Source organism: Pseudomonas sp. BF-RE-25, from assembly GCF_019956105.1.
GTDB lineage: Bacteria > Pseudomonadota > Gammaproteobacteria > Pseudomonadales > Pseudomonadaceae > Aquipseudomonas > Aquipseudomonas migulae.
In genome coordinates, this window is sequence record NZ_JAHBDB010000027.1 from 1 (window position 1) to 57,469 (window position 57,469).

The 57,469-nt window shown below is 61.2% G+C and carries 52 protein-coding genes (1 of these 52 cut by a window edge); 29 read left to right on the forward strand and 23 right to left on the reverse strand.

Going from position 1 to position 57,469, the window contains the following annotated elements; all coding sequences use genetic code 11:
• Positions 1 to 18 precede the first annotated feature (18 nt).
• Positions 19 to 2,238: a primosomal protein N' gene (locus KGB24_RS14030; RefSeq protein WP_008041865.1), complete on the reverse strand. Its 2,220-nt coding sequence runs from the start codon at positions 2,236 to 2,238 to the stop codon at positions 19 to 21.
• 285 nt (positions 2,239 to 2,523) lie between these two features.
• On the opposite strand from KGB24_RS14030, the gene rpmE reads away from it, so the two are divergent.
• The 3 genes from rpmE (at position 2,524) to KGB24_RS14045 (ending at position 5,017) form a co-directional block, all read left to right on the forward strand.
• Positions 2,524 to 2,742: a 50S ribosomal protein L31 gene (gene rpmE, locus KGB24_RS14035; protein ID WP_008025207.1), complete on the forward strand. Its 219-nt coding sequence runs from the start codon at positions 2,524 to 2,526 to the stop codon at positions 2,740 to 2,742.
• 11 nt (positions 2,743 to 2,753) lie between these two features.
• Entirely contained in the window at positions 2,754 to 3,566 is an 813-nt protein-coding gene (locus tag KGB24_RS14040) for a thermonuclease family protein (protein WP_223414675.1), read from the forward strand.
• A 182-nt stretch (positions 3,567 to 3,748) separates the two neighbouring features.
• A complete protein-coding gene (locus KGB24_RS14045; RefSeq protein ID WP_008025204.1) occupies positions 3,749 to 5,017 on the forward strand; it encodes a malic enzyme-like NAD(P)-binding protein in 1,269 nt (422 codons plus the stop codon).
• Between the two features lie 266 nt (positions 5,018 to 5,283).
• Here the strand turns inward: KGB24_RS14045 and KGB24_RS14050 are convergent, their stop codons facing one another.
• Positions 5,284 to 7,719 carry a penicillin-binding protein 1A gene (locus tag KGB24_RS14050; protein ID WP_404943241.1) on the reverse strand — a complete coding sequence of 812 codons (2,436 nt, stop codon included), beginning with the start codon at positions 7,717 to 7,719 and terminating at the stop codon, positions 5,284 to 5,286.
• 218 nt (positions 7,720 to 7,937) lie between these two features.
• Here KGB24_RS14050 and KGB24_RS14055 point away from each other — a divergent pair, with 218 nt between their 5' ends.
• From KGB24_RS14055 to gspM, 24 genes are all read left to right on the forward strand, one after another.
• Positions 7,938 to 9,002, forward strand: coding sequence for a pilus assembly protein PilM (locus tag KGB24_RS14055; RefSeq protein ID WP_008041861.1), 1,065 nt, complete (start codon positions 7,938 to 7,940; stop codon positions 9,000 to 9,002).
• A complete protein-coding gene (locus tag KGB24_RS14060) occupies positions 9,002 to 9,568 on the forward strand; it encodes a PilN domain-containing protein (protein ID WP_223414673.1) in 567 nt (188 codons plus the stop codon). Before KGB24_RS14055 ends, KGB24_RS14060 begins: the two co-directional genes overlap by 1 nt.
• Positions 9,565 to 10,188 carry a type 4a pilus biogenesis protein PilO gene (gene pilO, locus KGB24_RS14065; RefSeq protein ID WP_223414672.1) on the forward strand — a complete coding sequence of 208 codons (624 nt, stop codon included), beginning with the start codon at positions 9,565 to 9,567 and terminating at the stop codon, positions 10,186 to 10,188. The genes KGB24_RS14060 and pilO overlap by 4 nt, the downstream gene beginning before the upstream one ends.
• Positions 10,185 to 10,712 (forward strand): pilus assembly protein PilP, encoded by a 528-nt coding sequence (locus KGB24_RS14070; protein WP_223414671.1) that lies wholly within the window; start codon positions 10,185 to 10,187, stop codon positions 10,710 to 10,712. Before pilO ends, KGB24_RS14070 begins: the two co-directional genes overlap by 4 nt.
• 13 nt (positions 10,713 to 10,725) lie before the next feature.
• Positions 10,726 to 12,810 (forward strand): type IV pilus secretin PilQ, encoded by a 2,085-nt coding sequence (gene pilQ, locus KGB24_RS14075; protein WP_223414670.1) that lies wholly within the window; start codon positions 10,726 to 10,728, stop codon positions 12,808 to 12,810.
• A 4-nt stretch (positions 12,811 to 12,814) separates the two neighbouring features.
• The gene (gene aroK / locus KGB24_RS14080; protein ID WP_032828585.1) at positions 12,815 to 13,333 is read left to right on the forward strand and encodes a shikimate kinase AroK; all 519 of its coding nucleotides are present in this window, start codon (positions 12,815 to 12,817) and stop codon (positions 13,331 to 13,333) included.
• A gap of 151 nt (positions 13,334 to 13,484) precedes the next feature.
• Positions 13,485 to 14,585 (forward strand): 3-dehydroquinate synthase, encoded by a 1,101-nt coding sequence (gene aroB / locus KGB24_RS14085; protein ID WP_008041853.1) that lies wholly within the window; start codon positions 13,485 to 13,487, stop codon positions 14,583 to 14,585.
• A 10-nt stretch (positions 14,586 to 14,595) separates the two neighbouring features.
• Entirely contained in the window at positions 14,596 to 16,209 is a 1,614-nt protein-coding gene (locus KGB24_RS14090) for an AAA family ATPase (RefSeq protein ID WP_223414669.1), read from the forward strand.
• Between the two features lie 350 nt (positions 16,210 to 16,559).
• A complete protein-coding gene (gene gltB, locus KGB24_RS14095; protein ID WP_192418189.1) occupies positions 16,560 to 21,005 on the forward strand; it encodes a glutamate synthase large subunit in 4,446 nt (1,481 codons plus the stop codon).
• Between the two features lie 33 nt (positions 21,006 to 21,038).
• Positions 21,039 to 22,457 carry an FAD-dependent oxidoreductase gene (locus KGB24_RS14100; RefSeq protein ID WP_008025188.1) on the forward strand — a complete coding sequence of 473 codons (1,419 nt, stop codon included), beginning with the start codon at positions 21,039 to 21,041 and terminating at the stop codon, positions 22,455 to 22,457.
• Between the two features lie 226 nt (positions 22,458 to 22,683).
• Complete coding sequence (hemE, locus tag KGB24_RS14105) at positions 22,684 to 23,751, forward strand: uroporphyrinogen decarboxylase (RefSeq protein ID WP_008025187.1); 1,068 nt, start codon at positions 22,684 to 22,686, stop codon at positions 23,749 to 23,751.
• A gap of 291 nt (positions 23,752 to 24,042) precedes the next feature.
• A complete protein-coding gene (gene gbpA, locus KGB24_RS14110; protein ID WP_223414668.1) occupies positions 24,043 to 25,509 on the forward strand; it encodes an N-acetylglucosamine-binding protein GbpA in 1,467 nt (488 codons plus the stop codon).
• A 77-nt stretch (positions 25,510 to 25,586) separates the two neighbouring features.
• Positions 25,587 to 26,129, forward strand: a complete 543-nt coding sequence (locus tag KGB24_RS14115) for a cytochrome b (RefSeq protein ID WP_223414667.1) — start codon at positions 25,587 to 25,589, stop codon at positions 26,127 to 26,129.
• Entirely contained in the window at positions 26,126 to 26,635 is a 510-nt protein-coding gene (locus KGB24_RS14120) for a type II secretion system protein N (protein WP_223414666.1), read from the forward strand. Before KGB24_RS14115 ends, KGB24_RS14120 begins: the two co-directional genes overlap by 4 nt.
• A gap of 7 nt (positions 26,636 to 26,642) precedes the next feature.
• The gene (gene gspD / locus KGB24_RS14125; RefSeq protein ID WP_223414665.1) at positions 26,643 to 28,571 is read left to right on the forward strand and encodes a type II secretion system secretin GspD; all 1,929 of its coding nucleotides are present in this window, start codon (positions 26,643 to 26,645) and stop codon (positions 28,569 to 28,571) included.
• Positions 28,568 to 30,049 (forward strand): type II secretion system ATPase GspE, encoded by a 1,482-nt coding sequence (gene gspE, locus KGB24_RS14130; protein ID WP_223414663.1) that lies wholly within the window; start codon positions 28,568 to 28,570, stop codon positions 30,047 to 30,049. Before gspD ends, gspE begins: the two co-directional genes overlap by 4 nt.
• A gap of 3 nt (positions 30,050 to 30,052) precedes the next feature.
• Positions 30,053 to 31,261 (forward strand): type II secretion system inner membrane protein GspF, encoded by a 1,209-nt coding sequence (gene gspF / locus KGB24_RS14135; protein ID WP_223414662.1) that lies wholly within the window; start codon positions 30,053 to 30,055, stop codon positions 31,259 to 31,261.
• A 3-nt stretch (positions 31,262 to 31,264) separates the two neighbouring features.
• Positions 31,265 to 31,720 carry a type II secretion system major pseudopilin GspG gene (gene gspG, locus KGB24_RS14140; RefSeq protein WP_223414661.1) on the forward strand — a complete coding sequence of 152 codons (456 nt, stop codon included), beginning with the start codon at positions 31,265 to 31,267 and terminating at the stop codon, positions 31,718 to 31,720.
• A gap of 3 nt (positions 31,721 to 31,723) precedes the next feature.
• Entirely contained in the window at positions 31,724 to 32,191 is a 468-nt protein-coding gene (gene gspH / locus KGB24_RS14145) for a type II secretion system minor pseudopilin GspH (RefSeq protein ID WP_223414660.1), read from the forward strand.
• A complete protein-coding gene (gene gspI / locus KGB24_RS14150; protein ID WP_223414659.1) occupies positions 32,184 to 32,567 on the forward strand; it encodes a type II secretion system minor pseudopilin GspI in 384 nt (127 codons plus the stop codon). The genes gspH and gspI overlap by 8 nt, the downstream gene beginning before the upstream one ends.
• Positions 32,560 to 33,102: a type II secretion system protein GspJ gene (locus tag KGB24_RS14155; RefSeq protein ID WP_223414658.1), complete on the forward strand. Its 543-nt coding sequence runs from the start codon at positions 32,560 to 32,562 to the stop codon at positions 33,100 to 33,102. Before gspI ends, KGB24_RS14155 begins: the two co-directional genes overlap by 8 nt.
• On the forward strand, positions 33,099 to 33,950 hold the full coding sequence (locus tag KGB24_RS14160; RefSeq protein ID WP_223414657.1) for a type II secretion system protein GspK: 852 nt from the start codon (positions 33,099 to 33,101) through the stop codon (positions 33,948 to 33,950). Before KGB24_RS14155 ends, KGB24_RS14160 begins: the two co-directional genes overlap by 4 nt.
• Complete coding sequence (gspL, locus tag KGB24_RS14165) at positions 33,947 to 35,053, forward strand: type II secretion system protein GspL (RefSeq protein ID WP_223414656.1); 1,107 nt, start codon at positions 33,947 to 33,949, stop codon at positions 35,051 to 35,053. The genes KGB24_RS14160 and gspL overlap by 4 nt, the downstream gene beginning before the upstream one ends.
• The gene (gene gspM, locus KGB24_RS14170; RefSeq protein WP_008025161.1) at positions 35,050 to 35,481 is read left to right on the forward strand and encodes a type II secretion system protein GspM; all 432 of its coding nucleotides are present in this window, start codon (positions 35,050 to 35,052) and stop codon (positions 35,479 to 35,481) included. The genes gspL and gspM overlap by 4 nt, the downstream gene beginning before the upstream one ends.
• On the opposite strand, the gene KGB24_RS14175 is transcribed toward gspM, so the two are convergent.
• Complete coding sequence (locus KGB24_RS14175; RefSeq protein WP_263290086.1) at positions 35,474 to 36,709, reverse strand: MFS transporter; 1,236 nt, start codon at positions 36,707 to 36,709, stop codon at positions 35,474 to 35,476. The genes gspM and KGB24_RS14175 overlap by 8 nt on opposite strands.
• A gap of 167 nt (positions 36,710 to 36,876) precedes the next feature.
• On the opposite strand from KGB24_RS14175, the gene KGB24_RS14180 reads away from it, so the two are divergent.
• Positions 36,877 to 37,779: a LysR family transcriptional regulator gene (locus tag KGB24_RS14180; protein WP_008025158.1), complete on the forward strand. Its 903-nt coding sequence runs from the start codon at positions 36,877 to 36,879 to the stop codon at positions 37,777 to 37,779.
• A 467-nt stretch (positions 37,780 to 38,246) separates the two neighbouring features.
• Complete coding sequence (locus tag KGB24_RS14185) at positions 38,247 to 38,513, forward strand: DUF6124 family protein (protein ID WP_223414653.1); 267 nt, start codon at positions 38,247 to 38,249, stop codon at positions 38,511 to 38,513.
• A gap of 69 nt (positions 38,514 to 38,582) precedes the next feature.
• Here the strand turns inward: KGB24_RS14185 and KGB24_RS14190 are convergent, their stop codons facing one another.
• From KGB24_RS14190 to KGB24_RS14285, 20 genes are all read right to left on the reverse strand, one after another.
• Positions 38,583 to 39,272 carry a hypothetical protein gene (locus KGB24_RS14190; RefSeq protein WP_223414652.1) on the reverse strand — a complete coding sequence of 230 codons (690 nt, stop codon included), beginning with the start codon at positions 39,270 to 39,272 and terminating at the stop codon, positions 38,583 to 38,585.
• Entirely contained in the window at positions 39,269 to 40,417 is a 1,149-nt protein-coding gene (locus tag KGB24_RS14195) for a DUF2515 family protein (protein WP_223414651.1), read from the reverse strand. Before KGB24_RS14195 ends, KGB24_RS14190 begins: the two co-directional genes overlap by 4 nt.
• Before the next feature lie 230 nt (positions 40,418 to 40,647).
• Positions 40,648 to 41,874 (reverse strand): beta-ketoacyl-ACP synthase, encoded by a 1,227-nt coding sequence (locus KGB24_RS14200; RefSeq protein ID WP_223414650.1) that lies wholly within the window; start codon positions 41,872 to 41,874, stop codon positions 40,648 to 40,650.
• Positions 41,874 to 42,602: a 3-oxoacyl-ACP reductase FabG gene (fabG, locus tag KGB24_RS14205; RefSeq protein ID WP_223414649.1), complete on the reverse strand. Its 729-nt coding sequence runs from the start codon at positions 42,600 to 42,602 to the stop codon at positions 41,874 to 41,876. The genes KGB24_RS14200 and fabG overlap by 1 nt, the downstream gene beginning before the upstream one ends.
• Positions 42,599 to 43,087 carry a hotdog family protein gene (locus KGB24_RS14210; RefSeq protein WP_008039908.1) on the reverse strand — a complete coding sequence of 163 codons (489 nt, stop codon included), beginning with the start codon at positions 43,085 to 43,087 and terminating at the stop codon, positions 42,599 to 42,601. The genes fabG and KGB24_RS14210 overlap by 4 nt, the downstream gene beginning before the upstream one ends.
• Positions 43,084 to 44,280, reverse strand: coding sequence for a beta-ketoacyl-[acyl-carrier-protein] synthase family protein (locus KGB24_RS14215; RefSeq protein ID WP_223414648.1), 1,197 nt, complete (start codon positions 44,278 to 44,280; stop codon positions 43,084 to 43,086). The genes KGB24_RS14210 and KGB24_RS14215 overlap by 4 nt, the downstream gene beginning before the upstream one ends.
• On the reverse strand, positions 44,277 to 44,759 hold the full coding sequence (locus KGB24_RS14220; RefSeq protein ID WP_317846472.1) for a hypothetical protein: 483 nt from the start codon (positions 44,757 to 44,759) through the stop codon (positions 44,277 to 44,279). Before KGB24_RS14220 ends, KGB24_RS14215 begins: the two co-directional genes overlap by 4 nt.
• Positions 44,760 to 44,893: 134 nt before the next feature.
• Complete coding sequence (locus tag KGB24_RS14225) at positions 44,894 to 45,619, reverse strand: class I SAM-dependent methyltransferase (protein ID WP_008025142.1); 726 nt, start codon at positions 45,617 to 45,619, stop codon at positions 44,894 to 44,896.
• Positions 45,616 to 46,863: an NAD(P)/FAD-dependent oxidoreductase gene (locus tag KGB24_RS14230; protein ID WP_223414645.1), complete on the reverse strand. Its 1,248-nt coding sequence runs from the start codon at positions 46,861 to 46,863 to the stop codon at positions 45,616 to 45,618. Before KGB24_RS14230 ends, KGB24_RS14225 begins: the two co-directional genes overlap by 4 nt.
• Positions 46,850 to 48,010 carry a sodium:proton antiporter gene (locus KGB24_RS14235; RefSeq protein ID WP_223414644.1) on the reverse strand — a complete coding sequence of 387 codons (1,161 nt, stop codon included), beginning with the start codon at positions 48,008 to 48,010 and terminating at the stop codon, positions 46,850 to 46,852. The genes KGB24_RS14230 and KGB24_RS14235 overlap by 14 nt, the downstream gene beginning before the upstream one ends.
• Positions 48,007 to 50,346 carry an MMPL family transporter gene (locus KGB24_RS14240; protein WP_223414643.1) on the reverse strand — a complete coding sequence of 780 codons (2,340 nt, stop codon included), beginning with the start codon at positions 50,344 to 50,346 and terminating at the stop codon, positions 48,007 to 48,009. The genes KGB24_RS14235 and KGB24_RS14240 overlap by 4 nt, the downstream gene beginning before the upstream one ends.
• Positions 50,330 to 51,034, reverse strand: a complete 705-nt coding sequence (locus KGB24_RS14245) for an outer membrane lipoprotein carrier protein LolA (protein ID WP_223414642.1) — start codon at positions 51,032 to 51,034, stop codon at positions 50,330 to 50,332. The genes KGB24_RS14240 and KGB24_RS14245 overlap by 17 nt, the downstream gene beginning before the upstream one ends.
• Complete coding sequence (locus KGB24_RS14250; protein ID WP_223414641.1) at positions 51,031 to 51,456, reverse strand: acyl-CoA thioesterase; 426 nt, start codon at positions 51,454 to 51,456, stop codon at positions 51,031 to 51,033. The genes KGB24_RS14245 and KGB24_RS14250 overlap by 4 nt, the downstream gene beginning before the upstream one ends.
• Positions 51,449 to 52,993, reverse strand: a complete 1,545-nt coding sequence (gene hutH, locus KGB24_RS14255) for a histidine ammonia-lyase (protein ID WP_008025133.1) — start codon at positions 52,991 to 52,993, stop codon at positions 51,449 to 51,451. Before hutH ends, KGB24_RS14250 begins: the two co-directional genes overlap by 8 nt.
• The gene (locus tag KGB24_RS14260) at positions 52,974 to 53,921 is read right to left on the reverse strand and encodes a glycosyl transferase (RefSeq protein ID WP_223414640.1); all 948 of its coding nucleotides are present in this window, start codon (positions 53,919 to 53,921) and stop codon (positions 52,974 to 52,976) included. Before KGB24_RS14260 ends, hutH begins: the two co-directional genes overlap by 20 nt.
• Positions 53,918 to 54,652 carry a glycosyltransferase family 2 protein gene (locus KGB24_RS14265; RefSeq protein WP_008025129.1) on the reverse strand — a complete coding sequence of 245 codons (735 nt, stop codon included), beginning with the start codon at positions 54,650 to 54,652 and terminating at the stop codon, positions 53,918 to 53,920. Before KGB24_RS14265 ends, KGB24_RS14260 begins: the two co-directional genes overlap by 4 nt.
• A 131-nt stretch (positions 54,653 to 54,783) precedes the next feature.
• A complete protein-coding gene (locus KGB24_RS14270) occupies positions 54,784 to 56,466 on the reverse strand; it encodes an acyl-CoA synthetase family protein (RefSeq protein ID WP_223414639.1) in 1,683 nt (560 codons plus the stop codon).
• Positions 56,463 to 57,008 carry a hypothetical protein gene (locus KGB24_RS14275; protein ID WP_223414638.1) on the reverse strand — a complete coding sequence of 182 codons (546 nt, stop codon included), beginning with the start codon at positions 57,006 to 57,008 and terminating at the stop codon, positions 56,463 to 56,465. Before KGB24_RS14275 ends, KGB24_RS14270 begins: the two co-directional genes overlap by 4 nt.
• A complete protein-coding gene (locus KGB24_RS14280; protein ID WP_008025124.1) occupies positions 57,005 to 57,259 on the reverse strand; it encodes an acyl carrier protein in 255 nt (84 codons plus the stop codon). Before KGB24_RS14280 ends, KGB24_RS14275 begins: the two co-directional genes overlap by 4 nt.
• A gap of 9 nt (positions 57,260 to 57,268) precedes the next feature.
• Positions 57,269 to 57,469, reverse strand: partial view of a phosphopantetheine-binding protein gene (locus tag KGB24_RS14285; RefSeq protein ID WP_008025122.1) — the 3' portion only. It continues 60 nt past the right edge of the window; the window shows 201 of its 261 coding nt (coding positions 61-261); its start codon lies beyond the right edge, outside the window; its stop codon occupies positions 57,269 to 57,271.

A 57,469-nucleotide genomic window follows, 5' to 3' on the forward strand; every position in this document is an offset into this window, starting at 1 on the left:
GCGAAGGCAATATTGAAATCAATACAAATCCACAGGATCGACATCCAAAGACCAGCGCACCGCCCGCCCACTCGGCATCTGCTCCAGCACCAGCAACCAACTGGCCAGCAACCGGTGCAGCGGCGCCCGGGCCGTTGCCTGCAACAATAACTGCGCGCGATAACGCCCGGCCCGACGTTCCATCGGTGCGGGCACCGGCCCGAGTAGTTCTATCCCGGTCAGATTCTGTTCAGCCAGCAAACGCTCGGCCTCGCTGCACGCCTCGTCCAGGAAGCCTTCAGCCTGCCCCGGTTTGTGCGCTTCGGCCCGCAGCAGCGCCAAATGCGCAAACGGCGGCAAACCGGCAGCGCGTCGTTCGCTCAGCGCCTGTTCGGCGAACGCGAAGTAGCCTTGTTCAGTCAGTTGCACCAGCAGCGGATGGTCCGCCAGATGGGTCTGGATAATCACTTTGCCCGGCTCTTCAGCCCGCCCCGCACGGCCGGCGACCTGCACGATCAGTTGCGCCATGCGCTCACTGGCGCGGAAGTCACCGGAGAACAAACCACCGTCCGCATCGAGAATCGACACCAGCGTCACCCGTGGAAAGTGATGCCCTTTGGCAAGCATTTGCGTGCCCACCAGAATGCACGGGTGACCCTTCTGAATGGTCGCGAACAACTGATTCATCGCGTCCTTGCGCGACGTGCTGTCGCGGTCGACCCGCAGCACCGGCACATCCGGGAACAGAATGGCCAGGCGTTCTTCGGCGCGCTCGGTGCCAGCGCCCACCGGCCGCAAATCCACTTTGCCGCACTTCGGGCAGTGCCGGGGTACGCGTTCGACGTAGCCGCAATGGTGGCAGCGCAGTTCGCCGGAGCGCTGGTGCACGGTCATTCGCGCATCGCAGCGCTGGCATTCGGACATCCAGCCGCAGTCGTGGCACAGCAGCGTCGGGGCGAAACCTCGACGGTTGAGGAACACCAATACTTGCTGGCCGGCCGCGAGTGTCTGGCCGATGGCTTGGTGCATCGGCCCGGAAATGCCGCTGTCGAGTGGGCGACTTTTCACATCCAGGCGCAGGAAACGCGGCTGCTTGGCGCCGCCAGCACGCTCATTGAGGCGTAGGAGGCCGTAACGTCCGGTGTAGGCGTTGTGCAGGCTTTCCAGCGAAGGCGTGGCGGAACCGAGCACGATCGGGATGTTTTCCTGCCGTGCGCGCACCAATGCCAGGTCACGGGCGTGATAGCGCAGGCCTTCCTGCTGTTTATAAGAACCGTCGTGCTCTTCGTCGATGATGATCAGGCCGGGGTTTTTCATCGGCGTGAACAGCGCCGAACGGGTGCCGATAATAATGTCGGCGTCGCCGTCGCGCGCGGCGAGCCAGGCTTCGAGGCGCTCGCGATCGTTGACCGCCGAGTGGATCAGCGCGATGCGTGCATTGAACCGTTGTTCGAAGCGCGCCAGGGTCTGCGGGCCGAGGTTGATCTCCGGGATCAACACCAGTGCTTGCTTGCCGGCTTCGAGGGTTTCGCGGATCAACTGCAAATAGACTTCGGTCTTGCCGCTGCCGGTGACCCCGGCCAGCAGGAACGCGTGATAACTGTCGAACCCGGCGCGAATCGCTTCATAGGCGGCGCGTTGTTCAGGGTTGAGCGGCAATTCCGGTTGCGCCAGCCAATGCTCGTGGCGTGCGCCGGGGGCGTGCTTGCGGATCTCCACTTGCACCAGATCCTTGGCCAGCAGCAGGTCGAGGCTGTCCTTGCTCAGCATCAGCTTGCTCAGCAACTGATGGGCGACACCGTGAGGGTGCTGCGCCAGGGTTGCCAACGCCTCACGCTGACGCGGGGCCCGGGCGATGCGCGGGTCATCGAGGCTGGCGCCAGGCGCGGCGGACCAGAAACGTTCCTGGCGCGCTTCGGCCAGCTCGCCCTGACGCAACAACACCGGCAGCGCCCAGCTCAAGGTATCGCCGAGGCTGTGCTGATAATACTGAGAGGTCCACAGGCACAGCTTGAACAGCGCTGGCGGCAAGGGCGGCGTGGCGTCGAGCAGGGCCAGGGCCGGTTTGAGCTTTTCTGCCGGCACTTCGCTGGTGTCGGTGACCTCCACCAGAATCCCGATCATCTCCCGCCGGCCGAAAGGCACGCGCAGGCGCATGCCCGGTTGCAACTGGGCGCGCAGGACACCGGCCGGGGCACGGTAATCGAACAGGCGGCGCAGGGGCGAAGGCAGGGCGAGGCGCAAAATGGCGTCGGGCACGCGGGGGGTCTCGATCAACAAAAAATAGGGGGCGTGACATATAACCTGTAGGAGTGAGCCTGCTCGCGATAGCAATCTTGCAGTCAACATTGCGGCGACTGGCAGACCGTTATCGCGAGCAGGCTCACTCCTACAGGGGATCGCGTATTGGGTCGGGAGCCTAGCAGACGGTCGGTCTCAGCGACAGCTTGCGTGATTGAGATTGTCTGGTAGAATCCGCGGCCTAATTACGTGCGGTATTCAACAATAGTGTTGGGTGGCGGCACGCAGCCTGAGGAAGACACCATGAAAGCTGATATCCATCCAGAATACCCAGCCATCGCTGTTACCTGCAGCTGTGGCAACAAGTTCGAAACTCGTTCGACCTTCGGCAAAGCCCTGGCGATCGACGTTTGCAACGAATGCCACCCGTTCTACACCGGTAAGCAAAAGACTCTGGACACTGGCGGCCGCGTTCAGCGCTTCGCAGACCGTTTCGGTGCTTTCGGCGCGAAAAAGGCCTAAGGCCAATCATTTTGGAAGGTCGTTCCGGCTTCTCCAGACTGATAAAAAAGGCGTCCCTTGCGGGCGCCTTTTTTGTGTCCGCGATTTGGCTTTCGGGCGCCCAGGCCTTCTGCCCGGTGCCGAGCGGGCTGACGTCGGTCGCGGTGCAGCGGGTGGTGGATGGCGACACGCTGCGCCTGAGCGATGGCCGCAGCGTGCGCATGATCGGCTTGAATACGCCCGAGCTGGGCAAGCAGGGCCGCTCCGACGAGCCGTTCGCCGTGGCGGCGCGCAAGCGCCTGGAAGCATTGGTCGCTGCCAGCGGCGGGCGGGTCGGTGTGCTGCCGGGTAAAGAGAGCAAGGATCACTACGGTCGTACCCTTGCGCATCTTTATGGCGCCAAGGGTGCCAACCTCGAAGCGCAGATGCTCGCAGAAGGGCTCGGTTTCCAGGTGGCGGTCGCCCCGAATGTCGATCTGGTGGCCTGTCAGCAAGCAGCGGAACGCAGTGCGCGGCAAGCCGGGCTCGGTGTGTGGCGCCAGTCGCCTGTACTGAAAGCGGAGCAGATCAACACGTCCGGCTTCGCGGTGGTCAGTGGGCGTGTGAGCAAGGTTCAGCGCAATCGCGGCGGTGTTTGGATCGAGTTGCAGGATTCTCTTGTACTGCGTGTTGCGCCCAATTTGCTGGGGCAATTTGATGGTGCGGCGCTGGAGCGCCTGAAAGGCAAGCAGGTCGAGGCCCGTGGCTGGATCGTGGACCGTTCGCGCCGTGGCGGATTGCAAGCGGGGCAAGCGCGCTGGCTCCTTCCATTGACCGATCCGGCGATGTTGCAAGCGGCGCCTTGATAAAAAATTGTAGACATTTTTATTGTCGATTGTGAACAGTCTATCCCTTGTGTTCCGTGGCTCTTGGCCCAAAGTCGTAGGGCGGGGCGCTTGACAGGGGTGACTGGTCAGTCTTGTGGGGACTTTGCGAGGCGCGTATCCTCGCTGACCAGTCTGTCCAACAGTAAAAGCGGAATGCCCCCATGTCTGATCTGAAAACTGCCGCTCTCGAATATCACGCCCATCCTCGTCCAGGTAAGCTGAGTGTCGAGCTCACCAAGGCCACCGCTACCGCCCGCGACCTGTCGCTGGCCTACAGCCCCGGCGTAGCCGAACCAGTACGCGAAATCGCCCGCGATCCTGAACTGGCCTACAAATACACCGGTAAAGGCAACCTGGTTGCAGTCATTTCCGATGGCACCGCGATTCTGGGCCTGGGTAACCTCGGCCCATTGGCTTCCAAGCCAGTGATGGAAGGTAAGGGCGTGCTGTTCAAGCGCTTCGCCGGCATCGACGTTTTCGACATCGAAGTCGACTCCGAAAGCCCGCAAGCCTTCATCGACACCGTCAAGCGCATCTCCATCACCTTCGGTGGCATCAACCTGGAAGACATCAAGGCACCTGAGTGCTTTGAGATCGAACGCGCTCTGATCGAGCAGTGCGACATCCCGGTATTCCACGATGACCAGCACGGCACCGCAATCGTGACTGCCGCCGGCATGATCAACGCCCTGGAAATCGCTGGCAAAACCCTCGCCGACGCCAAGATCGTCTGCCTGGGTGCCGGTGCGGCCGCCATCTCTTGCATGAAATTGCTGGTGAGCATGGGCGCCAACATCGAAAACATCTACATGGTTGACCGTACCGGCGTGATCCACTCCGGCCGTGACGACCTGAACCAGTACAAGGCTGTCTTCGCTCACGCGACCGACAAGCGCACCTTGGCTGACGCCCTGCAAGGCGCAGACGTGTTCGTCGGCCTGTCCGGTCCGAACCTGCTGAGCGCTGAAGGCCTGCTGTCCATGGCGGCCAACCCGATCGTGTTCGCGTGCTCGAACCCGGATCCGGAAATCTCCCCGGAACTGGCACACGCCACCCGTAACGACGTGATCATGGCGACCGGCCGTTCGGACTACCCGAACCAGGTCAACAACGTACTGGGCTTCCCGTTCATCTTCCGTGGTGCCCTGGACGTTCGCGCCAAGCGCATCAACGAAGAAATGAAAGTGGCAGCAGCCAACGCCCTGCGTGAACTGGCCAAACTGCCGGTTCCTCAGGAAGTGTGCGACGCTTACGGCGGCATCAAGCTGGAATTCGGTCGTGAGTACATCATTCCGAAGCCAATGGACAAGCGTCTGATCACCCTGATCTCCGATGCCGTGGCCAAGGCTGCAATCGAGACCGGCGTGGCAACCCTGCCGTATCCGAAGAACTACCCGCTGAAAAGCGTGGATGATGTGTTCAACGGCTAAGCCGTTGTAACGCTTCAACCGAAGCCCCGGCTCTTTTGAACCGGGGTTTTTTATTGCCTATGGTTTGTGTGTTGCCTGTGCGGGCCTCTTCGCGGGCAAGCCTCGCTCCTACAGGTTTTGTGCCGGTCGCGAAAACTGCGTACAACACAAAACCCGTAGGAGCGAGGCTTGCCCGCGAAGAGGCCCTAAAAGACAACGCAAAACCTGCAGGCAACAAAAAGCCCCGCACTTCTCTCGAAGGCGGGGCTTTTCGGGTGGTGCTGCGATCAGAACAGATCGATCGGCGCCGCTTCATCCGCTGGCAGCGGGCTGCCCGGCGCATTGCCGTTGCCCAGCTCATTCACCGACGGTGGCGTATCTTCGGCCTTGAACAGTTCGAAGTACGCTCCAGGCGTGCCTGGGGTGGCTGCCCGGCCGCTGACCGGGTCAACCCGCAGGCTGAGGATGCCTTCCGGCTCTGGTTGCGTGTGCGGCGGCTTGTCTTTGAGCGCGGCGCCCATGTAGTTCATCCAGATCGGCAGGGCAACGGTGCCGCCGAACTCGCGTTTGCCCAGGCTTTCCGGTTGGTCGAAACCGGTCCAGACGGTGGTCACGTAATCGGCGTTATAGCCCGAGAACCAGGCATCCTTCGATTCGTTGGTCGTACCGGTTTTGCCTGCAATGTCGGGGCGCCCCAAGGCCAGTGCGCGACGGCCGGTGCCGAGTTTGATCACGTCCTCGAGCATGCTGTTGAGGATGTAAGTGGTGCGACCATCGACAATGCGTTCGGCCACGGCCGGCGCCTGAGGTGTTGGCAGGCCTGGAGCTTCGCCCGGCGTTGCATTGACCGTAAAGGCCTCGGCGGTCGGCGCGGCGATGCCGTCGGTGGCCACATCGCCTTTCGGCACGCTTGGCGGATTGGCGACGAACAGCGTGTCGCCGTTGCGGCTTTCGATCTTGTCGATGATGTACGGGGTGATCTTGAAGCCGCCGTTGGCGAACGTGCTCCAGCCGGTGGCGATTTCCATTGGCGTCAGGGTCGCGGTACCCAGGGCCAGCGACAGGTTGCGCGGCAGGTCCTGCTTGTTGAAGCCGAACTTGCTGATGTAGTCGATGGTGCGATCGACGCCCAGCGCCTGCACCAGGCGGATCGACACCAGGTTGCGCGACTTGTACAGCCCTTCACGCAGGCGGATCGGGCCGAGGAAGGTGTTGGTGTCGTTCTTCGGACGCCAGACCTTGTCCAGGTATTCGTCGACGAACACGATCGGTGCGTCGTTCACCAGGCTGGCGGCGGTGTAGCCGTTATCCAGCGCAGCGCTGTACACGAACGGTTTGAAGCTCGAACCTGGCTGGCGCTTGGCCTGCAGGGCGCGGTTGTAGTTGCTCTGCTCGAAGGCGAAACCGCCGACCAGCGAGCGAATTGCGCCGTTCTGCGGATCAAGGGAGACCAGTGCGCCCTGAGCTTGCGGGATCTGGCTGAATTTCAGCGAATTGTCCGGCTGACGCTGTACGCGAATCAGATCACCGACCTGAGCCACATCCGAGGGCTGCTTCGGGTTGGCGCCCATGCTGTTGGTGTTCAGGAACGGCCGCGCCCATTTCATGCTGTCCCAGCCGATGTGTTCGTCGCCGGTACGGGTCAGCACTTGCAGGCCGTTCTTCTCGACCTGCGTGACGATGGCCGGCTCAAGGCCGCTGATGGTGCGCTGCTTGGTCAGCTCTGAGATCCAGGCCTCGCGGGTCTTGCCCGGCAGGCGTGACTCGGGACCGCGATAGCCATGACGCTGATCGTAGGTCATCAGGCCTTCGTGGACGGCTGTGTTGGCCATTTCCTGCAGGTTGCTCGGCACGGTGGTCGTGACGCGGAAACCTTCGGTGTAGGCATCGCTGCCGTAGCGGCCGACCATTTCGGCGCGGGCCATTTCAGCAATGTACGGCGCGTTCACTTCCGGGGTCGGCACGTGATAGCTGGCGTTCAGCGGCTCGTTGATCGCGGCGGTGTAATCGCTCTCGGTGATCTTGCCGAGCTTGTACATGCGGCCAAGGATCCAGTCGCGACGCTCCTTGCTGCGAGCCGGGTTGGCCAGCGGGTTGAAGCGCGACGGAGCTTTCGGCAGGCCGGCGATCATCGCCATCTGCGCCAGGCTGACGTCACGAATCGACTTGCCGTAGTAAACCTGCGCCGCGGCCTCGATGCCGTAGGCGCGGTTGCCCAGATAGATCTTGTTGACGTACAGCTCGAGGATCTCGTCCTTGGTCAGCTGCCGTTCGATCTGCAGGGCCAGGAGGATTTCAGTGGTCTTGCGCGAGAAGCTGCGTTCGCTGGTCAGGAAGAAGTTCTTCGCCACCTGCATGGTGATGGTGCTGCCGCCGGACTGGATGTGTCCGCTTTTGACCAATTGGGTGGCGGCACGCATCAGGCTGCTGGGATCGACGCCGTAGTGGTTGGCGAAGTTGTCGTCTTCAGCACTTAGTAACGCATTAATGAAATTGGGTGGAATGTCGGCGAAACGGATCGGTGTACGGCGCATTTCGCCAAACTCTGCGATCAACTTGTTGTCGCTGCTGTAGACGCGCAATGGAATCTGCAACTGGATGCTTCGCAGAGCCTCCACAGAGGGTAATCCCGGACTAAGGTAAAGAAACGCGCCGCTCAGACCAAGGAGCAGTCCGCAGAAAACGGCGACGATGGACCAACCGAAGAATTTCAGCAGACGAATCAAGGCTTTGGGATATCCAGGGCAAAGAATGAATTAGGCAGCAGGGTTCAGATAAACAGGGAACGACCCGCGCTTGCAGTAAAAACCGGAAAAAAACGCTGGGCATTATAAGCATTTTTACGTCGAGAGCGTCATTTGCGCTGCTGTCAAGACGGGTGGTTTGAACGCAACGGACATTACAGAGTCCGTAAGACACGGATAGTCATAGGGAATTGGTAGTGCTAGGACTCTTCAATAAAAAAGCCAATACGCTTTTGGGGATCGACATCAGCTCCACGTCGGTGAAGCTGCTTGAGCTTAGCCGCCAGGGCGACCGCTATCGGGTCGAGGCTTATGCGGTAGAACCGCTACCCGCCAACGCGGTGGTCGAGAAAAATATCGCCGAGCTCGAAGGCGTGGGTCAGGCGCTTTCACGCGTGTTGCTCAAGGCCAGAACCAGCCTCAAGAATGTGGCCGTAGCCGTGGCCGGTTCTGCCGTCATCACCAAAACCATCGAAATGGATGCAGGTCTTTCCGACGACGAGCTGGAAAACCAACTGAAGATCGAGGCCGATCAATACATCCCTTATCCACTGGACGAAGTCGCCATCGACTTTGAAGTACAGGGCGTATCGGCACGCAACCCGGAACGGGTCAGTGTGCTGCTGGCAGCGTGTCGCAAGGAAAACGTCGAAGTCCGTGAAGCGGCGCTCGCACTGGCCGGCCTGACGGCGCGCGTGGTCGATGTCGAGGCTTACGCGCTGGAGCGCTCCTTCGGCCTGCTGACCGGGCATCTGGCGGCGTCTCGCGAAGATCTGACAGTCGCCGTGGTCGACATCGGCGCGACCATGACCACCCTGAGCGTGCTGCGCAACGGGAAAATCATCTACACCCGCGAACAGTTGTTCGGCGGTCGTCAACTGACGGAAGAAATCCAGCGGCGTTATGGCCTGACCGTTGAGCAAGCGGGGCTGGCGAAGAAGCAGGGCGGTTTGCCGGACGATTACGTCAGCGAAGTGTTGCAGCCCTTCCGTGATGCGCTGGTGCAGCAAGTGTCGCGTTCGTTGCAGTTTTTCTTTGCTTCCGGCCAGTACACCTCGGTCGACCATATCCTGTTGGCTGGCGGCACCGCTTCGGTTCCGGGGCTGGACCGATTGATCGAGGAGCGCCTGGGCACTTCGACGCAAGTGGCCAATCCATTCTCCGACATGACCCTGGGCAGCAAGGTCAACGCCGGTGCCCTGGCCAGCGATGCGCCGGCGCTGATGATCGCCTGCGGGTTAGCCCTCAGGAGCTTCGACTGATGGCGCGGATCAACCTTTTACCTTGGCGCGAAGAGCTGCGGGACGCACGTCGCAAACGCTTTTTGCTGGCGCTGGTCGGCGTGCTGGTGGGCGCTGTGGCAGTGGTGCTGGTCGCGGATCGGGCCCTCAACGGCGCCATCGACCGGCAGGTCGCCCGAAACGATTACATCGGTAAACAGATTGCGGTGGTCGACGAGCGGATCAAACAGATCAGCGACCTCAAGGCACGGCGTCAGCAACTGGTCGAACGCATGCGCATCATTCAGGACCTGCAGGGCAATCGTCCGATCAGCGGGCGGATCTTCGATCAGTTGGCGCGCACCTTGCCGGACGGGGTCTATTTCACCGAGGTGAAAATGGAAGGTAAAACCCTGTCCATCACCGGCGCGGCAGAATCCAATAACCGAGTTTCCGACTTGATGCGCAATCTGGATGCATCGGACTGGTTCGATGCGCCCACCCTGACAGAGGTCAAGGCGACCACCGCAGGCCAACTGGATCAGGCCAACGTCTTTCAGTTGACCGTGCGCCAGACCCAGCCTGCTGCCGTGGAGGCCGTTCAATGAAGCCGGCCGAATGGATCGAAGGGCTGCGCAAGATCGACATCAACGATCTGGACACCAACAACATGGGGTCCTGGCCGCCCGCCATCAAGGCGCTGGCGGGTCTTCTATTGATGATTCTGGTGTTGGCGCTGGGCTACAGCTTTTCCATCAGTGACCTTGAGAGCCAGCTTGAACTCAAGCGCGAGGAAGAGTCGACCCTCAAGGAGCAATTCGCCACCAAGGCCCACATGGCGGCGAATCTTGAGCTGTACACCCAGCAGATGAAGGAAATGGAGAACTCCTTCGGCGTACTCCTGCGGCAATTGCCCAGCGACACCGAAGTGCCCGGTCTGCTGGAGGACATCACGCGTACCGGCCTCGGAAGCGGGCTGGAGTTTGAAGAGATCAAACTGCTGCCTGAGGTCACTCAGCCGTTCTACATCGAACTGCCGATCCAGATCACTGTCACCGGTGCCTATCATGACCTCGCCACGTTCGTCAGTGGCGTGGCCGGGCTGCCACGGATCGTCACCCTGCATGACTTCGACCTTGCCCCGGCCAACCCCGAAGGCGGCTCGAAATTGCGCATGAGCATCCTCGCCAAGACTTACCGCTACAACGACAAGGGGCTGCAAAAATGAGCCCGATTCGTATTTTTCCGATGATCGGGATGTTGGCCGCCCTGGCCGGTTGTGGTGGCAGCAACGACTTCAGTGATCTCGACGCTTACATGAACGAAATGCGTCTACGTGCGCCCGGCAGGATTGAACCAACGCCGACATTCCGGTCTTACCCAACGTTCACCTACAGCGCCGCTAACTTGCGAAGCCCGTTTTCCCGGCAGCTCAGAGTTGATCTGGCCGGCCAAAAGCATGGCGCACGCAATGTCAAACCAGACCCCAGCCGGGTCAAGCAGTACCTCGAAGGTTTCAACATCGAGCAGTTTGAAATGGTCGGCACGATCTCCAATGCGGCGGGCTCCTTTGCGCTGTTGCGCGGGGCGGGCGGTGTGCATCGGCTGAAAGTCGGCGATTACCTGGGGCGCAACGATGGCCGGATCGTCGCCATCAGCGGCTCGCAAGTCGATGTGGTCGAAATCGTTCCTGACGGCGAAGGCGCCTGGCTGGAGCGGCCACGGACTATCCCTTTGAAAGAGCACTCATAGTGGAACTCGAATAATGAACAGGATTTTCTCAACCTTCGGTATTTCGCTATGGATAGCGTTGCTGTCGCCGATGGTACAAGCGGCCAACCTCAAAGCGCTGGATGTTGCCGCGCTGCCGGGAGACCGCGTCGAGTTGAAGTTGTCATTCGATGACGCGCCGCCGGCGCCCCACGGTTACACGACGGAGCAGCCTGCGCGGATTGCGCTGGATCTGCCTGGCGTGGTCAGCCGGTTGGCGAGCAAGACCCGTGATCTTGGCGGCGGCAACGCCCGCAGCGCCACAGTGGTAGAAGCCAAGGACCGCACGCGGCTGATCATCAACCTGACTCAATTGACCCCGTACACCGCACGGGTCGAAGGCAACAACCTGTTCGTTGTGGTCGGGCGGGGAGGCAGTAACGCTGCGGCGCCTGTCGCCAGGCCTTCACGGGTCGCCACGGCAACTGTGGCGCCGGCCAAGGCTTATGCGCCGGTGAGCAAGGCCATTCGCGGCGTGGATTTCCAGCGTGGAACCCAGGGCGAAGGCAACGTGGTCATCGACCTGTCGGACCCTTCCATCGCCCCGGACATTCAGGAGCGCGATGGCAAAATCGTCCTTAACTTTTCCAGAACCCAATTACCAGAACCTCTGCGAGTGCGCCTGGACGTCAAGGATTTCGCCACGCCGGTGCAGTTCGTCAACGCCAGTGCCACCGGGGACCGGGCGACCATCAGCATCGAGCCCAGCGGCGCCTTCGATTATTCGACCTACCAGACCGACAACAAGCTCACCGTCAGCATTCGCCCGATGACCGTCGATGACCTGCAAAAGCGCAACGCCGAACGTTTTGCCTACACCGGTGAAAAGCTCTCGCTGAACTTCCAGGACATTGATGTGCGCTCGGTGCTGCAACTGATCGCCGACTTCACCAACCTCAATCTGGTGGCCAGCGACACGGTGCAGGGCGGCATCACCTTGCGCCTGCAAAACGTGCCCTGGGATCAGGCGCTGGACCTGGTGCTGAAAACCAAGGGGCTGGACAAGCGCAAGATCGGCAACGTGTTGCTGGTGGCGCCGGCCGACGAGATTGCCGCGCGCGAACGTCAGGAGCTGGAGTCGCAGAAGCAGATTGCCGATCTGGCGCCATTGCGTCGTGAGCTGCTGCAGGTCAATTACGCCAAGGCGGCGGATATCGCCAAGTTGTTCACGTCGGTGACCAGTGCCGAGGCGAAAGTGGACGAGCGGGGGTCGATCACTGTCGATGACCGGACCAACAACATCATTGCCTATCAGACCCAGGATCGCCTCGACGAACTTCGCAGGATCGTCGCGCAACTGGACATCCCGGTGCGTCAGGTGATGATCGAGGCGCGAATCGTCGAAGCCAACGTCGACTATGACAAAAGCCTCGGCGTGCGCTGGGGCGGTTCGTTGCAGAACAAAGGCAACTGGAACACATCCGGGGTCAGCAACGGCGCCGATGCTTCGTCGACCATCGGCACGCCCGGCAGCACCAGTACCAACTCGCCGTTCGTCGATATGGGCGCCGCCGCCAACACCTCGGGGCTCGGTATCGCCTTCATCACCGACAATGTGCTGCTGGATCTTGAGCTGACCGCGATGGAGAAAACCGGTAACGGCGAAATCGTCTCACAGCCCAAAGTGGTCACGTCCGACAAGGAAACCGCCAAAATCCTCAAGGGCACCGAGATCCCGTACCAGGAAGCCAGCTCCAGCGGCGCCACATCGGTGTCCTTCAAAGAGGCCTCGCTGTCGCTGGAAGTGACGCCGCAGATCACCCCGGACAATCGGATCATCATGGAGGTCAAGGTCACCAAGGACGAACCGGACTACCTGAACAAGGTCCAGGATGTACCGCCGATCAAGAAAAACGAGGTCAACGCCAAGGTCCTGGTCAATGATGGCGAGACCATCGTAATCGGTGGCGTTTTCTCAAATACTCAGAGCAAGGTTGTAGATAAGGTGCCATTTCTCGGCGATGTGCCGTATCTTGGCCGCCTTTTCCGGCGTGACGTGGTTTCGGAGAAAAAATCCGAGCTGCTGGTATTTCTCACTCCGCGTATCATGAACAACCAGGCGATTGCTGTGAGTCATTGATTCTGTGCGAAATTTGATTCTTGTTGGACCGATGGGGGCTGGAAAAAGCACCATCGGCCGGTTGCTGGCCAAAGAGCTGCGCCTGCCATTCAAAGATTCCGATAAGGAAATTGAATTGCGCACGGGCGCCAATATCCCATGGATCTTCGATAAGGAAGGCGAACCGGGCTTTCGCGACCGCGAGCAGGCGATGATTGCCGAGCTGTGCGATTGCGACGGCGTGGTGCTGGCGACCGGCGGCGGTGCAGTCATGCGCGAAGCCAATCGTCGGGCGCTGCGTGCCGGTGGTCGGGTGGTTTATCTGCACGCTTCCGTGGAGCAGCAGGTCGGCCGCACTGCCCGCGACCGCAATCGGCCACTGTTGCGTACCGCCGATCCGGCCAAGACCCTTCGGGATTTGCTGGAGTTGCGCGATCCGCTTTATCGGGAAATCGCCGACCTGGTGGTTGAAACGGATGAGCGGCCGCCGCGTATGGTGGTGCTCGATATTCTCGAGCGCTTGCAGCAGCTGCCTCCCCGTTAAAGCGCAGCGCGAAATGCGCTATCCTCGGCGTCCTGCCATGACCGCTCAAGGTTGTGGCGGATGGCTACCGAACGGCGTCACACCATCAGATGCCCTGGATACTCGATAACTCAAGGCGGGACGCCTGATTTCATCTTCACTGTGGGGACACATGCAGACACTCAAGGTCGATCTAGGCGAGCGCAGCTACCCGATTCATATTGGCGAAGGTTTGTTGGATCAGCCTGAGCTGCTGGCCCCGCATATTCGCGGACGGCAAGTGGCGATCATCTCCAACGAAACCGTTGCGCCGCTCTATCTTGAACGTCTGACCCGCAGCCTTGCGCAGTATTCGGTGATTTCCGTGGTGCTGCCCGACGGCGAAGCCTTCAAGACCTGGGAAACCCTGCAACTGATTTTCGACGGCTTGCTGACCGCACGACACGACCGTCGCACGACCGTGATCGCCCTCGGTGGCGGCGTGATTGGCGACATGGCCGGGTTTGCCGCCGCCTGTTACCAGCGTGGCGTCGATTTCATCCAGGTTCCAACCACTCTGTTGTCGCAAGTCGACTCCTCGGTGGGCGGCAAGACGGGGATCAATCATCCGCTGGGCAAAAACATGGTCGGCGCGTTCTATCAGCCGAACGTGGTGCTGATCGATACCGCCTCCCTCAATACCCTGCCGGCCCGCGAGTTGTCCGCCGGGCTTGCTGAAGTCATCAAATACGGCTTGATCTGCGACGAGCCCTTCCTGACCTGGCTCGAAGAAAACGTCGATCGCCTGCGCGCCCTGGACCAGGTCGCCCTGACCTATGCCATCGAGCGCTCCTGCGCGGCGAAGGCAGCGGTGGTCGGCGCCGATGAAAAGGAAACCGGCGTTCGCGCCACGTTGAACCTGGGCCACACGTTCGGCCACGCCATCGAAACCCACATGGGCTATGGTGTCTGGTTGCATGGTGAAGCGGTCGCTGCCGGTACTGTAATGGCGTTGGAAATGTCCACGCGTCTGGGCTGGATCAGTGAGCAAGAGCGTGATCGCGGCATTCGCCTGTTCCAGCGTGCCGGCCTGCCGGTCATCCCGCCTGAAGAGATGACTGAAGCCGATTTTCTCGAACACATGGCAATTGACAAGAAAGTGATCGACGGTCGTTTGCGCCTGGTGCTGCTGCGCCACATGGGCGAAGCAGTGGTGACCGACGATTATCCGAAAGAGGTTCTACAGGCCACGCTGGGAGCGGATTACCGCGCCCTGGCTCAGCTTAAAGGTTAATAAGATCCCGATGACTAGTTTGCACGCCGACGAGGCTTTCCTCGGCCATTACCAGTTGAGTCATGACCCTTTTGCTCCACGGGTGCCTGGCTTCAAATTCTTCCCGGCCCAGCGCAAACCTGTGCTGGGTCAGCTGCACCACCTGGCCCGTTACAGCCAGTTGCTGCTGGTGGTCACCGGCCCGCAAGGCAGTGGCAAGACCCTGTTGCGTCAGGCCCTGGTGGCCAGCACCAATAAACAGTCCGTTCAAAGCGTGGTGGTTTCCGCCCGTGGCGCCGGTGATGCGGCGGGCGTGCTGCGTCAGGTGGCTCAGGCGCTGAACGTTGCCGAGGCCGAGACCGGCGCGATTCTGGCTCAGGTCGTGCAGCTCGCGCTGACCGGTCAGGAAGTCTATTTGCTGGTGGACGACGCCGAGCAGCTCGACGAGTCAGCGCTCGAAGCCTTGATGGAGTTGGCCGCCGGTGCGCCGGAAGGCCGCCCGCACGTGTTCCTGTTCGGCGAATCCTCGCTGATCGCTCAACTTGAGGCGCTGAGCCTTGAAGAAGAGCGCTTCCACGTCATCGAGCTGCAGCCTTACACCGAAGAAGAAACCCGCGAATATCTGGACCAGCGGCTCGAAGGTGCTGGACGGGGTATCGAACTTTTCACCGCAGAACAGATCTCTGATATTCACGAAAGCTCCGACGGTTGGCCTGGCAACATCAACCAGGTTGCCCGCGATGCAATGATCGAAGCCATGATTGCCAGCCGCTCAGCGGTCAAGCGTCCAAGTATGGGGTTCAACATGCCGAAGAAACACGTATTGGCGATTTCCGCCGTCGTCGTGGTCGCGGTAGCCGCCGCCTGGTTGATGCCGGGTCGCAGCAAAGCACCGACCACCGGCGCACCTGCCAACGAACAGGCGCAACTGCCGCTCGGCCAGGGCACGCCACAACCTAACAGCGGCGGTGCACCTGCCGTGGAATTCGCCGGTAATTCGCAACCGATGCCATTGCCGTTGGTCGGCAACTCGCAGCCGGTCATGCGTGGCCCGCTGGCTGAAGCCGCCGGTGGCATCACCGAGGGCGACGATGGCGTGCCGGTAGAGGGTTCCAGCGCTACACCGCCGACCGTGACCACCATCGCACCTCCTGCGGGCATCCAGGCCGGTCCTGCGCCGACGCCAGCCGCCAAGCCGACGCCGGCGCCTGCACCAGCGCCGACTCAGGTCGCGACGGCCAAGCCGGTTCCGACGGCGCCTGCAGTGAAGCCGGCACCAGCGCCTGCGCCAGCCAAGCCAGCGGCTGTCGCAACCGCCAAGCCTGCCGAGAAACCAGCGGCTGCGGCCAAGGCTGCCGGCGGCACCTGGTACGCCGGTCAGGCTCCGGGTAACTACGTGGTGCAGATCCTCGGCACCAGCTCCGAGGCGACCGCGCAAAACTTCGTGAAAGAGCAGGGCGGCGAGTACCGTTATTTCAAGAAAGTCCTCAACGGCAAGCCGCTTTACGTCATCACTTACGGTAACTTCGCCAACCGCGATGCCGCCGTTACCGCCATCAAGGCCTTGCCAGCGAAGGTTCAGGCTGGTAAACCTTGGCCTCGCACTGTCGCCAGCGTCCAACAGGAACTGGCAACAACTCGCTGAAGATTCGGCGGCCTTACCCAGGCCGCCTCTCCCGGCACCTCAAAATTTCTACAAGCGCATGCCGCCTCTACAGGCCGCGTGCCTTGTGGTGTCTGCGTCACAGTAGTCTTTGAGTCGTTGCAGTCAAAATTAAAAAAGTTTTGACTAGCACAGCAGATCGCTTTAAACCTTTCACAAATGCGACATAGATTTGCGACATTTCGTCGTCAAATTTGTGAGCCTCTGTGTCGGTGTGTACAATGACCTCCCTTTTGCCCCCGCAAAGCTGGCGTACGTTCGGCGCGGATGGTAAGTGGTTGAATTGAAAAGAAATTTGCCTCGATAAGAGGCAGCCTGGTGAGAAAGTGTCTATGAAAGCAGGTCTGTACCAACCAGATGAATTCAAGGATAACTGCGGTTTCGGCCTGATAGCCCATATGCAGGGCGAGCCCAGTCATACCCTTTTGCAAACGGCCATCGAGGCCCTGACCTGCATGACCCACCGCGGTGGGATCAACGCCGACGGCAAGACCGGTGACGGTTGCGGTCTGCTGATTCAAAAGCCGGACGTGTTCCTGCGAGCCATCGCCCAGGAAACCTTCGGCGTCGAACTGCCCAAGCAATATGCGGTGGGCATGGTCTTCTTCAACCAGGACCCGGTCAAAGCCGAAGCCGCTCGCGAGAACATGAACCGCGAGATCCTGGCCGAAGGCCTGACCCTGGTCGGCTGGCGCAAAGTGCCGATCGACACCAGCGTCCTCGGCCGCCTGGCCCTTGAGCGCCTGCCGCAGATCGAGCAGGTCTACATCGGCGGTGAAGGCCTGAGCGATCAGGACATGGCGATCAAGCTGTTCAGCGCCCGTCGTCGCTCGTCCGTGGCCAACGCCGCCGACGTCGATCACTACATCTGCAGCTTTTCGCACAAGACCATCATCTACAAAGGCCTGATGATGCCGGCGGATTTGACCGCCTTCTATCCAGACCTCAGCGATCAGCGCCTGCAAACCTCGATTTGCGTGTTCCACCAGCGCTTTTCCACCAACACCCTGCCGAAATGGCCGCTGGCCCAGCCATTCCGCTTCCTCGCCCACAACGGCGAGATCAACACCATCACCGGCAACCGCAACTGGGCCCAGGCCCGTCGCACCAAGTTCACCAACGATCTGATGGATCTGGAAGAACTCGGCCCGCTGGTGAACCGCGTCGGTTCCGACTCCTCCAGCATGGACAACATGCTCGAGCTGATGGTCACCGGTGGCATCGACCTGTTCCGTGGCGTGCGGATGATCATTCCGCCTGCGTGGCAGAACGTCGAAACCATGGACCCGGACCTGCGTGCGTTCTACGAATACAACTCGATGCACATGGAACCGTGGGACGGCCCGGCCGGCGTGGTAATGACCGACGGTCGTTACGCGGTGTGCCTGCTCGACCGTAACGGTCTGCGTCCGGCGCGTTGGGTCACCACCAAGAACGGTTTCATCACCCTGGCGTCCGAAATCGGTGTCTGGAACTACCAGCCTGAAGACGTGATCGCCAAGGGCCGCGTTGGCCCGGGCCAGATCTTTGCCGTGGACACCGAAACCGGCCAGATCCTCGACACCGATGCGATCGACAACCGTCTGAAATCCCGTCATCCATACAAGCAATGGCTGCGCAAGAATGCCCTGCGCATCCAGGCGACCATGGAAGACAACGACCACGGTTCGGCGTTCTACGACGTCGATCAGCTCAAGCAATACATGAAGATGTATCAGGTCACGTTCGAAGAGCGCGACCAGGTGCTGCGTCCGCTCGGCGAGCAAGGCTACGAAGCCGTTGGCTCCATGGGCGACGATACGCCGATGGCCGTGCTGTCCCAGCGCGTGCGCACGCCGTACGACTATTTCCGCCAGCAGTTCGCGCAGGTGACCAACCCGCCGATCGACCCGCTGCGTGAAGCCATCGTCATGTCGCTGGAGATCTGCCTCGGTGCCGAGCGCAACATCTTCCAGGAGTCGCCGGAGCACGCCTCGCGCGTAATCCTCAGCTCGCCGGTCATTTCCCCGGCCAAGTGGCGCTCGCTGATGAACCTCGATCGTCCGGGCTTCGAGCGAGCGATCATCGACCTCAACTACGACGAAAGCGTTGGCCTCGAAGCGGCTGTGCGCAACGTCGCCGATCAGGCTGAAGAAGCCGTTCGCGCCGGTCGCACCCAGATCGTCCTGAGCGACCGTCACATTGCACCGGGCAAGTTGCCGATCCACGCTTCCCTGGCCACCGGCGCGGTACACCACCGCCTGACCGAAAAAGGCCTGCGTTGCGACTCCAACATCCTGGTGGAAACCGCCACCGCACGCGACCCGCACCACTTTGCGGTGTTGATCGGTTTCGGCGCCTCGGCGGTCTATCCGTTCCTGGCTTATGAAGTGCTGGGCGACCTGATCCGTACCGGTGAAGTCCTGGGCGACCTCTATGAGGTGTTCAAGAACTACCGCAAAGGCATCACCAAAGGCCTGCTGAAGATCCTGTCGAAGATGGGTATCTCGACCATCGCTTCTTACCGCGGTGCTCAATTGTTCGAAGCCATCGGCCTGTCCGAGGAAGTCTGCGACCTGAGCTTCCGTGGCGTGCCGAGCCGCATCAAGGGCGCACGTTTCGTCGACATCGAAGCCGAGCAGAAAGCCCTCGCCGCCGAAGCCTGGAGCCCGCGCAAGCCGATCCAGCAAGGTGGCCTGCTGAAGTTCGTCCACGGTGGCGAATATCACGCGTACAACCCGGACGTGGTCAACACGCTGCAAGCCGCTGTGCAGCAGGGCGACTACAGCAAGTTCAAGGAATACACGTCGCTGGTGGACAACCGTCCGGTGTCGATGATCCGCGACTTGTTCAACGTCAAGACGCTGGCCACGCCGCTGGACATCAGCGAGATCGAACCGCTGGAATCGGTGCTCAAGCGCTTTGACTCCGCCGGCATTTCGCTTGGCGCACTGTCGCCGGAAGCTCACGAAGCCCTGGCCGAAGCCATGAACCGCCTGGGTGCGCGTTCCAACTCCGGCGAAGGCGGCGAAGACCCGGCGCGCTACGGCACCATCAAGAGCTCGAAAATCAAGCAAGTGGCGACAGGCCGTTTCGGTGTGACCCCGGAATACCTCGTCAACGCTGAAGTGCTGCAGATCAAGGTTGCCCAGGGCGCCAAGCCCGGCGAAGGCGGTCAACTGCCAGGCGGCAAGGTCAACGGTCTGATCGCCAAGCTGCGTTACGCAGTGCCGGGCGTGACCCTGATTTCGCCGCCACCGCACCACGACATCTATTCGATCGAAGACTTGTCGCAGCTGATTTTCGACCTGAAACAAGTCAACCCGAAGGCGCTGGTTTCGGTGAAGCTGGTAGCAGAAGCGGGCGTCGGTACCATCGCCGCCGGTGTGGCCAAGGCCTACGCGGACTTGATCACCATCTCCGGCTACGACGGCGGCACCGGCGCATCGCCGCTGACCTCGATCAAATACGCGGGCGCTCCGTGGGAACTCGGCCTGGCCGAAACCCACCAGACCCTGCGTGGCAACGACCTGCGCGGCAAAGTCCGGGTACAGACCGACGGCGGTCTGAAAACCGGCCTCGACGTGATCAAGGCGGCCATCCTCGGCGCTGAAAGCTTCGGTTTCGGCACCGCGCCAATGATCGCGCTGGGTTGCAAATACCTGCGTATCTGCCACCTGAACAACTGCGCCACCGGCGTCGCGACTCAGAACGAGAAGCTGCGCAAGGATCACTACATCGGTACCGTCGACATGGTGGTGAATTTCTTCACCTACGTCGCCGAAGAAACCCGAGAGTGGCTGGCCAAGCTGGGCGTGCGCTCCCTCGAAGAGCTGATCGGTCGCACCGATCTGCTGGAAATCCTCGAAGGCCAGACCGCCAAGCAGAACCACCTGGACCTGACCCCGTTGCTGGGCAGCGATCACATCCCGGCAGACAAGCCTCAGTTCTGCCAGGTCGACCGCAACCCGCCGTTCGACAAAGGCCTGCTGGCCGAGAAAATGATCGACATGGCCACCTCGGCCATCAACGACATGAGCGGCGCCGAATTCGCGCTGGATATCTGCAACTGCGACCGTTCGATCGGTGCGCGGATCTCCGGTGAAATCGCGCGCAAGCACGGCAACCAAGGCATGGCGAACGCGCCGATCACCTTCCGCTTCAAAGGGACGGCCGGTCAGAGCTTCGGTGTGTGGAACGCCGGCGGTTTGAACATGTACCTGGAAGGCGACGCCAACGACTACGTCGGCAAAGGCATGACCGGCGGCAAACTGGTCATCGTTCCGCCGAAGGGCAGCGCCTACAAGACTCAGGACAGTGCCATCATCGGCAACACCTGCCTGTACGGCGCCACCGGCGGCAAGTTGTTCGCTGCCGGCACTGCGGGCGAGCGTTTCGCAGTGCGTAACTCCGGTGCTCACACCGTGGTGGAAGGCACTGGCGATCACTGCTGCGAATACATGACTGGTGGTTTCGTCTGCGTCCTGGGCAAAACCGGTTACAACTTCGGCTCAGGCATGACCGGCGGTTTCGCCTACGTGCTCGACCAGGACAACACCTTCGTTGACCGGGTCAACCACGAACTGGTGGAAATCCAGCGGATCAGCGGCGAAGCGATGGAAGCCTACCGTAGCCACCTGCAACGCGTGCTGAACGAGTACGTCGAGGAAACCGACAGCGAGTGGGGTCGTGAACTCGCGGAAAACCTCGATGACTACCTGCGCCGTTTCTGGTTGGTCAAGCCCAAGGCTGCCAGCTTGAAAACGTTGCTTTCCAGCACCCGTGCCAACCCGCAGTGATATGCGCCTGAAGAGTTTGATGAGGTTTTAACAATGGCTGAACGTCTGAATAACGACTTCCAGTTCATCGACGTCGGGCGCAAAGATCCGAAGAAGAAACTGTTGCGTCAACGCAAGAAAGAGTTCGTGGAGATCTACGAACCCTTCAAACCCCAGCATTCGGCCGATCAGGCCCACCGCTGCCTGGGTTGCGGTAACCCGTATTGCGAATGGAAGTGCCCGGTGCACAACTTCATTCCGAACTGGCTGAAACTGGTGGCCGAGGGCAACATCCTCCAGGCCGCCGAGCTGTCGCACCAGACCAACACCTTGCCGGAAGTGTGCGGCCGGGTGTGCCCGCAGGATCGTCTGTGCGAGGGTGCCTGCACTCTTAACGACGGCTTCGGCGCGGTGACCATCGGTTCGGTCGAGAAGTACATCACCGACACCGCGTTCGCCATGGGCTGGCGCCCTGACATGTCCAAGGTCATACCGACCGGCAAGCGTGTCGCGATCATCGGTGCAGGCCCGGCCGGCCTGGGTTGTGCCGATGTGCTGGTGCGCGGCGGCGTGACCCCGGTGGTGTTCGACAAGAACCCGGAAATCGGTGGTCTGCTGACCTTCGGCATCCCGGAGTTCAAACTAGAAAAGACCGTGCTGAGCAATCGCCGCGAAGTCTTCACCGGCATGGGCATCGAGTTCCGCCTGAACACTGAAGTGGGCAAGGACGTGTCCGTCGAGCAACTGCTCGAAGAATACGATGCCGTGTTCATGGGCATGGGCACCTACACCTACATGAAGGGCGGCTTTGCCGGTGAAGACCTGCCGGGCGTGCATGACGCGCTCGACTTCCTGATCGCCAACGTCAACCGCAACCTGGGCTTTGAAAAGTCGCCGGAAGATTTCGTCGACATGAAAGGCAAGAAGGTCGTGGTACTGGGCGGCGGCGACACGGCGATGGACTGCAACCGTACGTCGATCCGCCAGGGCGCCAAGTCGGTGACCTGTGCGTATCGTCGTGACGAAGCGAACATGCCTGGCTCGCGCAAAGAGGTGAAGAACGCCAAGGAAGAAGGCGTGAAATTCCTCTACAACCGCCAGCCGATTGCCATCGTGGGTGAAGACAAGGTTGAAGGCGTGAAGGTGGTCGAGACCCGTCTCGGCGAGCCGGACGCCCGTGGCCGTCGCAGCCCCGAGCCGATCCCGGGCTCCGAAGAGATCATCCCGGCCGACGCCGTGGTCATCGCTTTCGGTTTCCGTCCAAGCCCGGCGCCGTGGTTCGAGCAGTTCAGCATCCAGACCGACAGCCAGGGCCGCGTAGTTGCGCCTGAACAAGGTCAGTTCAAGCACCAGACCAGTAACCCGAAAATCTTCGCCGGTGGCGATATGGTTCGCGGTTCCGACCTGGTGGTGACGGCGATCTTCGAAGGCCGCAATGCGGCTGAAGGGATCCTGGACTACCTGGGCGTCTAAATCTGCTTGATCGGCGTCGCTCCCTTCGCGGGCAAGCCTCGCTCCTACAGGTGCAATATGACCCTGTAGGAGCGAGGCTTGCCCGCGAAGAGGCCGGTAAATTCAACGCAGATTTAGTTGATGTAACCCGCGACAAATTGACCCGATAGACAAAAGGCTGACCTGCATCCGTGCCTTTTGCGTCGAGCTCTGAGAAAATGCCCGCACTTTTTTTCCGGATGCCGACATGACTGCCCTGAAGAACGACCGTTTCCTTCGCGCCCTGCTCAAGCAACCTGTAGACGTCACCCCTGTGTGGATGATGCGTCAGGCCGGTCGCTACTTGCCTGAATACCGCGCCAGCCGTGCCAAGGCCGGCGACTTCATGAGCCTGTGCATGAACCCGGCGTTCGCTTGCGAAGTCACCATGCAACCGCTCGACCGCTATCCGCAACTGGACGCGGCAATCCTGTTCTCCGACATCCTCACCATCCCGGACGCCATGGGCCAGGGCCTGTACTTCGAAACCGGTGAAGGCCCACGCTTCAAAAAAGTCGTCAGCACGATGGCCGACATCGAAGCCCTGCCGATTCCTGATCCGCACAAAGACCTCGGTTACGTGATGGACGCGGTCAGCACCATCCGCCGCGAACTGAACGGCCGTGTACCGTTGATCGGCTTCTCCGGCAGCCCATGGACCCTGGCCACCTATATGGTTGAAGGCGGCTCGTCGAAAGACTTCCGCAAGACCAAAGCCATGCTCTACGACAACCCGCAAGCCATGCACCTGCTGCTGGACAAGCTGGCGCAGTCGGTGACCTCGTACCTCAACGGCCAGATCATGGCCGGCGCGCAAGCGGTGCAGATCTTCGACACGTGGGGTGGCAACCTGTCGGCGGCGGCGTACCAGGAATTCTCCCTGGCCTACATGCGCAAAATCGTCAGCGGCCTGATCCGCGAACACGAAGGCCGCAAGGTTCCGGTCATCCTGTTCACCAAGAACGGCGGCCTGTGGCTGGAAAGCATCGCTGATGCCGGTGCTGATGCGCTGGGCCTGGACTGGACGTGCGATATCGGCAATGCCCGGGCTCGCGTTGGCGACAAAGTTGCCTTGCAAGGCAACATGGACCCGACCGTGCTCTACGCCAAACCGGAAGCCATTCGTACCGAAGTCGGACGGATCCTCGCCAGCTACGGCAAGGGTAGCGGCCACGTGTTCAACCTGGGTCATGGCATTACGCCGGAAGTCGATCCGGAACATGCGGGTGCGTTCCTGCGCGCGGTGCATGAGCTGTCGGCGCAGTATCACGAGTAGTCCTCGCAGGTCCCATCAAGCCTGTCCGGCCAACGCCGGGCAGGCTTTTTTTTGTCTGAAATACCGTGTGCCCGCCTAATCCGTTTCATCCTGTAAGAAAGTTTTCCCTCTTTGTCAGACAAGTGAAGAGAGAGAGTAATCCCCATGTAAGCGGTGACTTGTCCTACATAGAATTCGTGCCCATCTCAGTAAGGTTTCAGACCTTCGTCCGGTGCAACCCACCGAACGAGATTACGAACAGCGGCGTCCTTATGGCGCCTTAATTTTCGATAAGTAGTCTGGAACACACTCATGAAAAAGACCTTCTACAAGGGAGGAGCGCTAACCGCATGCTCCTCTTCAATGATCCTGTTATCGGCAATGTTGGCGTCTCAAACTGTTTCGGCACACGGCTATATGGAAGTGCCGCCATCGCGCGCGCTGCTGTGCCAGAAAGGGGTGAACACCAACTGTGGTGCCGCGCAATACGAGCCTCAAAGTGTTGGCGAAACGTTCAAAGGTTTTCCGGCTGGTACAGGCGGTGCGCCTTTGCAAGGGCCGATCGATGGCAAGATTCCGAGTGGCGGTCATCCATCGTTCTCCGCTATGGATGCTCAGTCCGCTACCCGTTGGCAATTAACGGAAATCAAAGACCGTAACATCGATTTCCAATGGCGCTACACCCAGGCTCATCCGGCCACCAAGCATGAGTACTTCATCACTCGCAACGGCTGGAACGTTAACGAATCCCTCAAGCGCGCCTCGTTCGAAAGCACCCCGTTCTGCGTCGTCGAGGGCAATCATCAGCTGCCGGTATCCGGCGCCAAACACAACTGCAACATTCCTGACGACAAATCCGGACAGCACGTCATCCTCGGGATCTGGACCGTCGGAGATACCGACGCGGCGTTTTACAACGCCGTCGATGTGAACATCCTCGGCGAACCGTCGTTGCCCGGTGGCTGGACCTCTGTTGGCGGCATCACGCCATCGACCCAATTGCTGATCGGCGACAAGGTCAAGGCCCGTGCATTCTCTGCCAGCGGTGTCAGCCCGGATTACGACGTCGAGATCTCCATCGACACTGCCGAGGAAGGCTCGCCGAATAACTGGGCGTTCAAACTGGCAGAAAAAATCAACAGCACTCATTCGCTTATCCGCGCCGGTATTCGTAATGAGAACGGCAACATCGAACCGGTCCGGGGTAACAACACCCTCTACGCCCAGAAAGAAAGCGGCGTAACCCGTTACGAAGTTCAGCTGGACATGAAGGAAGACACCGCTGCGCGCATGTCGGTGGCCTCCCAGCAAGCCGAATACGTTCTGGAAAAAGGCCTGGCCAACGTCCAGTTCAGCATGATTTCGAACCGTACGATGAACGTCGAAGCGACCTTGTTCGACGAGAACAACAAGCCGGTCGGTTCCGTCGCGACGCAGGTGGACAGCGGTCCGACCTGGCTGACCATGGATGTCCGCAGCAATCCCGGCAAACACACCCTGACGCTGGTCGGCACCACGCTGGATGGCCGCACCACTCGCCAGGACACCCAACCCACCCTCATGACCGGTGAAGGCGCGGGCATCGAGCACGACTTCGTGTTCCCCGAAGGCATCAGCGGGTACACCGCCGGCACCAAAGTGCTGCAACCGAAGACCAATGAAATCTTCGAATGCAAGCCACTCCCCGAGGCCGGTTACTGCAAGCAGTACAGCCCGACGGCCAACGGCTTCGAGCCCGGTGTAGGGGCACACTGGCACATGGCGTGGGACAAAATCTAAGTCTCTCGCAACACTTCAGGCGATCCGGAACAGGATTGCCTGAAGGCTAATTTTCCTGTTGAAAGTCGAGTTGAAAAATGACGGTTTTGGGTTACTCCACCCAACGCGTATGGCTGCACTGGTTGTCGGCGGCGGTGATCATCTGGACGCTGGCGTCGGGGTTCTATGTGGCCTGCGTGGACGTGCCAGCCCGCGTCGGTGAGCGGGTTGCCTTTATCAATGTGTCGCTGACAACGGTGTTCATCCCGTTTTTTGTCTGGCGTCTGTTTATTTTTGTCGTTCACGCCCGGCAGACGAGCGTGAACACCTTGTCGCCTATGGAAAAACTCGCGCTGTTTGCCCACACGCTGATCTACCTGACGGTGACTGTCGTGCTGGTGACCGGTGTGTTGATGATGGACCGCCCGATCGATGTATTCGGGTGGTTCGATATTGCGCAGCCGCTGAGTGATCCAGCGCTTATCGCGCTGTTTGTCACCATTCACGTTTGGTCGTGCCTGGTGCTTTCACTGCTGATCGCGATGCATGTCGGTGCGGTGATTTTCCACGAACTATGCGGTCACCGCGTACTGCGGCGAATGTCCTTGTGCAGTCTTGTTCGCAGTGAGCGCGCCGAGTGAACGGGCGACTCTGCACCCTCTGCCTGCTGCTGGTGACCGTCGCGTACGGAGCCTTTCTGGTGTGGCAAGAGTGGGGATTTCGTCAAAGCCGTGTCGCAGCGATGCCTGTCGTTTCAACGATAGTGACGCCACCGTCCCGTGCACCTCTGGATACCACTGCGGTGGCGACGGTGCTCGGTCTGACGGCGGGAGCCACGTTATTGGCCAGTGCCGAGCCGCTGACCCTGCAGGCCAGTTTTGTCCTCGCCACAGGGTTGTCCAGAGCGCTGCTGGCAGACGCTCAAGGCTCGCGGATTTATCAGGTGGGCGATCCGTTGCCGGGCGGCAGCGTTCTGCGTCGCGTCGAGGCGGATCGGGCGGTGTTGTGGAACAAGGGGCGAGAAGAAGTGCTGATGCTGCAGACGTCTGACACGCAGCTCTTGCGTCGATTCGACCCGCACGCCGAGGCTCCGGCCCCCGCGACTCCTGCGCATTTTCTACGCCCGCTCACCGGGCCGTCAGAGTGATCAACCCATGAACTGTTCCATCAGCGCGCAGGCGTTGCGCACCCTGCTTTTTCTCGCCGCGTTGGCGCTGTCACTCTTTCACGGCGCGGTACGGGCCGAGGAAGAAAAATGGCAACTGGGGATGAACAATGCCGAGCTGCGCGACATCGTCGAGGAAATCTCCTCCATTCTCGGGACCACGGTGGTGCTTGATCCCAGAGTCTCCGGGCGCATCACCGTCATGTCCCGTCAGGCCCTCGACCGCGAAGGTGTTCGCCGATTGTTTTATTCGGTGCTGGATGCCCACAACTTCACGGTCATCGACGAGGGTGACCGGATCCTGATTACGCCGGTCACCGAAGCGAAAACCCGCGCCGGCCAAGGCATTGCAAAAAACGCTACGGCTTCTCAATTCATCACCCGGGTCGTCGAACTGAACACCAGCAGCGCTTCCGACGTGGCCGGCCTGCTTCGGCCGCTGGTGTCGGCCAATGGCTATGTCGGTCCTTCGGTGTCAGCCAATGCGCTGGTGGTCACCGATACTGCGGCCAATGTGAACCGTATCGCGCAGGTGGTCCGGCAACTGGATTCCGGGCAGAACAATCAGCATGCCGTGGTGCAAATGCAACACGCTCAGGCCGCTGATGTGGCGACTGTCATGGAGTCCTCGCTGGGCAAGCGCAGCGCTGATACGGCGATCCAGGTATTGGCCGACGCCAGAACCAATCGGCTGATCCTCATTGGTTCACCGTCGGTTCGCCAGCGCCTGATCGACCTCGCACGCCGTCTCGATACCCCCGCGACCGCCACCCTCGACAACGCGCGGGTGATTCGCCTGCGTCACAGCGATGCCAGGCAATTGGCCGAGGTCCTCGAAACGATGGGGCAGGGCCGAAAGCCGGCAACGGCCGTCGGTGGCCCCCGGGATAACTCACCCGGCACGACGTTCATGATCAAGGCCGATGAAAGCCAGAATGCGCTGGTGCTGATTGCCGAACCGGCGCAAATCCGCACCATCGAGGACATCGTGCGTCAGTTGGACCAGCCTCGGGCTCAGGTGCTGATCCATGCCGCCATCGTCGAGATTTCCGGGGACATCGCTGAGGCCGTGGGTGTTCAGTGGAGCGTCAGCGGCAGCGATGCAAAAGGCTTCATCAACTTTCCCGGCACCGACATTCCGATCATTGGCGGGCTGAACTTTGACGAGAAAAAAACCGCACCGGAAGGGGCCATCCTGCAACTGGGCAATGACCGCTTCGGCGCGTTGGTTTCGGCGCTGGCCAGCAACACCCGCAGCAACCTGCTGTCCACGCCGAGCCTGCTGACTCTGGACAATCAGGAGGCAGAAATCATCGTCGGCCAAAACGTCCCGTTCAAGACCGGCTCCTACGCCACCAACAGCAACGGCGCGGAAAATCCGTTTACCACCGTCGAGCGCAAGGACGTGGGCATCAGCCTGAAAATCAAGCCGTACATCAACGAAGGTTCGACGTTGCGCCTGGAGGTCGCGCAGGAAGTGTCGGACATCGCGCCTTCTGTATCGGGTATCGATTCTTCGGACCTGATTACCAACAAACGTGCGCTCAAGAGCACGATCCTGGCGAACGATGGCGAAATCATCGTCATCGGCGGGCTGATCAGGGACAGCGTCCGCACCCAACAGAGCGGGGTGCCGTTGCTGCGCGATATTCCCTACCTCGGTGCGCTGTTTCGCTGGACCCGCGACACCCAGACCAAAAGCAACCTGATGGTGTTTTTGCGGCCGACCATCGTGCGCAGCAAGGAAGACCTGTCAGACGTCAGCCAGCAGCGTTACAACGCGCTGCGTGAATTGAGCAAGCCTGGCGCGCGAGGGAACAACTCCTTGCTGCTGCCGGCCGAGGCGCGTCAATTGTTCGACCCCGCACCCGACGCCCCCGTGTTCGATTTGCGTAAGCAAGCGGCGGAATCGCCATGAACGAACCGCGTGAATCCCTCCAGCAATTGCCCTTCGGTTTCGCCCGGCGTTTCGGCGTACTGCTGGAGCACGACGGGCCGGGCTCAAGCCTTGTGCTGCGCGCCAATACGCCACTCACGGCCCTGTCGGAAGCCCGTCGGGCAAACACTCGGGATCTGCCGATGCGGGTGCTTGAGCCAGATGAGTTCGCCGCACGTCTGGCCGTCGCTTATCGCGAAGGTCAGAGCGCGGCCGAGCAAGTTGCCCAGGGGCTGGACGAAGAGCTGGACCTGCTCAGCCTGGTCGATCAAGTCCCGCAAACCGCCGACCTGCTGGAGCAGCAGGGCGACGCGCCGATCATCCGGTTGATCAACGCACTGCTCAGCGAAGCGGTGCGCGAGCACGCGTCGGACGTGCACCTGGAAACTTTCGAGCAGTACCTGTCGGTACGCATGCGCGTCGACGGGCAATTGCGCGAAATACTCAGGCCCCGACGTGAACTGGCCACCTTGCTGGTGTCGCGGATCAAGGTCATGGCGCGCCTGGACATTGCTGAAAAGCGGGTCCCGCAGGATGGTCGAATGGCCCTGCGGCTGGCCGGGCACGAAGTCGATGTGCGGGTCTCTACGCTGCCTTCGGCCCACGGCGAACGGGTGGTGCTGCGCCTGCTCGACAAGCAGGCCGGGCGCCTGGAACTGCCGCGACTCGGTATGCCTGCCGATACCCTCGCCGCGTTGCGCCAGTTGCTCGCAAAACCTCACGGCATTCTCCTGGTGACCGGGCCCACCGGTTCCGGCAAGACCACCAGTCTGTACGCCGCACTGAGCAGCCTGAACGATCAGACACGCAACATTCTCACGGTCGAAGACCCCATCGAATATCACCTGCCGGGTGTGGGGCAGATGCCGGTCAATCCGAAAGTGGACATGACGTTTGCCCGCGGCTTGCGGGCGATTTTGCGTCAGGATCCGGACGTGGTGATGGTCGGCGAAATCCGTGATCGCGAGACGGCGGAAATCGCCGTCCAGGCATCACTGACCGGGCACCTGGTGCTCTCGACGTTGCACACCAACAGTGCCGTCGGTGCAGTAACGCGGCTGGTGGACATGGGCGTCGATGCCTACCTGTTGGCGTCGTCGCTGGTGGGCATTCTGGCCCAGCGTTTACTGCGCACGTTGTGTCCCCATTGCAAAGCGGCATACAGCGCCGATGGCGCCACGTGCGAACGCTTAGGGCTCGATTCCGCAGCGCCACCGCAACTGTTCAGGGCGGTTGGGTGCGACCAGTGCCAGCACGGTTATCGCGGGCGGATCGGAATCTACGAGCTGATCAGCGTGACGCCCGCCGTCTCGGTTCTGATTCATCAAGGTGCGAGTGAACAGGCGTTGATAGAAGAGACGCGCAAGGTCTCCCGCAGCCTGTTTCAGGACGGTCGCCAGCGGGTGCTGGAGGGCGCGACCAGCCTCGACGAATTACTGCGCGTGACGCAGGAGGACTAGCGAGTGCCGACGTTCGATTACCGCGCTGACGACGCCCAGGGCCGACGCTGCAAAGGCCGACTGGAGGCCGACGGCCCGCGTCATGCCCGGCAACTGATGCGTGAACGCGGCTTGTGGCCGCGTGAGTTGAGCGAGGTCAGGGCAGGTGGCGACACGGGGACGCAGCCTCGCAGCGGACGTCTGAGCGCAGCGGATCTGGCGCTGTTGACCTTGCAGCTGTCCACCCTCGTTCAGGCGGGGCTGCCTCTGGAGGAAGCCCTTGAAGCGGTGACGAAGCAGAGCGCAAAGCGCAAGGTTGCCGGTCTGTTGTCGGCGGTCAGGAGTCGGGTGATGGAAGGTCATGCCCTGTCGACGGCGCTGGCTCAATTTCCCAAGGCGTTCCCCGAATTGTTCCGCGCCACCGTCGCGGCTGGCGAACGTTCCGGTCACTTGGGGCATGTGCTGGAACAACTGGCCGCTTACACCCAGGCCCGCCAGGCGTCGCGGCAGAAAATCCAGATGGCCCTGGTGTACCCGTTGATCCTGATGTTGGCCAGCGTCGCGATTGTTGGTTTTCTGCTCGGCTACGTGGTGCCGGATGTGGTGAAAATCTTCGTCGACAGTGGCCAGCCGTTGCCCTGGCTGACGCAGGCACTGATCGCCCTCAGCAATGGGCTGCGCAATCACTTTCTGCTGTTGATGGGCGTGCTGGCGACGTTGCTCGGCCTCTGGCGCTGGAGCCTGCGCCATCCGGCCTGGCGCCTGCGCTGGCATCGTCTCGCGTTGAAACTGCCGGTCATGGGCGAAGTGCTGCGGGCGATGGAAGCCGCGCGGTTCGCCAGCACGCTGGCAATCCTCGGCAAAAGTGCAGTGCCATTGGTGGACGCGCTGGAGATCGCGGCGGCCGTCATCGGCAACCTGACCATCCGCAGCCGCATGGCCGATGTCGCGCGCTCGGTCCGTGAAGGTGGAACGCTGACTCGCGGCCTGGAACTGAGCGGCGACATCCCGCCGATGATGCTGCACATGATCGCCAGCGGCGAACGTGCCGGTGAACTCGATCGCATGCTGGTGCGGGCCGCCGAGCAGCAGGAAAGCAGCCTGGCAGCGCGTATCGCACTGGTCGTGAGCCTTTTTGAACCGGCCATGCTGGTGCTGATGGGCGGCGTGGTGCTGCTGATCGTCATGGCCATCCTCCTACCGATTCTCAGCCTCAACCAATTGGTGAATTGACCCATGAATGCAGCACAGAGAAACAGCCCTCGCGCTCAACGCGGTTTTACCCTGATCGAAATCATGGTGGTGGTGGTCATCATCGGCGTGCTGGGGGCCATCGTGGTGCCGCAGTTCATGAGCCGTCCCGACCAGGCCAAAGTCACCGCCAGCAAAATTGATCTCCAGGCCATCGCCACGGCGCTCGAAATGTATCGCCTCGACAACTTCAACTACCCCTCGACACAGCAGGGGCTGGAAGCCTTGAGCAAACAACCTTCCGGCCTGCCGGCGGCGAGGAACTGGAACCCTCATGGGTATCTGAAAAGCCTGCCGGTCGATCCGTGGAACACGCCCTATCAGTACCTCAATCCCGGTGTGCATTCGGTGGACGGCAGCTATGACTTGTATTCCCTCGGTTCCGATGGCGTGAAGGGTGGCGAAGGGCATGCGGCCGATATCGGCAACTGGGGCGACTGAATCATGCGCCAGCGTTGTCGGGGATTCACCTTGCTCGAACTGATGATCGTGATCGTTTTGATCGGCGTGCTGTTGGGCATGGTGAGCTTCGCCACCGGGTCGAATCCGGCGCGTCAGGCCCGGCAGGAAGCGCATGGGATCGTGGGCGTGATTCAACAGTTGCGTGAACGCGCAGTGCTCGATGGCCAGGAGTTCGGCTTGCGGCTGAGTGTCGAGGGTTATCGGGTGATGAGGCTCGATGTTCAGGGCTGGGAACCGATGGCGGCTTTTTATCGATGGCCCGAAAACGTGCGGCTACGGCTTGAACAGGACGGTCATCCGGTAACCCTTGGCGCCGACGATGGACCTCCTCAGGTGCTGATGTTCAGCAACGATGAAACCAGCGTCTTTACGCTGACGATTGGCAGCGACAAAAAGACGTGGCTCAACCTGTCCAGCGATGGCCTTGGCCAGGTGGTGATCGATGGCTAGCCGGCCGTTTGCTTCACGCATGCGTGGCTTCACCTTGCTGGAAATCATGGTGGCCCTGGCGATCTTTTCGACGCTGGCGGCGGCCGTGTTGTCGGCGAGCCAATATGTGCTCAGGCAAACCGGCGCGATCGAAGAACGACTCTTCGCCGCGTGGCTGGCAGACAACCATCTGAATGAACTGCGCCTGCAAACCGGATGGCCCCTCGACCAGCAACAACGGATCGTGTCGATGGATCGCCGCGACTGGTTGCTGCACCAGCGCATCAGCGTTTCGTCCGACCCGCGCCTGCTCAAGGTCGAAGTTGACGTCAGCCTTTCCGGGCGCGAGCAAACCGTATACCGCGCCAGTGGCTGGATACCTCATCGTGATGAATAAGCAGAGCGGTTTCACCTTGCTGGAACTGGTCATCGCCATGGCGATCTTCGTGTTGCTGGGCCTGGCCAGTTGGGGGCTGTTCGATGGCGTGGTGCGCGTGCAACGAGGGACGACGGAGCATGAGCGTGAGTTCCGAAGCCTGCAACGGGCGGTGGCGGTGATCGAACGGGATGTGCTGCACGCCACCGATCAACCTGTCGTGCTCCAGCAATCGGTGCTGCAGTTGCAGCGCAGCCATTGGCGCAACCCTTTGGACCAGCCGCGCAGCGAGCGCCAGTTGCTGACCTATCGACTCGATAACGGCACGCTGTGGCGTGAAAGTCAGGGGGAGGGGGTGCCGAGCGTGCAGCGGCAAAAACTGCTGGGCGATGTTCGAGACTTGAGTTGGCGGGTGTTTGACGCACAGTCCGGTTGGAGCAGCGATTGGCCATCCGGGCGGGGCGTGAAGCGGCCGATGGCGGTGGAAGTGCAATTCTCTACTGGTCGTTTCGAGGCGATTCGTCGGGTATTGCTGTTGCCCGGCGCGTTGCCATGAGGAGGCATCAACGCGGTATCGCGTTGATCAGCGTGTTGCTGGTCATGAGTCTGGCGTTGTTGATCACCAGCGGCTTGCTGCGCAGCCATCGCCTGTCGCTACACAGCAGCGGCCAGGTCCTGCAGCACATTCAAATGCGCCAACTCGCCGTTGCGGGGGAAAGCTGGGCGCTTTTGCGCTTGCGGGACGCGGCGCAGGGCTCGCAAAAAACCGTCGACCTGACCCAGGACTGGGCGCGGATGACTCCCGACTTCGACGTCGAAGGTGCGCAGATCCGCGTTGATATCGAGGACCTCGCCGGGCGCTTCAATCTCAACTCGTTGTTGAGTCAGGGGCAGATCGATCAAGTCACCCTCAACCGCTGGGCGCGCTTGCTCGACGTGCTGGATCTTCCACCGCTGCAACTTGCTCAGGTAGGAGCGTTCCGAGAACTGAGCCAACTGCGCCTGCTGCCGGGGGTTGACGCTCATGTGCTGCGTCAACTTGAGCCTTGGGTGGCGATGTTGCCCGGCCACGCAACACTGAACGTCAACACGGCCCCGGCATTGGTGCTGAGGACGCTCGATGACGTGGACGCGACCACGGCTGCGGCGCTGGTTAGTCAGGCTTCGACGACTGGATGGGCCAGCGTTCAGGCCTTTACGCAAGACCCGCTGCTCTCCGGTGCAGGCCTGAGCAGTCATGGACTTGGCACCGGCAGCCGCTGGTTCCGCATCACGGTGCAGGTCACTCAGGGGCAGCGCCGTTTGCGGCTGGCCACGGAGGTCGAACGCGACGCCGACACCCACCAATTCAACGTCCTGCAACGACGCCTTCTTCCTTTGACTGTCCACGAGATGCCGCGATGAATACCTGGCTTTACCTGACCGCCGAGGGCCTGGGCGAACCGTCGGCAGACTGGCCGTGCTGCGTCTGGTCCTCGACTGGGCAACGCCAGTCCATGCCCTTGAATCAAGCGGCACAGGTGCTGAACGGGCAGGCGGTCGATGTGCTGCTGCCCATGGAATTGTGTAGCTGGGTGCGCAGCGCTCCGTGGCCTTCCAAACGCCAACCCGGCACGCAAGCCGTCGCGTTTGCCGTGGAAGATCAATTGAGCGAAGCGCTGGAAACGTTGCACTTGAGCATCGGCGCTCGCGATCAGGAAGGGCGTTATCCGGTCATGGTGATCGACCATCAGCGGTTTGCCGCGATGCTCGCGTTACTGGCCGAAGAGGGCGTCGAGGTGCGTTCGGTGTTCGTCGATGCCGATGTCTTGCCCCTGGATCAGGCGCTCGGAGTTTGGTGGTTCGGTCGATGGCTGGTCGGCGGAGGGCTGCCGGCCCGCCTGGCGTTAACGGACGACGGGGTGAAGTTACTGGGACCGGCCTTGCCCGCTGGGATTCAATGGGTCGACGAGCGTCAGGGCGCCACCGATGTCGATCAATACCTGGTCCACCGTCCCGCGCAGGGCATCAATCTGCTGCAAGGCGAATTCGCCCTGCGCAACAAACGTCTGCCCTGGCGCCTCGGCGGTTTGACGATCCTGACGCTGCTGTTGCTGACCTGGGGCGCCAGCGCTGCGCGAATCCATTTTCTGGAGAGTGAAACACGCAGGCTCTACAGCCAGAACGAGCAACGGTTCAAGACGCTTTACCCCGAGCAGAGCCGCATCGTCGATCTGGCAACTCAGCTCAATGCACTACAACAGCAGGCCGCCGAGCCGCAGCGCACGCGCGTTGCCGAGCTGGTGACGCTGGTCGAGCAGGTGATTGGCGCAAGCAATGTCGAGGTCCGGCGCATCGAGTTTCGTGCCGGCGATGGCTGGAAAATCCAGCTGAGCGCCAACAGCTTTGCCGAGCTGGAGCAACTGCGCGAGCGTGGGCGACAACAAGGCGTGCCACTGCGGCTCGACAGTGCGAGCAAAGAGCGCGACCGCGTACAGGCGACCCTGACAGTGGAGGACCGAACATGAAAGCGGCCTGGCAACGGCTGTCCCTTCGCGAGCAACGACTGTTGCTGGCCATGGGCGCATTTTTATTGGCTGTCGTGGCGTTCAGCCTGATCTGGCAACCGACACGCCAACGCCTGGAAACCATGGAACGCCAGCACCAACAGCAACTGGCCGTGTCTGCGCAACTGCAACGGGCACAACCGCGAAGCACCCCGCCCGTCGTCAGCCATCAGTCGTTGTCGCTGCGTGTCAGCGAAAGCGCCACAGAAGTGGGGTTTGAGATCCATCAGATGGACACCGACAACGACGTGTTGCGCCTGACCCTCAGCGGCGACGCGCAGGCGTTGTTGCAATGGCTGGACCGCACCGAGCGTGACGGCGTCGCCTTGCAATCGCTGACCCTGGAAAAGCGTGATGCGGTGCTTGAGGCGCGGGTGGTGCTCAGGTAGTCGAACCATTCCCCGGCAGCAGCAGCGGCAGGCGGGCCAGTTTCAACGCAACCAGCAACGCCACCACCAGCAGCGCACCGATGAACACGCCAATCCCGTTCCACCCGCCGAGGTGCCAGAACACACCGCCCGCCGTACCGGCGATGCTCGACCCGGCGTAGTAACTGAACAAGTACAACGACGATGCCTGACCCTTGGCCTTCGTGGCGCGACGGCCGATCCAGCTGCTGGCCACCGAGTGCGCGCCGAAGAAACCGAAGGTGAAAATCAGCATGCCGATGATCACCACGGGCAGCGGCGTGAGCATGGTCAGGGCGAGGCCGGCGAGCATCAGCACGATGGTCGACCAGAGCATTTTGCGGCGTCCGAGTTTGTCGGCCAGCGAACCGATTTTCGCCGAGCTGTAGATGCCCGACAGGTACACCACCGACAGCAGCCCGACAAAGGCCTGGTCCATGTGGTACGGCTCGGCCAGCAGGCGATAGCCGATGTAGTTGAAGAGCGTGACGAACGCGCCCATCAGCACGAACGCTTCAAGGAACAACAGCGGCAAACCGGCGTCGCGAAAGTGCATGGTGAAACCGTCGAGCAGGCTGCGCGGGTGCAGCGAGCGGGCGCGGAAGTTGCGCGATTCGGGGAGGATTTTCCAGAACACCGCCGCCGCGATCAGTGCCAGGCCGCCGATCACCAGCATCGCCGTGTGCCAGCTGACGAAGTCGATCAACACCCCGGTAATCAAACGCCCGCACATCCCGCCAATCGCGTTGCCGCCGATGTACAGGCCCATCGCCAGGCCGATGTGTTGCGGGTGGATTTCTTCGCTCAGGTAGGTCATCGCGACCGCCGCCAGGCCGCTCAACGACAACCCGATCAACGCGCGCATCACCAGCACGCCGTGCCAGCTCGGCATCATGGAACTGGCGATGGTGCACAGCGCCGCGGCAAACAGGGCCGCCACCATCACTGGTTTGCGCCCGACCCGGTCGGAGATCGGCCCGGTGATCAGCAGGCCGATGGCGAGCATGGCCGTGGCCACCGACAGAATCAGGCTGCTCTGCGCCGCGTTGATCGAATATTCGTGGGACAGCAGCGGCATCATCGGTTGCACGCAGTACAGCAGCGCGAAGGTCGCAAAGCCGCCAGAGAACAGCGCCAGGACCGTGCGCATGAACATCGGCGTGCCCTTTTCGATGTAGATCTCCTTCAGTTCAGAGACGGCATCGTCCAGCGCGGCGGGCGGAACTTCATGGGCGAGTGGGGCGACAGCAGTTTTCACTTCAGACCTCGGGGGAGCGCAGCCGGTCAGGCAATGAAAAAAGCATATAGCTGCCTAATGATTCAATCCAATATATTGTTCGACCTGTTTGAGAGGTTTTACGACCTAATGGAGTTTTCATGGAATTGCGTCACCTGCGCTACTTCATTGCCGTCGCCGAAGAACTGCACTTCGGCCGCGCCGCCCAGGTGCTGGGCATCTCGCAACCGCCGCTGAGCCAGCAGATTCAGGCGCTGGAGCAGGAAGTCGGTGCGCGATTGTTCGAGCGTACCAATCGTCGGGTCGAGCTCAGTGAGGCCGGGCGATTGTTTCTGGAAGAAGCCCGGTTGGTGCTGGCGCAGGTCGACAAAGCGGCGGATGTGGCGCGGCGGGCGCAGCTCGGTGAGTTGGGCGAACTCAAAATCGGTTTCACCTCGTCGGCACCGTTCAACTCGACCATTCCCCAGGCGATTTTTTCATTCCGCCAGCGGTTCCCGGCGGTGCACCTGAACCTGCGGGAAATGAGCAGCACCCAGGTGGCCGAAGCGCTGGTGGACGAGTCGATCGAGGTCGGGATCATGCGGCCGTTGGGTTTGCCGGATTCGCTCAGCGTGGTGGAGTTGATGCGCGAGCCGCTGGTGGCCGTGCTCAGCTCCAAACATCCGCTGGTGCAGGACAGTGAAGAGGGAATATTCCTGTCAGCTCTGGCCCTGGAACCGTTCGTATTTTTCCCACGTAGTTACGGCAGTGGTCTGTACGCACAATTGCTCAGCCTGGCGCGGGATGCCGGTTTCAGCCCGCACTTTGCGCAAGAGGCGGGTGAGGCGATGACCATTATCGGGTTGGTGGCGGCGGGGCTCGGCGTGTCGGTGCTGCCGGCGTCTTATCAGCGGATGCGGATTGATGGCGTTGTGTACCGACCTCTGCTCGACCCTGCAGCGGTTTCGGCGGTATGGCTGGTACAGCGCAAGGATCAGAAATCCCCCATGGCCAAGGCGTTTGTGGACCTGCTGACGCGCAAGGTCGAACCCCTCAAGTCATGAACGACACAAACCTGTAGGAGCCGGCTTGCTGGCGATAGCGGATTGTCATTCAACATTGATGTCGCCTGATATTCCGCCATCGCCGGCAAGCCGGCTCCTACAGGTTTTGTATTCTTTCAGTAGCAGTTGTGGGACGTTTCCTAAGACGGCTTCCGGGAGGCTACAACACCTTGCGGCAGCGCCTACAACTACGCCAGAATCCGCCGGCTTGTGCGCTTTGGGGGCCATCGGTAACTTGGTTCGCATCACTGATTTCCAGTGATCGGGTTTAGTAGCCCGTGTCCACACGATGCGCACTTGCGTTTCATTAAGTCAGGTATCCGATACCTGCGCTTGATGGCAGCAGTGCGCAGGGCGCCCTCGGGCGCGCCGGGTTTCGTGTGTCCCCGGTCTACTAACCTGCGCACAGCTGCCACCCTTTCGATTAGTAGCGACTCGGTGATGGCCTACTTTTGGGACACCGATATATGACAAATACTACAGAAAGCCCACCGGACACCGATCCAGACACTCGACGTCAACCGAGCACAATCTTCTTCGTCTCCCCCGATATCGACAACCTGGCCTTGTTGACATACGCCTGCGAATCCCTGGCATCAGCGAATGTCATGGCGAGCGATTTCGTGAGGTACCTGGAAGGATCGCATTGCAACACGCTGCTGGGCATTCAGCAGTCAATCATGCTGGGAGAACTGGCGGTGAACCGCGTCCTGGATAACCTCGATCCACCTTGATCGATCGCGCTGATCGTTCCCACGCACAAAGTGGGAACGATCAGTTCACGGCTCTGCACTGCCAGCGGTCTACTCGGGGATCGACGGTTGCTTGGGATGGCCAGGGTGCAGCGGATTCTCCTGCTCCCATCCTTCTTCAATTTCATCGAAGGGTACCCACGGTCTGGCAATGGAAAGGGTGATGAGATAGCGTTCTTCGGTCGGATTTCTGGAGTCACTGAACTGTCCCAGAACCAGCATTACTTGATACTTGTCTCCTGCCTGCCAGAAGGATCGCCCGGATCGTTCGCTGTCCCCAAGCCTGGCCCGCCATTCGGGTGTATCGGCGATGGTGGGGTTGTTTCGCAGGCCCATCGCCATCCAGCCTTTTCCTCGCCATTGCTCCTGTAAGTCGAGAACGACCTTGAGGGCGTCATCGAGCAGCAACGGTTCTATTTGGGGGGACATGCGGATGTCTTCAATGACATTGTCGTCAAATCCGACAGTGAAAAAGCGAGCCAGAGGCGTGACGAACCCGTACTGCGGGTCAATTAATCGCAATCGTGCATCCACCGAAGGGATGCCGAGCCATAGGTGCCCAGGGAGCAACGGGCTAAAAGAGGCTGAAGAACGGTTACGCATTTCTTCATACGTTCCGCCTATCTCCAGGGCAATTTCCGGTTCTCCCCACAGAGGCTGCTTCAGTTGATGGATGGCAGCCAGCATCAGCACAGCCATAAGCAGCCAGCCAGCGCCTCGGTGCCAGTTGCGCAGGTTCATGCCTCGCCACCCGAGGCGATTTCTCGAATCGACTGCTCTAATGCACCTCGGTTACCGTCGTTGAGCATGCCATCAAAACTTGCCGCAGCCCGGAGTACAAACGGCATGCGTTGATCGATGTCCGACAAGTCAGCCAGTGGATTGCTACTGAAACCAATGGTGCGTCCGTCCTCAACAGGTTGGCATTGGCTCGTGAGGGTCAACTCGATCGCCTGGGCCACGCCAGAGGGAAAACCGGTCACGTAGGCAGCGTGGTTTGCACGTAGCAGAGCCACCACTTGCGGGGCCTCGTAAATGGCGGGCTGCAGAATGTTGCGCTGCTCATGCCTCGCTAGATACACAACGCTCCTGGCAATATCCCCGGCTTCAATCGCCTCGAAAGCAAAAAGAATTTCCTGCTGAAACTGTCCGAAGCGGAGCTTTTTCTGCCCCACCGGCCAAAGCACGGGAAACTTCGGATGCCCATAGATTCCCTCTCGCGCTTCCAGGCACTTCTTCAATTCCTTCAACCCACGCTTTGCATAAAACTCATGCAACGGGAAAATATCCAGAAACAGCGTGGTATTCCCAAGCGCCATCATGTCGTGAACATGTCGGAACTGCTGTTGCACCAGCGACAAGTCTTCCCCCGCTGAACGAAAATCCACCGAAGGCACCGGATTACGCGCATCGGCTTCCTTGTAGTCGCGCAGTTCATCCGCCTGCCCGGACATCTTGTCCGGGGTCAACAAACCATGCTCTCGGCGGCTGTCGCGCATTCGCCCTCGCGTCTCATGCTCTTCGCGAATGAGTTCAATACTGTCCGCCGCATGCAGCAGTCCGCAGCCAACCTGCTTGGAAGCAAACGCCGCGAGCCCGGCCCACTGGAATCTCGAGTCATGCAGCCACAGCCGAGCATAAGCGGCATTTATCACACGATTGCGTTCCATGGGGTCAGCGATCAGAACCCCGCCGGGGGCAACGATTTCTTCGGCTTCGCGTTGGTAGATACGCCAAAGGCATGCGCACGTGAGGATGGGGACGTCGGTCACCATGGTCTTGACGCCGTAAAGCAGTTCTTCTTTGCATTCACAGTCAGCAACGGGCGTGCTGTTGTGGTTCAGGCGTTGTTCATCGCAGGGGTGTACTTTGAAACACTGAGTCATGTCTGGAGGACTGCCTATCAGGGAATTCTTGAACCCTAACAGCCATAAATCCCGCTCAGATCAGGCAGACGAAAAATCAGAAGTCACTGGCAGATGAGATGCGCAAAGCGCGAGGAAATTACGATGAGGCGTGTAGGAAATATCCTCAAGCGCCTCGTCCATCGTCGAAAACCATCTTTTTTGTTGGGGGGAGTCAATGATCGCCGCAAGCAGCGATCATTTGATTTCGCTTAAACCCAGCGCTTGAAGATCAGCGAGGTGTTGACGCCGCCAAACGCAAAATTGTTGTTCATCACATACTGATTGCTCATCTGCCGAAACTCGCCGCGCAGGTAATCGAGCTTGCCGCAGTGCGGATCGACCTCATCGAGGTTGAAGGTGTGTGCGTACAAATCGCGGTTCATCATTTCGATGCTGAACCAGGATTCCAGTGCACCGCAGGCGCCGAGGGTGTGGCCGAGGAAGCTCTTCTGTGAGCTGATCGGCATGTGTTCGCCGAACAGGCTGCTGGTCGCCAGTGTTTCGGCGATGTCGCCCTGTTCGGTCGCGGTGCCGTGACCGTTGACGTAGCCGATGTCCGATGGCTGCAAACCGGCGTCTTCCAGGGCCAGCTCCATCGCGCGGCGCATGGTGGCCTGCTCTGGACGGGTGGTGTGCTGGCCGTCGGCGTTGCTGCCGAAGCCGACGAGTTCGGCGTGAATGTGTGCGCCGCGTGCCAGCGCGTGTTCGAGCTCTTCCAGCACCAGCATGCCGCCGCCTTCACCGATCACCAGGCCATCGCGAGCGCTGTCGTAAGGGCGTGGGGAGGTTTGCGGCGCGTCGTTTTTCAGGCTGGTGGCGTAGAGCGCATCGAAGACCATGGCTTCGGTGGGGCACAGCTCTTCGGCGCCGCCGGCGAGCATCAATGGCAAGCGGCCGAACTTGATCGATTCGTAGGCATAACCGATGCCTTGGCTGCCACTGGTGCAAGCGCTGGAGGTCGGGATCAATCGGCCGGTGAGGCCGAAGAAGATGCTGATGTTGGCCGCCGTGGTGTGCGGCATCATGCGCACGTAGGAGTTGGCGTTCAGGCCTTCGGCCACCGAGTTGAGCAGCATGTTGCCGAATGCCTTGATTTCGTCGGTGCTGCCGGTGGATGAGCCGCAGGCGACGCCCATGCGCCCGTCCTTGATCGAAGGGTCACCCAGCAAACCGGCATCGGCCAATGCCTGTTCCGCCGCGCCGACGGCCAGGCGCGAGACGCGGCCCATGCTGCGCAGTTGTTTGCGGGTCCAGTGGCTCGGCACTTTGAAATCATCAATGGGACCTGCCAGGCGCGTGTTGAGCTCGGTGAAACGGTCCCACTCGTCCATGCGGCGGATGCCGCTGCGGTTGGCTGCGAAGTTGCCGGCGATGGTTTCCCAGTCGCTGCCCAGTGAGGTGATGCCGGCCATGCCGGTGACGACGACGCGCTTCATCAGCACAGGCCTCCGTTGACGGCCAGAACCTGCCGGGTAATGTACGACGCTTCCGCCGACATCAGGAAATTCACCGCGCCGGCCACCTCTTCCGGGGTGCCCATGCGCTGTGCGGGAATCATTTTCATCAGTTCTTCCACTGGCACGTTTTCGTCGAGCATGGCGGTGTCGATCAGGCCGGGTGCGACGCAATTGACGGTGATTTTGCGCTTGCCCAGTTCAATCGCCAACGCTTTTGCCGCGCCGATCAAACCGGCCTTGGAGGCACTGTAATTGACCTGCCCGCGATTGCCGATCAAACCGGAAACCGAGGTGATGCAAACGATTCGCCCGGCGGCGCGACGTCGGATCATCGGCATCATCACCGGGTGCAGCACGTTGTAGAAACCGTCGAGGTTGGTGCGCATCACCACATCCCAATCATCCTCGCTCAGCGCCGGAAAAGCACCGTCACGCGTCAGGCCGGCGTTGAGCACCACACCGTAATAGGCACCGTGGCTTTCCACGTCGGCTTCGAGAATGGCTTTGCAGCTGGCGCGGTCGGACACGTCGAATTGCAGGATGCGCACGTTTCGGCCAATCGCCTCGATTTCGGCTTTCACCGCGAGGGCGTCAGCAAGCCCGCTGCGGCAATGCAGCACGATGTCATGCCCGGCCTGAGCCAGGCGCAACGCGATAGCGCGGCCGATGCCACGGCTGGAACCGGTGACCAGTACGGATTCAGTCATGCCTGCGTTCCTTGTGAAAAGCCTTGTGAAGAGCTTTGTGGGGTTTCATGAAGATATTGAGCGGCCTGAGGCGGGCGAAACACGTTCAGACGGGCGGTAGCGTGAATGCCGGGGGCGTTGATGTGGCATTCGAACACGCCCATGCCGTTGTCGTCCTCCAGTGAACGCAGCCCATGGATAGTCAGCTCGGTGCCGGCGGGAAAGTGGTCGACATTGCATTCGAATTTGCGGGTGCCGAGCAGGAAGCCCAGCTCCACCGCATCACCTCGCTGGCGCGCATGGCAGCCGGCGAAGGCGGCGACACTCTGGGCCATCAGTTCGATGCCGACCCACGCCGGCAGGCTGCCGTCGGGACGGTTGAACAGGCCATCGGGCTTGACGGTGAGGCGGGTGTGGATCTGCTCGTCATCGAACGCGAGGATCTGATCGATGAGGATCATGTCGCCAGCGTGCGGCAGCAGTTCGGCGAGCGGCCAGTCAATCATGGGGCGTCTCCGATAATCAGGCTGACGTTATTGCCACCGAAGGCAAAGGAATTGCTCATCAGGTAGCGAGGTGCAATGGACGCCAGGCGATCGGCCGGGGTCACCCAATTCAGGGCTGGCAGTTGCGGGTCAGGCTGGCCGTCCCAGACATGTGGCGGCAACGTGTGTTTTGGATTGTCAGCGCTCAGGCTCAGCCAGCAGAACGCCGCTTCCAGCGCGCCGGCCGCGCCGAGGGTATGACCGGTCATCGGTTTGGTCGAAGAACACGGCACGCCGGCCGGAAACAAGGCCGACACCGCGAGGCTTTCCATGGCGTCATTGTGTTGCGTGGCGGTGCCGTGCAGGTTCAGGTAGCCGATCTGTTCGGGTTGCAGGTTCGCGCGGCCCAGGGCTTTGCGCATCGCTTGCAGGGCGCCACGGCCGGTCGGTTCCGGCGCGGAAATGTGGTGCGCATCTGAGCTGGCGCCACTGCCGAGCAGTGCAATCGATTGTTTATCGCCAGCCACTTTGGTCATCAGGAACAGCACCGCCGCTTCGCCGATGTTGATGCCGTTACGGTTGACCGAAAACGGGTTGCAACGTTGTTCGGACACTGCTTCCAACGCCGAGAAGCCGTTGAGGGTCAATTTGCACAAACTGTCGACGCCGCCGCACAACACCGCGTCGCACAGGCCCAGATCCAACAGGCGCTGGGCACTCATCAGCGCCCGGGCGCTGGAGGTGCAGGCGGTGGAAATCACATAGGCCGGGCCGCTGAGTTGCAGCCAGTCGGCAAGGAAATTCGCCGGCGCGCCGAGTTCCTGTTGCTGATAGTCGTAATAGTCCGGGAACTGATGTTCGCGGATGTAATGGGCCAGGCCGCGACTGGCTTCATCGATGCCGGACGTGCTGGTGCCGAGGATCACGCCGATGCGGTCGCGGCCGTAGGTCTGGATCGCTTGATCAATGTCGTCGCGGATTTGCAGCGCCGCTTCCAGCAACAATTGATTGTTGCGGGTGCTTTGCTTTAACAGTTCCGCCGGGATCGGCGCCAGATCACCGCGCACTGCGGCCACCGGCAACGAACGTTCCGGCACCCAGCCAGACTCGCTGCGCATGCCGGAGCAATCGCCGGCAAACAGGTTGCGCGCGACTTCGTGCTTGTCGCGGCCCAGGGCGCAGATCACCCCGAGGGCGTTGAGGTAGGCGGTCATGGTGTCTCACCGGACAGGGGCGTGACTTGGTACGTCGGACCTTTGGGCAGGTTCAATTCAAAGCTCATCGGTTGTGAATAACGGACTTCCCAGTGCTCCGGCAGGGATCGTTGCGCGCCATGTTGCCAGGCTGTTGGGTAGTTGCCGCGCAATTCATCCTTGGGCGTCAGCGCAAACACCAACGCCGCGAACAGCTCACGGGCTTCCGGGTTGGGCGGCAACAGGCCGTCCGCTTGCCATTGACCGTCGATCAGTTTCTGACGTGCCTGTGGAATGCCCAGCAGGTCCATCATCGACCAACGAATGCCCGGGCCCTCACGCGCAATCACCAGTACCCAGTCCTGACGCTGGCCGTCCGCCAGACGCTGGATGTGCAATTGCTGCGGCAACGGCAGGCTCGGGATTTGCGCGGGCAGCGGTGCCTTGCTGGCGCAGGCGCTGATCAGCAGGACCGCGCCAATGAGCAAAAATCTCAACACCGCCGCATACCCTGTGGGAGTGAGCCTGCTCGCGATGGCGGCCATACAGTCGACATTTATGCTGACTGACCCACCGCTATCGCGAGCAGGCTCGCTCCCACAGGGTGCACCGTTTAAGCCAATGACAGTGAACATCACACAGCACCTTCAAGCGGTTTGCGCGCCACCACATTGACCAGGGTTTCTTCCCGTTGGCCAAAGGGTTTTGGCTGGCGCAGACCCCAGCGTTCAAGCAGGCCGAAATCCTTGGCGCGACTCCACCACAAGTAAGGATAAGACACGTTGTGCGGGCCGAATTCGAAACCCTGGCGACGAATCATTTCAAGGTACCCCGCGGCGCTCTTCTGCACATGCATCGGATGGCGGAACAACCAGCGGATCACCCAAGTATCAATGTAAGCCTCGGTGGATTCGGCGAACAGCAGATAACCACCGGGCTTGAGCACACGGTAGAACTCGGCGAGCGCTTTGTCCTGTTCCACCAGATGATGGAAGGTCTGGTGGCAGAACAGCAGGTCGACGCTGGCATCCGGCACGGCCAGCGTGGCGCAGTCGCTGCCGATCAACTCCACGTCCATGCCCTGACGGGTGGCTTCTGCGCCGCTCAGGTCGAGGCTGTGCGGGTCGGCGTCCACGCCGATCAGGCGCTGTGGCGCAAAGGTCTGGCGCAGGTACTGGAACGACTTGCCCTGGCCGCAACCGGCATCCAGCAACACTGGATGGGCGGGCAACGGTTCGCTGAAGAGGCTGCGCAGGTCATTGATCGCCACACGCAGCACATGGTGCTGCCAGGTGTGGCTACGCAGGAACCAGAACCCGAAGCGCGTCTCCTCGACGTAGTTGTCGCTCAAGTAGCTCATGTGGCATCCCTTGCACAGAGTTCCGACAGCATCCGCAGTCGGCGTTTCGGTTCGGCGACGAACGGATTGCGTTCATCCCAGGCATAACCGGCGAGGATCGAACTGATCATGCGGCGGATGTCCGGCGAGCTGTCCGGATGGAAAATCACGTCCTGGAACGTCCCGGCATACCAGCCTTCAACATAGCAGCGGAAGGTGTCCACGCCGCGCTTGAGCGGTGTGGCGAACTCGGTTTGCCAGTCGACAGGTTCACCTTGCAGCTGGCGATGCAGAACACCGGCGGCCATGCTCGCCGAACGCATGGCGATGGTCACGCCGGAGGAGAACACCGGGTCGAGAAATTCTGCCGCGTTGCCCAGCAGCGCAAAACCCGGGCCGTGCAGGGTTTTGACGTTGGCCGAATAGCCGCCGATGGTGCGCGCCGGTGTATCCCACACCGCGTTGTTCAACACGCTGGAGAGGCTTGGCGTCTCGGCAATGAAACCGCGCAGGCAATCGTCCAGATTATCGGCACGACCGGCGAAATGCTCCGCCGCTGCGACCACGCCCACCGAGCAACGGCCATTGCTGAACGGGATGGTCCAGAACCAGACATCGCGTTCGGTTGGATGCGTGGTGACGAGGATTTTTGTGCGGTCGAAACCCGGGTGGTCGATGTGGTCTTCGACGTGGGTGAATACCGCCTGGCGCACCGGGAAATTCGAGGGTGCCTCAAGGTCGAGCAGGCGCGGCAGGACGCGGCCGTAGCCGCTGGCATCGAGCATGAAATCAGCCTCGACGCGGTACTCGCTGCCATCCTCGCGCTGCACGCCGAGCAGCGGTTTTTCCCGCTCGATATCGACGCTGACGATCGCTTCGCCATAGCGGATTTCCGCGCCTTGCAGCGCGGCTTGATCGGCCAGCAGTTTGTCGAAATCGGCGCGCTGGACTTGAAACGTGGTCGGCTTGCCGTTGCTGAAGGTGTCGCCGAAATCGAAGGCGCTGTACTGCTCGCCCCAGGCGAACGCCGCACCGGTTTTCAGCTGGAAACCAGCCGCATTGACCGCTTCGAGCATGCCGGCTTCTTCGACGAAATCCAGGCAGTGCGACAGCAGGCTTTCGCCGATGGAGAACCGTGGGAAATGCTGGCGTTCGATCACTAAAACATCGTGGCCCTTGCGCTTGAGCAGCGCGGCGGCGATGGCGCCCGATGGACCGGCGCCGATGATCACTACCTGACGACGTTCCATTTCAACGATTGGCATGGGGGCTCCTTGCCGGGACGGCAGCTTTCAAAGGGATTCGGTGCATGCCGGCCAATGCCGGCAGCAATGTCGCGATAAGACCCATCAGCATCAGCGCAAAGTACAGCGGCGGGCTGATGAGGTGTTGTTGCAGCAGCAGGTTGAGAAAGACGATCTCGCTCAAGCCGCGAATATTGAGCAGCACACTTTCGCGCCAGCGGCTGGCGCCCGCAAACGAAGCGCCGGCCCAGCCAAGTCCCAGCCAGTTGCCCAGCAGTTTGCTGGCAATCGGGAACAGCAGCAGCGCAGCCAGTTGCGCCCAGCTCAGGCTGTCCATGGCGCTGTGGACGTTGATCTGCACGATGCCGAACGTCAGGATCAACGGGATCGCGATCCAGGTCTGCAGGCGATTCATCCACGCCGCCGGCATTGGCAGCACCAGCGGCACCTTCAGCGCGGCCATGCAGAACAAGTAACCGATGCCGACAATCAGCGCATTGAGCTTGTAGTGCTCGGCCACCACCAGCAACCCGAAGAAACACCCGCTGTAGAGCCGTGGCTGGCGCAAGCCGAGTACCCGCAGCAGCACGGGCACGCATGCGCAGGCCAAGGGCAGCAGCAAACTGCTCAGGTGCAGGCTGCCTTGGGCGACGGCGAACACGGTCCAGCACGTGAGGTCGATGAGGATCGCGGTTTGTACCAGGCGCCGGGTCGCGGCGACCGGGTAATCGATATGCCGAAGGTACAGGTACAACACCGGAATCGCGGTAATGGCGAACAGCAGGCCGACCGCCAAAGAGCTGATCCACGGCTGTGGCGGCAGCAGCCAGATCGCTGTCGCGAGCCCGCCTGCGAACGGAATGCAGAAACTCGGCAGGGCGATTTTCAGGCTCTGGCGGTCTAGGCGCAGGTCGATCACGTCGCTGAGGATGTAGCCCAGCAACAGTGCGAAACTCAGGCTGTAGAGGTTTTTCAGCCAGATCGGTGCGACCAGTGTCGCGCCGCTCAAGTGCCACTGAGGTTCGATCCAGAAGTACATCAGCAGCGGCAAACCGACGGTGGCCAGCAACAATTGGCTGACGATCGGGATCAAACCGAAGTGGCGCCCGACACGCGTGGCCACGGCGAACAACGCCAGGGCCATTGCCCAGAACAGCACGACCATCATGCTGCAGACTCCGCGACCGTGGCGGCCTGCACGTGCCGTCCGGCCCACGGCGCGAGGATGAAGCTGAACGCCAGGCCGAGGCTCACCGACAACCCGAAGTTGCTCACCGCCGGGGTGCTGGACACGGCCAGCAATCCGAACGACAGCCAAGTGGTCAACGCCGCCAGCAAGGTGCCCAGCAGGCTGACGGCGGCGCCGCCGACCTGTTCGCGCATGAGGATCGCGTAATCGACGCTGATCGCCGTCACCAGCAGCAGGCCGAACAGGCTGAACAACGTCAGCGGCTGTCCGAGCCAGCCGAGACTGGCGAGGCTGCACAGCGCCGCCAGCAACGGCAGGGCGACGATGCGCAAGGCGCCGCCAAGGCCGAACGGCAGGATCAGCACCAGCACGATCAGCACGCAGGAGGCGAGTTTCAGTTCCGCAGCGCTGATCTGGGTTTTGGCGAACACGTTATTCAATTCGCCCAGGCGATCCACCAGTTCCACCCCCGGCAGATCCAGCGCTTGCACCCGCAGCAGTGCAGGGTTGTTCAGGCCTTGCAAACTGACCATCGCCGCCACGCCGTCCTCGGTGGGGCCCAGCCATAGCGTGCGATAGGGTTCGGCCAGCGGACCGGTCAGTGCGCTGTCGATGTCTTCAACCGGCAGTGCTTGCAGCTTCGCCAATTCGGTTTTCAGTGCTTCGACCGGCACGCCGACGTCGAGCAGCGGTTGCCAGAACGCCGGCAACTTGTTCAGCGCTTCGCGCACTTGCCGTTGCTCGCTGGGCTGGCTGACCAGTTGATTCAGCGACAGATAGCCTTGAAGTTTGTTCAGATTGACCAACTGATCCAGCCGCTCGCTCAACGCGGTTTGGCGTTCGAGCAATGCTTGTTGATTGGCCGCTCGCACCAGGAAGAACTGGCTGGTGGGTTGGTAGCCGGTGATGCGTGCAATGGTCTGGGCTTCGTCGGTCAATTGCTGCGGTGCGCCGACCCATTGGCGAATATCGTTTTTGGTGTCGAGCTGCAACAGACCGCCCACACAGAAGGCAATCAGCAGCGCCAGCAGCACGGGCGTACGGGCGAATTTCAACAGCCTTTCGCGCAGTGCCAGCAAATACTCGGCGACGCGCAATGGCCATTGCGCCGGGCGCAAATCCGAACCCTTGAGCAGCGCAGGCAAAAGGCACACCGCCGACAGGTAGGCGCCGAGCAGGCCGGCGGCGGAGAACACGGCGATCTGGGTCAGGGCCGGGAACGGGGTCCAGGCCAGCGCGAGGTAACCGATGCAACTGGTGATCAGGCTCAGCGTCAGCCCCGGCAAGGTCAGGCGCAACGCCGGCCAGCTGTGCCAGGGTTTCAGGCTCCAGCTCTTGGACAAATAGTGCAGCGGGTAATCGACCGCGACGCCGATCAGGCTGGAGCCGAGCACGAGCGTCATCACATGCATATGGCCGAACAGCGCCACGCAGGCCACCGCGCCAAACAGCATGCCCACCAGCACCGGGACGAATGCCAGCAATACGCGCAAACGGCGGAAGGCCAGCAACAACAGCAACAGAATACCGACGGTGGCACCACCGCCGACCCAGGTTATCTCGCGTGTGGCTTGCCGCTGCCCGTTGGCCGCGTAGAGCAAGCCGCTAGCGGCCAGCAGTTGCACGTCAGCCTGGGCCGCTTCTTCACGGCTGTGCTTGAGCAGATCGGCCACTTGCAGCGGCAGGTTCATGTCGAAAGCGTTGCCGGTGGTGCGCGCCCGCAGCAACACCCAGCTCTTGCCGTCGGCATCGGCAACCAGTGCGCCGCTGCCGATGTCCAGTTGCACTGAACCATGTTGCGGCTGGCTGTTCTGGATGCGCCCGGTCAGGCCCAGCCAGTCATCCTGACTCGGCACCAGGCTGAAACCGGTGAATGGGTCGAACAGTGCTTGCACCCGTTGCTGGATGAACGCGTCGGGGTGCTCGATCAATTGTTGGCGATCCGCTGCCGAGAGCATCGCCAACCGGCCTTGCAGCAGTTGCGTGCGCAGCGCCGGCAAGTCGGCTTGCAGGGTCCACTGGACCTTTTCGAACAAACCGCTGGCCTGCCATTGCTCGCCCAGTTTCTGCGCCATGGCGACGGCTTGCTGGCGATCGGTGTGACCGACCAGCACCAGCATTTCGCGGTTCAGCGGTTCTTGCATGCGTTGTTCGGCGCGCAGTTCCAGCGCGTCCGGCGCCGTGCCCGGCACCAGTTCCATCAAGTTGGCGGACAGCGGCGCGCCGTCGCGCCATTGCCAGCCGGCGAGTGCGAGCACCGCTAGCAGCAGGATGAGAAACAGCCGTGGAAGCGTGCGTTCACTCGGCAAAGTCATGTTGCTCCGCGTCGCTCAACGGTTGGGTGCTGGTGCTGTCCTGCATCCGCAGCAAGGTGCTGTCGCCCTGGGTTTCCAGCAGTTCGATGGTGTTCACCAATTCGCCGCCGGTGATGTTGATCTGATTGAACACCTGCTTGAGCAGCAGCGAACGCGGGGTCAGCGTCAGTTTCCAGTTCTGCGCCTCACCGCTCAGCGACAGTTCGAAGTCCCGTTGCAGCCCGCTGCTGTCGCCTTGCAGCACGGCGAGGAACAAGCGGTTCTGCTCGGCGCCGGCACTCTTGCCGGGCAGCATTTGCCAGCCGCTGGCGTCACGCCGCGCGATGCCTTTGCCGGTGATGCGGTAATCCTGTTGCAGCGGCGTTTTCAGCAACCACAGCAAGCCGTGGTTTTTCGCGAGAACGAAGGTGCCTTTGCTGGTCAGCGGCTGGGGCAGGGCGCGCAGGTGTTTTTCCTGGATGAAGTGGCCGTGGATCACATCGGGTTTGGCCAGTTGATCGCTGAGCTGTTGCAGATCAAACGCCTGTGCCAGCCCCGGAATACCCAGCAACACGCACAACACTGTAGGAGCGAGCTTGCTCGCGAAAAACCTGAGAGCGCTGCGCAGAGTCAGGTGCCCAGCGTCATCGTTAACGACCATCGCCGGCAAGCCGGCTCCTACAGGGGAACGGGGGTGGCAGAAAATCATGGCAGGGCCCTTGCGACGGCATCGGTGAAGATTTTTGGCGAAGCCAATTGCATCTCACGGCTGCCCATGTCGACTGCAACCTGCACGGAGACGGCGCGGGTCAAGCGTTCGCCGGTTTCCAGGTCGCTGATCAGGTAGTTGATCTTCAGCCGGTTCTCCCACTCCACCAGATTGGCGCGCACGTTCAGCTTTTGGCCGAACACCGCACCACGCACATAGCGCAATTGCAGGTCGATCACCGGCCAGGCATAGCCCGACTCGGACATGGCCGTGTAGTTGTGGCCGATTTTATCCAGCAGCGCACAACGGGCGATTTCCAGGTACTTGATGTAATGGCCGTGCCAGACCACGTTCATGCTGTCGACGTCAAAGAACGGCACGAGGATTTCCGTATCGGTGTGAAGCACTCCCTTGCTACGCATGCAGCCTCCAGTGTTGCTCGGCAATCCGTTTCAGGCACAGGCGCAATTCACCTTCCAGCGCGCGGTCTTCGATGACCGGCGGGAAGTCCTTGGCCAGCTCTTCATGCATGGCAGCAAGGGCCGGTGGCAACGGGCGCGCGTCCTCGGCCTTGCTGCGCAGCCACACGCCCTGATTGGCGGCGAGCAGCGTGGCGGCGGCGACCTGTTCGGTCAGCTCCAGCACACGAATGGCATCGCGGGCAGCGATGGTGCCCATGCTCACTTTGTCTTGGTTGTGGCATTCGGTGGAGCGTGAAAACACGCTGGCCGGCATGGTGTTTTTCAGCGCTTCGGCAGTCCAGGCGCTGGTGCCGATCTGCACGGCTTTAAAGCCGTGGTTGAGCATCGCGCGATCTGCCGTGGCGCCGGACAAATTGCTCGGCAAGCCATGGTTGTAACGCTCGTCCACCAGCAACGCGAGTTGACGGTCGAGCAGGTCAGCCACGTTGGCCACCAGGTTTTTCAGGCTGTCCATGGCGAACGCGATGTGACCGCCGTAGAAATGCCCGCCGTGCAGCACGCGCTCGGCTTCGGCATCGATGATCGGGTTGTCGTTGGCGCTGTTGAGTTCGATCTCGATGAACGAACGCAGCCAGTTCAGGCTGTCGGCCAAGACGCCCAGTACGTGCGGTGCGCAGCGCAGGGAATAACGGTCTTGCAGGCGATGCAGCGGCGCGGTCGGCGCATCGATCGCCAGGTCCTTGCGCAACCACGCGGCGACTTGCATTTGCCCCGGATGCGGTTTGGTGGCGAACAGGCGCTCGTCGAAGTGCTCCGGATTGCCTTGCAGCGCGACCACGTTCAGCGCGGTGATGCGCGTTGCCAGTTGCAGCAGGTAATCGGCGCGGGCATAGGCCAGGCAAGCGAGGCCGGTCATGACGGCGGTGCCGTTCATCAGCGCGAGGGCTTCTTTGGGGCGCAGCACCAGCGGCTCCCAACCGAGTTCGCGGTGCACATCGGCGGCCTGGCGGCGTTCGCCACGGAAAATCACTTCGCGTTCGCCGGACAAGGTCGCCGCGACATAGGACAGCGGCGTCAGATCACCGCTGGCGCCCACCGAGCCTTCTTCCGGGATCAGCGGCAAAATGTCGTGTTCAAGGAATGCTTGCAGGCGTTCCAGCAGCTCAATGCGAACCCCCGACACGCCGTGGCACAGCGACTGCAAACGTGCAGCCAGCACCGCGCGGGTGGCTTGGGCGTCGAGCAGTTTGCCCAGGCCGCAACCGTGGAACGTGTACAGATGACGCGGCAACGCTTCGACGTGATGCAGCGGCACCGCGACCACGCAGGAATCGCCGTAACCGGTGGTCACGCCATAAATCACGCCTTCCTTGTCCAGCAGGGAATCGAGGAATCGTGCGCCCTTGGCGATGCGCTCGCGGTACGCAGGGTCAGCCTGCAACTGCGTCGGCACCTGACGGTTGGCCAGGGCCAGCACGTCTTCGATGCGCAAAGGGAGTTCGCCGAAGGTTACCGGCTCAAGCGTTGGCGTCGTCATCGGTCTTCCAGAAAGGGTAAAAGTTGAACCATTGTTGAGGTGCTTCGAGGCAATAGTGACCCAGGCGCTCGGCGTAGCGGGTCGCCCACTGATGAATGACCTGCTCGCGGTCGCTGCGCTTCCAGGTGATCGAGTCGGCGAACGGTTCGAGGGTCAGTCGATAATCGCCGTCGGGTTTTTTCAGGCACAGCATCAGGTTGACCGGGCATTTCAACAGGCCGGCCAATAACCACGGGCCCTGCGGAAACTTTGCCGGATGGCCAAGGAAATCCACGGTCACGCTGCGACCGCCGTGCAACGGCACGCGATCACCGGCAATCGCCAGCCATTCGCCGCGCTCCAGGCGCTCGTGCAGTTGCAGCATGATCACCGGGTCCAGTTCGCTGACCTGAATCAGCCGCAGATTGGTGGCCCCAGCTTCGCCCAGCAGACGATTGAACTGCTCGGCGTGCTTGGTGTGCACCAGCACGTTCATCGTGACCTTTTCGCCGATCTCCGCCAGTGCGCGGCAGACTTCGAGATTGCCCAGGTGTGCGCCCACCAGCAGTTGCCCGCGGCTGCCACGCAACTGATTGCGCAGCAACGCCGGGTCGACGATTTCGATCTGCTCGATGCTCAGCTTGCCGCTCCACACGTCGAGTTTGTCGAGCATCGAATCAGCGAAGGCCATGAACTGACCGAATACCCGCCAATGGGTCGGGCGCAATTCAGTGCGAGCGCTCCAGTCGGCGAGGCATTGCTGGTATTGCCAGGCACTGCGGCGAGCGCTGCGACCGAACAGGAAAAAGTACAGAACGATGCCGTACAACAGCGGGCTCAACAGTCGGCGGCCAAGGACTTTGGCGCCGAACGCAGTGAGCTTCATCAGCCAGAAACTGCCGCGCTCCTCGCGGTCGGCCCAATGCTTTTTGTCGACGTTGCTGCTCATGCTCGCCACCGTCGCCAGAGGATCACCGGCGCCCGCAGCAACATGCCGAAGAACAACCGGGTGTGCATGCTCGAAATCAGCACATTGTCGTGGAACATGCGGAAATGCGAGACGCCGTCCAGCGGGTAATGCACCTTGGTGGGCAACCACTGCATCGGCTGATTGCGCCAGGACAGGCGCACCAGAATGTCCGAGTCGAAGTCCATGCGCTTGCCGACTTTGGCCGATTCGATCACGGCCAGGGTCGGTGACAATGGATAGACGCGGAAACCGCACATGGAATCGCGAATCTGCAACGACAAGGTGTTGATCCACACCATCACGTGCGTCAGGTAGCGGGCGTACAACCGACCTTTCGGCACGCTGGCGTCATATTGCGGATAGCCGCAGATCACTTCGCGCGGATGGGTGCGTGAGTGCTCGATGAACGTCGCGACGTCTTGCAGGTCGTGTTGACCGTCGGCGTCCACCTGCAAGGCGTGGCTGAAGCCCAGGCGTGAGGCTTCGCGCAGACCGGTCATGACCGCACCGCCCTTGCCCTGGTTGGCGGCGAGACGGATCAGGTAGACCATCTCGCGCTCAGCCAGGCGATCGAGCACCTTGGCGCAGGCCGGGCTGCTGGCATCGTCCACCAGAATGCACGGCAGGCCGCAGGTAATCAGGGCGTCGACCACCGTGGTGATGGCGGTTTCGTGGTTGTAGACGGGTACGACGGCGCAGGGGTTATGCATGTTGGCATCCACCCGCAAGACCGAGTTGCCTGCATCGCGAGCAGGCTCGCTCCCACACTAGATTCGTGCGCGACGCAGACACCCTGTGGGAGCGAGCCTGCTCGCGATTGAGTGCGCAGCACTCACCAAATTTATGCATCACTCGAAGCCTCCAGCAAAATCCGCCCGCTGGAACACGTGGCGGTCTCGTTGCGATAGGCGAAATACAACTTGCTGCGTACCGGATCGAAACGCAGGTGTAACTGGATTTCATCGCCGGGGCGCACCAGTTGCTGGAACTTCAGCACTTCCATGCCGGCGAATTTTTCCGGCAGGTTCATCAACTGTTGGCCAAGGCTCAACGCCCAATCCACTTGCACCACGCCGGGCAATACCGGCGCCTGAGGGAAATGGCCGCTGAAGTAGGCGAGGTCCGGTGGCACTGCCAGTTGCAGGCTCCATTCGCCATCGACTTCGACCTGCTCCAGCACTTGTGGTGCCTTTGGACGCGGCGCGAGCAGCTGCGCTTCGACGTCGGCCTGAGGCAGTTTGCCCTGAGCGTTCAGCGGCAACTGCCGCAGTAAACGCCAGCGTCGAGGCAAGGCAAGGGCTTCGCAATGCTGGCTCAGGTGTTGGCGCAATGCCTGAGTGAGGGTGCGTCGACCTTGATTGCGCAAGGCATGCAAACCTTGCTCGCTCAGCACCAGCAATGCACCCAGTGACGCGCGATTTTCCTGAACCACGCCCAGGCGCGCTTCGGCGACCCAGTCGTGGGCCATCAGCGCGTGTTCCAGCATCGGCAGCGAGATACGTTTTTCTTCCAGTTTGACGATCCGGTCCAGACGGCCCAGCAATTCGAAGCGGCCATCGGCAGCGATTCGCGCGGCATCCGCGGTGTGTTCAATATGGCCCGGTAGCAGGTACGGCGAGGCAATGAGCAGCGCGCCATCGCTGTCCTGGCTCAATTCGATGCCGGCAAACGGCCGCCACAAATCAAGTCCCTGGCGCCAGGCAATGCCGCCGGTTTCCGAGCTGCCGAAGATTTCCGTCGGCCACTGTTGCAGGCGTTGCTGCAGGCTTTGCGCCGCCTCGGCCGGCAATGCGCCGCCCGAGGAAAACACCCGACGAACCGCGCTCAAGGCCGGCCAGTCGAGGTTGTCGCCCATGCGTTTGAGCAGCGCCGGGCTGGCGACCCAGGCAAAGGCCGGGTGTTCGCGGCTGGCGCGCTGCAAATCTTCCGGAAAGGCCAGTTGCTTGCGCACGAACGAGCGCCCGGCACACAGCGGCCACAACACCCGAAACAGCAAACCGTAGATGTGTTGGGTGGCGACGCTGCCGATGATGCAGGCTTCAGCCAGATCGGCGCCCCAGAGGTGTTCCAGCGCTTCGACTTCATTGGCCAGTTGGCGCAGGTTTTTGTCGATGCGTTTGGGCGCGCCACTGGAGCCGGAGGTGCACAGGCTAAGCGTGCAGCGATCCAGGTCCAGCGCAGCGCCACTCAGCGGCGCATGGCGATAGTCGCTCAGCTGCGCGTCATCGGCCTGATCCGTCAGCCACAGATCGACTTCGCTCGACCAGCGCTGGCGCGTCTGGGGTTGCAGGTCGGCAGGCAGCAATACGCTGACCCCGGCACGCCAGGCGCCAAGCAGGGCAATCGCCAGGTCGGCGGCGCATTCCAGATGCACGGCAATGCGCCGCACACCCTGCGCTTGCAGGCCGGCGGCCAGGCTCAGGGCCTGTTCGCACAATTGTGCGTGATTCAGCACCGGCCCGGCCGTCACGGCGCGTTCCGGTTGAGCCTTGAGCAACAGTTGCTCAAGTTTTATCCAATTCATGGGTGGCCTCGTACCCGTTGTCGTATGAGCCATTCAATGGCAAACATCAGGCCGATCAATCCATAGGAGATCAGGCCGGTGTACAACATCCACCAACTCAGCGGCGCCCAGAGGGTCAGGGCGGCGGCGCACAATCCGTTGCAAAGAAAAAACCAGCACCAGGCAATGGTGACCTGGCGGGTGTAACGAATGGCCTTGGCCGGCAAGCGTGGCTCACGCAGGCGGGCCAGACGCTCGATCATCGGCGGGCCGAATTTCAGGCTCAACCCGAACAGCGCCAGCATGAAGCCGCTGATCAGCACGGGGTACCAGCGCAGCATGGCGGGGCTGTCGAACAGTGCGAGCAACAGGCAAAACACGATGGCGACGATGGCCATCCACAGGCTTCCCGGTCGACGCACGCCCGTCACCGCTCGCGCCAGCCACAGGCTGCCCAGCAGCAGGCCGAACTGCCACGGGGCGAAATGCTCCATGCCGAAATACACCGCGAAAGGGTACAGCAGCCCCGCGAGCAGCAGGCCGAGGCCGATCAGTCGACTCATGCGGCCGGCTGAACCAGACGGTAGACCGCCTCGACGACGTCGCTGACGGTACGCACCGATTTGAATTCTTCGGCGGCGATTTTCTTGCCGGTCTGGCGTTTGATGTGATCGATCAGGTCGACCGCGTCAATGCTGTCGATTTCCAGGTCCTGATACAGGTTGGAGTCGAGGCTGACACGTTCTGGATCCAGCTCGAAGAGTTCGACCAAGGCATCGCGCAAGGTGTTGAAAATGTCGTCACGAGTTTGCATGGTCCGGTCTCAAGCTGCCTGTTTTGCAGTGACGAACGCCGCAAGGCTCGCCACGTTGCTGAAGTGATTGCGGGTGTCCTTGGCGTCGGCATCGATTTTGATGCCGTACTTTTTCTGGATCGCCAGGCCGAGTTCCAGGGCGTCGACGGAGTCCAGGCCCAGGCCTTCACCGAACAGCGTCTGGTCGTTGCCGATGTCTTCGACGCTGAT

What these genes read in the sequence shown, in the direction of transcription:
- KGB24_RS14060 (WP_223414673.1), top strand. Translation starts at nt 9,002, where the DNA reads ATGGCGCGGATCAACCTTTTACCTTGGCGCGAAGAGCTGCGGGACGCA.
- KGB24_RS14265 (WP_008025129.1), bottom strand. Translation starts at nt 54,652, where the DNA reads ATGCATAACCCCTGCGCCGTCGTACCCGTCTACAACCACGAAACCGCC.
- KGB24_RS14190 (WP_223414652.1), bottom strand. Translation starts at nt 39,272, where the DNA reads ATGAACCTGCGCAACTGGCACCGAGGCGCTGGCTGGCTGCTTATGGCT.
- KGB24_RS14155 (WP_223414658.1), top strand. Translation starts at nt 32,560, where the DNA reads ATGAATAAGCAGAGCGGTTTCACCTTGCTGGAACTGGTCATCGCCATG.
- pilO (WP_223414672.1), top strand. Translation starts at nt 9,565, where the DNA reads ATGAAGCCGGCCGAATGGATCGAAGGGCTGCGCAAGATCGACATCAAC.
- gspG (WP_223414661.1), top strand. Translation starts at nt 31,265, where the DNA reads ATGAATGCAGCACAGAGAAACAGCCCTCGCGCTCAACGCGGTTTTACC.
- KGB24_RS14250 (WP_223414641.1), bottom strand. Translation starts at nt 51,456, where the DNA reads ATGCGTAGCAAGGGAGTGCTTCACACCGATACGGAAATCCTCGTGCCG.
- KGB24_RS14090 (WP_223414669.1), top strand. Translation starts at nt 14,596, where the DNA reads ATGACTAGTTTGCACGCCGACGAGGCTTTCCTCGGCCATTACCAGTTG.
- KGB24_RS14195 (WP_223414651.1), bottom strand. Translation starts at nt 40,417, where the DNA reads ATGACTCAGTGTTTCAAAGTACACCCCTGCGATGAACAACGCCTGAAC.
- gltB (WP_192418189.1), top strand. Translation starts at nt 16,560, where the DNA reads ATGAAAGCAGGTCTGTACCAACCAGATGAATTCAAGGATAACTGCGGT.
- gspL (WP_223414656.1), top strand. Translation starts at nt 33,947, where the DNA reads ATGAATACCTGGCTTTACCTGACCGCCGAGGGCCTGGGCGAACCGTCG.
- gspM (WP_008025161.1), top strand. Translation starts at nt 35,050, where the DNA reads ATGAAAGCGGCCTGGCAACGGCTGTCCCTTCGCGAGCAACGACTGTTG.
- gspE (WP_223414663.1), top strand. Translation starts at nt 28,568, where the DNA reads ATGAACGAACCGCGTGAATCCCTCCAGCAATTGCCCTTCGGTTTCGCC.
- rpmE (WP_008025207.1), top strand. Translation starts at nt 2,524, where the DNA reads ATGAAAGCTGATATCCATCCAGAATACCCAGCCATCGCTGTTACCTGC.
- KGB24_RS14270 (WP_223414639.1), bottom strand. Translation starts at nt 56,466, where the DNA reads ATGAATTGGATAAAACTTGAGCAACTGTTGCTCAAGGCTCAACCGGAA.
- gspD (WP_223414665.1), top strand. Translation starts at nt 26,643, where the DNA reads ATGAACTGTTCCATCAGCGCGCAGGCGTTGCGCACCCTGCTTTTTCTC.
- KGB24_RS14180 (WP_008025158.1), top strand. Translation starts at nt 36,877, where the DNA reads ATGGAATTGCGTCACCTGCGCTACTTCATTGCCGTCGCCGAAGAACTG.
- KGB24_RS14160 (WP_223414657.1), top strand. Translation starts at nt 33,099, where the DNA reads ATGAGGAGGCATCAACGCGGTATCGCGTTGATCAGCGTGTTGCTGGTC.
- gbpA (WP_223414668.1), top strand. Translation starts at nt 24,043, where the DNA reads ATGAAAAAGACCTTCTACAAGGGAGGAGCGCTAACCGCATGCTCCTCT.
- KGB24_RS14200 (WP_223414650.1), bottom strand. Translation starts at nt 41,874, where the DNA reads ATGAAGCGCGTCGTCGTCACCGGCATGGCCGGCATCACCTCACTGGGC.
- KGB24_RS14240 (WP_223414643.1), bottom strand. Translation starts at nt 50,346, where the DNA reads ATGACTTTGCCGAGTGAACGCACGCTTCCACGGCTGTTTCTCATCCTG.
- pilQ (WP_223414670.1), top strand. Translation starts at nt 10,726, where the DNA reads ATGAACAGGATTTTCTCAACCTTCGGTATTTCGCTATGGATAGCGTTG.
- gspI (WP_223414659.1), top strand. Translation starts at nt 32,184, where the DNA reads ATGGCTAGCCGGCCGTTTGCTTCACGCATGCGTGGCTTCACCTTGCTG.
- KGB24_RS14260 (WP_223414640.1), bottom strand. Translation starts at nt 53,921, where the DNA reads ATGAGCAGCAACGTCGACAAAAAGCATTGGGCCGACCGCGAGGAGCGC.
- KGB24_RS14070 (WP_223414671.1), top strand. Translation starts at nt 10,185, where the DNA reads ATGAGCCCGATTCGTATTTTTCCGATGATCGGGATGTTGGCCGCCCTG.
- fabG (WP_223414649.1), bottom strand. Translation starts at nt 42,602, where the DNA reads ATGACTGAATCCGTACTGGTCACCGGTTCCAGCCGTGGCATCGGCCGC.
- KGB24_RS14225 (WP_008025142.1), bottom strand. Translation starts at nt 45,619, where the DNA reads ATGAGCTACTTGAGCGACAACTACGTCGAGGAGACGCGCTTCGGGTTC.
- gspH (WP_223414660.1), top strand. Translation starts at nt 31,724, where the DNA reads ATGCGCCAGCGTTGTCGGGGATTCACCTTGCTCGAACTGATGATCGTG.
- KGB24_RS14275 (WP_223414638.1), bottom strand. Translation starts at nt 57,008, where the DNA reads ATGAGTCGACTGATCGGCCTCGGCCTGCTGCTCGCGGGGCTGCTGTAC.
- KGB24_RS14245 (WP_223414642.1), bottom strand. Translation starts at nt 51,034, where the DNA reads ATGATTTTCTGCCACCCCCGTTCCCCTGTAGGAGCCGGCTTGCCGGCG.
- KGB24_RS14100 (WP_008025188.1), top strand. Translation starts at nt 21,039, where the DNA reads ATGGCTGAACGTCTGAATAACGACTTCCAGTTCATCGACGTCGGGCGC.
- KGB24_RS14215 (WP_223414648.1), bottom strand. Translation starts at nt 44,280, where the DNA reads ATGACCGCCTACCTCAACGCCCTCGGGGTGATCTGCGCCCTGGGCCGC.
- KGB24_RS14045 (WP_008025204.1), top strand. Translation starts at nt 3,749, where the DNA reads ATGTCTGATCTGAAAACTGCCGCTCTCGAATATCACGCCCATCCTCGT.
- KGB24_RS14230 (WP_223414645.1), bottom strand. Translation starts at nt 46,863, where the DNA reads ATGCCAATCGTTGAAATGGAACGTCGTCAGGTAGTGATCATCGGCGCC.
- hemE (WP_008025187.1), top strand. Translation starts at nt 22,684, where the DNA reads ATGACTGCCCTGAAGAACGACCGTTTCCTTCGCGCCCTGCTCAAGCAA.
- KGB24_RS14185 (WP_223414653.1), top strand. Translation starts at nt 38,247, where the DNA reads ATGACAAATACTACAGAAAGCCCACCGGACACCGATCCAGACACTCGA.
- KGB24_RS14210 (WP_008039908.1), bottom strand. Translation starts at nt 43,087, where the DNA reads ATGATTGACTGGCCGCTCGCCGAACTGCTGCCGCACGCTGGCGACATG.
- KGB24_RS14280 (WP_008025124.1), bottom strand. Translation starts at nt 57,259, where the DNA reads ATGCAAACTCGTGACGACATTTTCAACACCTTGCGCGATGCCTTGGTC.
- hutH (WP_008025133.1), bottom strand. Translation starts at nt 52,993, where the DNA reads ATGACGACGCCAACGCTTGAGCCGGTAACCTTCGGCGAACTCCCTTTG.
- KGB24_RS14115 (WP_223414667.1), top strand. Translation starts at nt 25,587, where the DNA reads ATGACGGTTTTGGGTTACTCCACCCAACGCGTATGGCTGCACTGGTTG.
- aroB (WP_008041853.1), top strand. Translation starts at nt 13,485, where the DNA reads ATGCAGACACTCAAGGTCGATCTAGGCGAGCGCAGCTACCCGATTCAT.
- KGB24_RS14235 (WP_223414644.1), bottom strand. Translation starts at nt 48,010, where the DNA reads ATGATGGTCGTGCTGTTCTGGGCAATGGCCCTGGCGTTGTTCGCCGTG.